Origin of the sequence: Williamsia sp. D3, assembly GCF_000506245.1 — a bacterium.
In the GTDB taxonomy this organism is placed as follows: Bacteria; Actinomycetota; Actinomycetes; order Mycobacteriales; family Mycobacteriaceae; genus Williamsia; species Williamsia muralis.
In genome coordinates, this window is the sequence record NZ_AYTE01000032.1 from 115,343 (window position 1) to 171,317 (window position 55,975).

Annotated in this window: 51 protein-coding genes and 3 pseudogenes; 36 read left to right on the forward strand and 18 right to left on the reverse strand. The window is 65.9% G+C overall.

Annotation, left to right across the window (positions count from 1 at the left end; translation table 11 throughout):
• Positions 1-22: 22 nt before the first annotated feature.
• Complete coding sequence (locus tag W823_RS50815) at positions 23-577, forward strand: hypothetical protein (protein ID WP_023961337.1); 555 nt, start codon at positions 23-25, stop codon at positions 575-577.
• Positions 578-666: 89 nt separating this feature from the next.
• Here W823_RS50815 and W823_RS50820 read toward each other — a convergent pair whose 3' ends face one another.
• Positions 667-1,866, reverse strand: coding sequence for an HAD family phosphatase (locus W823_RS50820; RefSeq protein ID WP_023961339.1), 1,200 nt, complete (start codon positions 1,864-1,866; stop codon positions 667-669).
• A gap of 60 nt (positions 1,867-1,926) precedes the next feature.
• Between W823_RS50820 and W823_RS57475 the strand changes: the two genes are divergently transcribed.
• The 9 genes from W823_RS57475 (at position 1,927) to W823_RS50865 (ending at position 10,074) form a co-directional block, all read left to right on the forward strand.
• Positions 1,927-2,184, forward strand: a complete 258-nt coding sequence (locus W823_RS57475) for a glutaredoxin family protein (protein ID WP_081729881.1) — start codon at positions 1,927-1,929, stop codon at positions 2,182-2,184.
• Positions 2,185-2,282: 98 nt separating this feature from the next.
• Complete coding sequence (locus W823_RS50830; protein ID WP_023961344.1) at positions 2,283-3,113, forward strand: redox-sensing transcriptional repressor Rex; 831 nt, start codon at positions 2,283-2,285, stop codon at positions 3,111-3,113.
• On the forward strand, positions 3,110-4,468 hold the full coding sequence (locus W823_RS50835) for a glutamyl-tRNA reductase (RefSeq protein ID WP_023961346.1): 1,359 nt from the start codon (positions 3,110-3,112) through the stop codon (positions 4,466-4,468). Before W823_RS50830 ends, W823_RS50835 begins: the two co-directional genes overlap by 4 nt.
• A gap of 3 nt (positions 4,469-4,471) precedes the next feature.
• A complete protein-coding gene (gene hemC, locus W823_RS50840) occupies positions 4,472-5,407 on the forward strand; it encodes a hydroxymethylbilane synthase (RefSeq protein WP_023961348.1) in 936 nt (311 codons plus the stop codon).
• A gap of 45 nt (positions 5,408-5,452) precedes the next feature.
• A complete protein-coding gene (locus W823_RS50845) occupies positions 5,453-7,156 on the forward strand; it encodes a bifunctional uroporphyrinogen-III C-methyltransferase/uroporphyrinogen-III synthase (RefSeq protein WP_023961350.1) in 1,704 nt (567 codons plus the stop codon).
• Positions 7,157-7,166: 10 nt separating this feature from the next.
• Positions 7,167-8,147 (forward strand): porphobilinogen synthase, encoded by a 981-nt coding sequence (gene hemB / locus W823_RS50850; RefSeq protein WP_023961352.1) that lies wholly within the window; start codon positions 7,167-7,169, stop codon positions 8,145-8,147.
• Positions 8,148-8,322: 175 nt separating this feature from the next.
• Positions 8,323-9,288 carry a hypothetical protein gene (locus W823_RS59040; RefSeq protein ID WP_235189634.1) on the forward strand — a complete coding sequence of 322 codons (966 nt, stop codon included), beginning with the start codon at positions 8,323-8,325 and terminating at the stop codon, positions 9,286-9,288.
• Positions 9,289-9,307: 19 nt separating this feature from the next.
• Positions 9,308-9,481 (forward strand): hypothetical protein, encoded by a 174-nt coding sequence (locus W823_RS59045; RefSeq protein ID WP_235189635.1) that lies wholly within the window; start codon positions 9,308-9,310, stop codon positions 9,479-9,481.
• The gene (locus W823_RS50865; RefSeq protein ID WP_023961358.1) at positions 9,478-10,074 is read left to right on the forward strand and encodes a hypothetical protein; all 597 of its coding nucleotides are present in this window, start codon (positions 9,478-9,480) and stop codon (positions 10,072-10,074) included. Before W823_RS59045 ends, W823_RS50865 begins: the two co-directional genes overlap by 4 nt.
• Before the next feature lie 8 nt (positions 10,075-10,082).
• Here W823_RS50865 and W823_RS50870 read toward each other — a convergent pair whose 3' ends face one another.
• The 3 genes from W823_RS50870 to W823_RS50880 all read right to left on the reverse strand — a co-directional run bounded on the left by W823_RS50870 (position 10,083) and on the right by W823_RS50880 (position 13,631).
• Entirely contained in the window at positions 10,083-12,107 is a 2,025-nt protein-coding gene (locus W823_RS50870) for an acyl-CoA dehydrogenase (RefSeq protein ID WP_023961360.1), read from the reverse strand.
• A gap of 79 nt (positions 12,108-12,186) precedes the next feature.
• Positions 12,187-13,158 (reverse strand): isopenicillin N synthase family oxygenase, encoded by a 972-nt coding sequence (locus W823_RS50875; protein WP_023961362.1) that lies wholly within the window; start codon positions 13,156-13,158, stop codon positions 12,187-12,189.
• Positions 13,155-13,631, reverse strand: a complete 477-nt coding sequence (locus W823_RS50880; protein WP_023961364.1) for a nucleoside deaminase — start codon at positions 13,629-13,631, stop codon at positions 13,155-13,157. The genes W823_RS50875 and W823_RS50880 overlap by 4 nt, the downstream gene beginning before the upstream one ends.
• 104 nt (positions 13,632-13,735) lie before the next feature.
• On the opposite strand from W823_RS50880, the gene W823_RS50885 reads away from it, so the two are divergent.
• Positions 13,736-15,271, forward strand: a complete 1,536-nt coding sequence (locus W823_RS50885) for a PucR family transcriptional regulator (RefSeq protein ID WP_023961366.1) — start codon at positions 13,736-13,738, stop codon at positions 15,269-15,271.
• Here the strand turns inward: W823_RS50885 and W823_RS50890 are convergent.
• From W823_RS50890 to W823_RS50920, 7 genes and pseudogenes are all read right to left on the reverse strand, one after another.
• Positions 15,259-16,668, reverse strand: coding sequence for a cytosine permease (locus W823_RS50890; protein WP_023961368.1), 1,410 nt, complete (start codon positions 16,666-16,668; stop codon positions 15,259-15,261). The genes W823_RS50885 and W823_RS50890 overlap by 13 nt on opposite strands.
• A 114-nt stretch (positions 16,669-16,782) precedes the next feature.
• Complete coding sequence (locus tag W823_RS50895) at positions 16,783-17,802, reverse strand: agmatine/peptidylarginine deiminase (RefSeq protein ID WP_023961370.1); 1,020 nt, start codon at positions 17,800-17,802, stop codon at positions 16,783-16,785.
• Positions 17,802-18,788 carry a nitrilase-related carbon-nitrogen hydrolase gene (locus W823_RS50900; RefSeq protein WP_023961372.1) on the reverse strand — a complete coding sequence of 329 codons (987 nt, stop codon included), beginning with the start codon at positions 18,786-18,788 and terminating at the stop codon, positions 17,802-17,804. The genes W823_RS50895 and W823_RS50900 overlap by 1 nt, the downstream gene beginning before the upstream one ends.
• Positions 18,789-18,846: 58 nt before the next feature.
• Positions 18,847-20,364, reverse strand: a complete 1,518-nt coding sequence (locus W823_RS50905; RefSeq protein WP_023961374.1) for an NAD-dependent succinate-semialdehyde dehydrogenase — start codon at positions 20,362-20,364, stop codon at positions 18,847-18,849.
• Positions 20,357-22,351, reverse strand: a complete 1,995-nt coding sequence (locus W823_RS50910) for a primary-amine oxidase (protein ID WP_023961376.1) — start codon at positions 22,349-22,351, stop codon at positions 20,357-20,359. Before W823_RS50910 ends, W823_RS50905 begins: the two co-directional genes overlap by 8 nt.
• Positions 22,341-23,712: pseudogene (gabT, locus tag W823_RS50915) on the reverse strand (4-aminobutyrate--2-oxoglutarate transaminase). Before gabT ends, W823_RS50910 begins: the two are co-directional and overlap by 11 nt.
• Positions 23,713-23,714: 2 nt before the next feature.
• Complete coding sequence (locus W823_RS50920; protein WP_023961377.1) at positions 23,715-25,112, reverse strand: aminobutyraldehyde dehydrogenase; 1,398 nt, start codon at positions 25,110-25,112, stop codon at positions 23,715-23,717.
• Positions 25,113-25,349: 237 nt separating this feature from the next.
• Between W823_RS50920 and W823_RS59050 the strand changes: the two are divergent.
• Positions 25,350-25,673 (forward strand): annotated as a pseudogene (locus tag W823_RS59050) (PucR family transcriptional regulator ligand-binding domain-containing protein); the annotation flags it as partial.
• A 581-nt stretch (positions 25,674-26,254) separates the two neighbouring features.
• Complete coding sequence (locus tag W823_RS59055; RefSeq protein ID WP_235189636.1) at positions 26,255-26,857, forward strand: CdaR family transcriptional regulator; 603 nt, start codon at positions 26,255-26,257, stop codon at positions 26,855-26,857.
• A gap of 58 nt (positions 26,858-26,915) precedes the next feature.
• Here the strand turns inward: W823_RS59055 and W823_RS50930 are convergent, their stop codons facing one another.
• Positions 26,916-27,854, reverse strand: a complete 939-nt coding sequence (locus W823_RS50930) for an SDR family oxidoreductase (protein ID WP_023961378.1) — start codon at positions 27,852-27,854, stop codon at positions 26,916-26,918.
• Between the two features lie 142 nt (positions 27,855-27,996).
• Here W823_RS50930 and W823_RS50935 point away from each other — a divergent pair, with 142 nt between their 5' ends.
• Positions 27,997-28,830 (forward strand): helix-turn-helix transcriptional regulator, encoded by an 834-nt coding sequence (locus W823_RS50935; RefSeq protein WP_023961379.1) that lies wholly within the window; start codon positions 27,997-27,999, stop codon positions 28,828-28,830.
• Positions 28,831-28,910: 80 nt separating this feature from the next.
• Positions 28,911-30,395: an FGGY-family carbohydrate kinase gene (locus W823_RS50940; RefSeq protein WP_023961380.1), complete on the forward strand. Its 1,485-nt coding sequence runs from the start codon at positions 28,911-28,913 to the stop codon at positions 30,393-30,395.
• 53 nt (positions 30,396-30,448) lie between these two features.
• Here W823_RS50940 and W823_RS50945 read toward each other — a convergent pair whose 3' ends face one another.
• The 3 genes from W823_RS50945 to W823_RS50950 are packed head-to-tail and all read right to left on the reverse strand — an operon-like array spanning position 30,449 to position 32,243.
• On the reverse strand, positions 30,449-31,027 hold the full coding sequence (locus W823_RS50945) for an SDR family oxidoreductase (RefSeq protein ID WP_235189637.1): 579 nt from the start codon (positions 31,025-31,027) through the stop codon (positions 30,449-30,451).
• A complete protein-coding gene (locus W823_RS59060; protein ID WP_235189638.1) occupies positions 30,943-31,233 on the reverse strand; it encodes an SDR family NAD(P)-dependent oxidoreductase in 291 nt (96 codons plus the stop codon). Before W823_RS59060 ends, W823_RS50945 begins: the two co-directional genes overlap by 85 nt.
• A complete protein-coding gene (locus W823_RS50950; protein ID WP_031333076.1) occupies positions 31,230-32,243 on the reverse strand; it encodes a sugar-binding transcriptional regulator in 1,014 nt (337 codons plus the stop codon). Before W823_RS50950 ends, W823_RS59060 begins: the two co-directional genes overlap by 4 nt.
• 170 nt (positions 32,244-32,413) lie before the next feature.
• Here W823_RS50950 and eltD point away from each other — a divergent pair, with 170 nt between their 5' ends.
• The 14 genes and pseudogenes from eltD to ccsB all read left to right on the forward strand — a co-directional run bounded on the left by eltD (position 32,414) and on the right by ccsB (position 47,713).
• A complete protein-coding gene (eltD, locus tag W823_RS50955; RefSeq protein ID WP_023961382.1) occupies positions 32,414-33,502 on the forward strand; it encodes an erythritol/L-threitol dehyrogenase in 1,089 nt (362 codons plus the stop codon).
• A 15-nt stretch (positions 33,503-33,517) separates the two neighbouring features.
• Positions 33,518-34,939 carry an ABC transporter substrate-binding protein gene (locus W823_RS50960; protein ID WP_031333077.1) on the forward strand — a complete coding sequence of 474 codons (1,422 nt, stop codon included), beginning with the start codon at positions 33,518-33,520 and terminating at the stop codon, positions 34,937-34,939.
• 17 nt (positions 34,940-34,956) lie between these two features.
• Positions 34,957-35,913 (forward strand): carbohydrate ABC transporter permease, encoded by a 957-nt coding sequence (locus W823_RS50965; RefSeq protein ID WP_023961384.1) that lies wholly within the window; start codon positions 34,957-34,959, stop codon positions 35,911-35,913.
• Between the two features lies 1 nt (position 35,914).
• Positions 35,915-36,778, forward strand: a complete 864-nt coding sequence (locus W823_RS50970; RefSeq protein ID WP_023961385.1) for a carbohydrate ABC transporter permease — start codon at positions 35,915-35,917, stop codon at positions 36,776-36,778.
• Positions 36,775-37,914, forward strand: a complete 1,140-nt coding sequence (locus tag W823_RS50975; protein WP_023961386.1) for an ABC transporter ATP-binding protein — start codon at positions 36,775-36,777, stop codon at positions 37,912-37,914. The genes W823_RS50970 and W823_RS50975 overlap by 4 nt, the downstream gene beginning before the upstream one ends.
• The gene (locus W823_RS50980; protein WP_023961387.1) at positions 37,911-39,056 is read left to right on the forward strand and encodes an ABC transporter ATP-binding protein; all 1,146 of its coding nucleotides are present in this window, start codon (positions 37,911-37,913) and stop codon (positions 39,054-39,056) included. Before W823_RS50975 ends, W823_RS50980 begins: the two co-directional genes overlap by 4 nt.
• A 38-nt stretch (positions 39,057-39,094) precedes the next feature.
• Positions 39,095-40,710: pseudogene (locus W823_RS50985) on the forward strand (dihydroxyacetone kinase family protein); the annotation flags it as partial.
• Between the two features lie 119 nt (positions 40,711-40,829).
• The gene (locus tag W823_RS50990) at positions 40,830-41,315 is read left to right on the forward strand and encodes a ribose-5-phosphate isomerase (protein ID WP_023961388.1); all 486 of its coding nucleotides are present in this window, start codon (positions 40,830-40,832) and stop codon (positions 41,313-41,315) included.
• 153 nt (positions 41,316-41,468) lie between these two features.
• Complete coding sequence (hemL, locus tag W823_RS50995) at positions 41,469-42,788, forward strand: glutamate-1-semialdehyde 2,1-aminomutase (RefSeq protein WP_031333079.1); 1,320 nt, start codon at positions 41,469-41,471, stop codon at positions 42,786-42,788.
• Positions 42,788-43,420, forward strand: coding sequence for a histidine phosphatase family protein (locus W823_RS51000; RefSeq protein WP_023961390.1), 633 nt, complete (start codon positions 42,788-42,790; stop codon positions 43,418-43,420). Before hemL ends, W823_RS51000 begins: the two co-directional genes overlap by 1 nt.
• Before the next feature lie 136 nt (positions 43,421-43,556).
• Complete coding sequence (locus W823_RS51005) at positions 43,557-44,102, forward strand: TlpA disulfide reductase family protein (RefSeq protein ID WP_051406663.1); 546 nt, start codon at positions 43,557-43,559, stop codon at positions 44,100-44,102.
• 5 nt (positions 44,103-44,107) lie between these two features.
• On the forward strand, positions 44,108-44,929 hold the full coding sequence (locus W823_RS51010; RefSeq protein ID WP_030165512.1) for a cytochrome c biogenesis CcdA family protein: 822 nt from the start codon (positions 44,108-44,110) through the stop codon (positions 44,927-44,929).
• Positions 44,926-46,872, forward strand: a complete 1,947-nt coding sequence (locus W823_RS51015; RefSeq protein WP_023961393.1) for a cytochrome c biogenesis protein ResB — start codon at positions 44,926-44,928, stop codon at positions 46,870-46,872. The genes W823_RS51010 and W823_RS51015 overlap by 4 nt, the downstream gene beginning before the upstream one ends.
• Positions 46,793-47,713 (forward strand): c-type cytochrome biogenesis protein CcsB, encoded by a 921-nt coding sequence (ccsB, locus tag W823_RS51020; RefSeq protein ID WP_235189640.1) that lies wholly within the window; start codon positions 46,793-46,795, stop codon positions 47,711-47,713. Before W823_RS51015 ends, ccsB begins: the two co-directional genes overlap by 80 nt.
• Positions 47,714-47,760: 47 nt before the next feature.
• Here ccsB and W823_RS51025 read toward each other — a convergent pair whose 3' ends face one another.
• From W823_RS51025 to W823_RS59355, 3 genes are all read right to left on the reverse strand, one after another.
• A complete protein-coding gene (locus W823_RS51025) occupies positions 47,761-48,183 on the reverse strand; it encodes a helix-turn-helix domain-containing protein (protein ID WP_023961395.1) in 423 nt (140 codons plus the stop codon).
• 238 nt (positions 48,184-48,421) lie between these two features.
• Positions 48,422-48,670, reverse strand: a complete 249-nt coding sequence (locus W823_RS51030; RefSeq protein ID WP_023961396.1) for a hypothetical protein — start codon at positions 48,668-48,670, stop codon at positions 48,422-48,424.
• A 125-nt stretch (positions 48,671-48,795) separates the two neighbouring features.
• Entirely contained in the window at positions 48,796-49,047 is a 252-nt protein-coding gene (locus W823_RS59355; RefSeq protein WP_051406664.1) for a BldC family transcriptional regulator, read from the reverse strand.
• A 258-nt stretch (positions 49,048-49,305) separates the two neighbouring features.
• On the opposite strand from W823_RS59355, the gene W823_RS51035 reads away from it, so the two are divergent.
• The 7 genes from W823_RS51035 to W823_RS51060 all read left to right on the forward strand — a co-directional run.
• A complete protein-coding gene (locus W823_RS51035; RefSeq protein WP_023961400.1) occupies positions 49,306-49,752 on the forward strand; it encodes a DUF4229 domain-containing protein in 447 nt (148 codons plus the stop codon).
• Between the two features lie 15 nt (positions 49,753-49,767).
• Positions 49,768-50,910, forward strand: coding sequence for a PLP-dependent cysteine synthase family protein (locus tag W823_RS51040; RefSeq protein WP_023961402.1), 1,143 nt, complete (start codon positions 49,768-49,770; stop codon positions 50,908-50,910).
• Positions 50,911-50,971: 61 nt separating this feature from the next.
• A complete protein-coding gene (locus W823_RS51045; protein ID WP_023961404.1) occupies positions 50,972-51,640 on the forward strand; it encodes an ABC transporter ATP-binding protein in 669 nt (222 codons plus the stop codon).
• Positions 51,637-54,177 carry an FtsX-like permease family protein gene (locus W823_RS51050; RefSeq protein WP_023961406.1) on the forward strand — a complete coding sequence of 847 codons (2,541 nt, stop codon included), beginning with the start codon at positions 51,637-51,639 and terminating at the stop codon, positions 54,175-54,177. Before W823_RS51045 ends, W823_RS51050 begins: the two co-directional genes overlap by 4 nt.
• A 140-nt stretch (positions 54,178-54,317) precedes the next feature.
• Positions 54,318-55,124, forward strand: coding sequence for an endonuclease domain-containing protein (locus W823_RS56815; protein ID WP_023961408.1), 807 nt, complete (start codon positions 54,318-54,320; stop codon positions 55,122-55,124).
• 172 nt (positions 55,125-55,296) lie between these two features.
• Positions 55,297-55,512: a hypothetical protein gene (locus W823_RS51055; RefSeq protein ID WP_023961410.1), complete on the forward strand. Its 216-nt coding sequence runs from the start codon at positions 55,297-55,299 to the stop codon at positions 55,510-55,512.
• Between the two features lie 32 nt (positions 55,513-55,544).
• Positions 55,545-55,975: Clp protease N-terminal domain-containing protein (locus W823_RS51060; RefSeq protein WP_023961412.1), on the forward strand; the 431-nt coding region annotated here is incomplete at its 3' end.

Genomic DNA, 55,975 nt, shown 5'->3' on the forward strand with positions numbered 1-55,975 from the left:
CATCATCGCCGAGGAGTTGGGTATGACGACTGTGATCGACGGACTGGACCGGCGACTGGAGCCGTGGCGCAACCACCTCGGCCCAGATTGGGCTGCTTACCGGGGTCACGCCGCACGGGTGCTGGCGTTATGCGACGAGTTACACGCCATCTCGCCGCGCGCGTCGTCATCGCCCGTGCCAAGCACCAGCGAAGAGTTCCTCACGGCCGCCGCGTTCCACGACCTCGGGATCTGGACGGCCGGCACATTCGACTATCTGCCACCATCGGCCGATCTGGCCGTCTCGTGGTTGCATGACCACGGCCGCGACGACCTCAGGACGATCGTGACGGAAATGGTCTATCACCATCACAAGGTCCGGCGTGCCGCGCCGCCGGCATCACCGGTGGAGATGTTCCGGCGCGCTGACGCGATCGACGTCAGCCTCGGTGTGGTCCGGTTCGGGGTTCCCAGACGGCGGTACCGCCAGATTTCAGAGCGGCTGCCCGACAACGGGTTTCACCGCCGCCTCATCGCACTCACGGTAGATCGCGTCAAGACCCATCCGACCTCGCCGCTGCCCATGTTCAGTTGGTGACCCGCCTGAACCCCATGATGTGCTGTTGTGGCGAACAAAACCCCAGGTGAGCTCCGCCACAAGGGCACATCATCGGGGGGCGGGCGCAGTCAGCGGCGTAGGTGGCGGACTGCGGCAGCAGCGCCACCACCGGCCGCGCCGAGCAGCACGGCTGTCGGCACGCCGATCTTCGCGGCTTTCCGGGCCGTGCGGTAGTCGCGGATCTCCCAGCCACGCACCCGGGCGACCTCACGCAGGTCGGCGTCGGGATTGATGGCCACGGCGGTGCCGACCAGCGACAGCATCGGGACGTCGTTGTGCGAGTCGGAGTACGCCGTGCAGCGCTTGAGGTTCAGACCCTCGCGGATCGCGAGGGTGCGGACGGCATGCGCCTTGCCTAGCCCGTGCAGGATGTCGCCCACCAGCCGTCCGGTGAACACCCCGTCGACGCTCTCGGCGACCGTGCCCAATGCCCCGGTCAGTCCGAGCCGGTCTGCGATGGTCTGGGCCAGCTCCACCGGTGTCGCGGTGACCAGCCACACCTGCTGTCCGGCGTCGAGGTGCATCTGCGCAAGGGTGCGGGTGCCGGGCCAGATCTTGTCGGCGATGAACTCGTCGAAGATCTCCTCGCCGAGCCGCACGAGTTCGTCGGTCTCGCGCCCGGCGATGAAGGACAGCGCCTTCTCCCGCCCCTGCGCGACGTCCTCGGAGTTCTCCCGGCCGGTCATCCGGAATTTCGCCTGCGCCCAGACGAATTCCATCACGTCGCGGTAGCTGAAGTAGTCGCGTGCGGCGAGGCCGCGGGCGAAATGCACGATCGACGCGCCTTGAACAAGTGTGTTGTCGACGTCGAAGAACGCCGCAGCTGTGAGGTCCGGCGGGACGTCGGTCGGCGTTCCGGGCTCGTCGGATTCCAGGAATGTCGAAGGCTCGCTCTCGTCGAGGCCGCGTTCCCGCAGCTTCGACGACGCGGCCCGAGCACTGGCCTCGCCGGCGAGCGACTGGCGCAATTCGGCTGCCGACTGACGGAAACGCCCGACCCGGCTCGTCAACGGGGAGAGCGGGCCGGCCGTGGAGGTGGGTCGCAGTCGCTGCCCGTGGTCGCCGGCGGGCCGGTCGTCGAGGTCGTCGTCCCCCGAATCGTCATCGAGGTCGTCATCCCTGAAATCGTCTTCGGGGGAGTCGTCGTCCGGACCGTCCCCGGGCAGCTCACGCCGTTGGTCATCAGGCCCGTGGTCGTCGCCGTGCTCGGTGCGGGAACCGGCATCGTCCTCGCCGTCGGCGTCCCCACTGCCCGGAGTTGTGCTCACTCCATCGCCTCCTGTCGGTCGGTGCCAAGCCTAGTCGCCGATGCCTGCAACACTGGCAGGGTGAGGATCACGTTGCTGTCCCGGGCGGGTTGTGCCGCCTGTGCCCGTGCCAGGGCCGATCTGCGGCCGGTTGTCGACGAGTTCGAGGTGGAGTTCGACGAGGTCGACGTCGATGCCGTCGCGGCCACCGATCCATCCCTGCGCGCCGAGTTCGGAGACCGGTTGCCGGTGATCTTGCTCGACGATCGTGAGCATAGCTACTGGGATGCCGATATTCCCAGGTTGAGGGCCGATTTGCGGGGCGCCGCCGGACACTAGTCCAGACGCATGGCCAGAAGAACCGCAGCCGAGTTTGTGAATCGATTCACAAGCGGTACCGTAATGCCTCGAGTTGGTGTTGAACCTGCCATGAGCAGGTGAAGCGCACCGGAGTCCGCAAAGCCGCGGACGATGCAGCCCAGAAGAAAGACGGACGCATGGCCAAGAGTTCGGCGGGGTTCAACGCCCAGTCCGAGATCCCCAGCGCCTCGGTCGCCCGATTGGCCACCTACCTCCACGTTCTGCGTTCGCTGAGCGAGAGCGGCGCGATGGTGGTGTCGTCCGGTCAGCTGGCCACCGCAGCGGGGGTCAACCCGGCGATCCTGCGCAAAGACCTCTCCCACGTCGGGTCGGGCGGAGTCCGCGGCGTCGGCTACGACGTCGGCCGGCTGATCGCCCGGATCGCCTTGGCCCTCGGAGTCGAGCACAACCACAACGTGGTTTTGGCCGGCGCCGGCCACCTCGGCAAGGCACTGCTGGGCCGGGTGGGATTCGAGCGACGCGGGATCAAGATCGTTGCCATGTTCGACGCCGATCCCGAGCTGGTCGGGACGACGATCACCGCGGCCGAGGGTGAGTTGGCCGTGCGGGCGCTCGACGAGATCGGCGACATCTGCCAGGAGCACGGGGTGGAGATCGCGGTCCTTGCGACCCCCGACGCCGACGCCCAGGCCACCTGCGACGCATTCGTCGAGGCCGGGGTGCACCAGATCCTGAACTTCACCGCGCTCTCGCCGCACGTCCCCGAGCACGTGTACGTGCGGCCGGTGGACTTCGCGCTCGAGCTACAGGTGATGGCCTTCAACGCGGCCCGACGGCACAATGCGGACTCCGCGGTGGTGCCACGCGAGCAGCGCAGTAGTGGACGTGCCCCGAGGAGTGGGGCGAAGACGAGAGCACGATCAGATCAGAGATCGGTGGGCGTGTGAGTATTTTCCTGTTCGGCGTTTCGCATCGCAGCGCGCCGGTACCGATCCTCGAGCGACTCGCCGTCACCGACGACGACCGTCCGAAGATCATCGACGATCTGCTGGCCAGTCCGCAGATCAGTGAGGCGATGATCGTCTCGACGTGCAACCGCGTCGAGGTGTACGCCGTGGTCGACGCCTTCCACCCGGCCCTCGAGGCCGTGGGTGAGGTCATGGGCAAACACTCGGGCATGACGGTCAACGAGATGACCAAGTACGCCTACGTGCGGTACTCCGAAGCCGTTGTCGAGCACCTGTTCTCGGTCGCCGCGGGCCTGGACTCGATGGTGGTGGGCGAGCAGCAGATTCTCGGCCAGATCCGGTCGTCCTACGCCAGCGCCGACGCGAACCGCTCGGCCGGGCGAGTGCTGCACGAGCTGGCGCAGCAGGCGTTGCGAGTGGGCAAACGCGTCCACAGTGAGACCGGGCTCGACCGCGCCGGTGCATCGGTTGTGTCGGTGTCGCTCGAACGCGCGCGGAGCATTCTCGACGGCGACATCACCTCTGCCGTTGTCCTCGGAGCCGGCGCGATGGGTGGCCTGGCCGCCGCCCACCTGGCCCGATCAGGGGTGTCGGAGCTGGTGGTCGTCAACCGCACATTCGAGAAGGCACAGCATCTGGCGGCCAACGTCACCAAGAACCACGGCATCCCGGCGCGGGCGGTGCGTTTCGACGACATGACTGACGCGCTGATCGGCGCCGACGTGCTGGTGACCTGTACCGGCACCATCGGTGCGGTTGTCGGTGTCGGTGAGGTGCATTCGGCGCTCGCCCGTCGCGAGAACAGCAAACCACTGGTGATCTGTGACCTGGGATTGCCTCGTAACGTCGATCCTGCGGCCGGTCGGCTACCAGGTGTACACATCATCGATATCGAGGGTCTGCGTGGCGATGAGGCCACCAAGGCCGCCGATGCCGACGAGTTCGCCGCCCGCGAGATCGTCCTGGGTGAGCTGGCTGACTACCTGATGCATCAGCGTCAGGCCGAGGTCACCCCCACGGTCACCGCGCTGCGACAGCGCGCCGCCGAGGTGGTCCAGGCGGAGATCCTCCGGCTCGAGAGCCGGTTGCCGGGTCTGGACGACCCGCAGCGCGACGAGGTCGCCAAGACCGTCCGGCGAGTGGTCGACAAGTTGCTGCACGCGCCCACGGTGCGGGTCAAACAACTCGCGAGCACGCCGCAGGGCGACACCTACGCCGAAGCGCTTCGCGAACTCTTCGAACTCAAGCCCGGTGCGGCCGAATCGGTGTCGGCACCGGAGGTCGGGCTCGGGGACACAGCCGGACTCGGCGACACAGACGGAAAGGCCCGGTAGGACTTGAGCACCGACGAGACGAGTCCGATCCGTATCGGCACCCGTGGTTCGCTGCTGGCCACCACTCAGGCCGGCGACATCCGCGACGCACTGATCAAGGCCGGCCACCCTGCCGAACTGGTGATCATCAAGACCGCGGGAGACCTGTCGGCCGCACCGGTCCAGCAGATCGGCGTCGGGGTGTTCACCACGGCGATCCGGCTGGCGTTGACCGCGGGCGAAGTGGACGTCGCCGTGCACTCCTACAAGGACCTCCCGACGGCCCCTGAACCCGGGCTGCACATCGCCGCCACCCCGCCCCGCGAAGATCCACGAGATGCGCTGGTCGCAGCGGGTGGCAAGGTGCTCGGCGAGCTCCTGCCGGGAGCCACTGTCGGAACCTCCGCGCCGCGCCGGGCGGCGCAGCTTAGAGCATTGGGTCTCGGTTTGGAAATCCGCCCCCTACGAGGCAACCTTGATTCTCGGTTGGGCAAAGTCGCGAGCGGCGAACTCGACGCGGTGGTAGTGGCTCGAGCAGGACTGGTACGCATCGGACGGGCCGACGAGGTCACCGAAGCGCTGGATCCGGTTCAGATGCTGCCGGCGCCCGCACAGGGCGCCTTGGCCGTGGAGTGCCGCGCAGACGATGCCCGACTGGTGAGCATTCTCGCCGAGTTGGACGATCCGTCCACCCGTGCGGCGATTGACGCCGAACGTGCAGTGCTGGGGGCCCTCGAGGCCGGATGCACCGCACCGGTCGGTGCGATGGCCGAGGTGGTCGAGTCGATTGACGAGGACGGACGCATTTTCACCGAACTGTCGCTGAGGGCGACGGTCGTGGCCGAAGACGGATCGGACGCGGTCAAGGCCTCGGTGGTGGGCCCGGTCGAACGAGCGGCCGAACTGGGCCGAGAACTCGCCGCAGAACTGCTGGATCAGGGAGCAAGACAGCTTCTCTAGAAACAGTGGGCCGAGCTACAGCCCCACGGGGCAGGAGTGCTGAGCATGAGCCGTAACAAAAAGGCCACCACCCCCGGTCGCATTCTCTTTGTCGGGGCAGGCCCGGGCGATCCCGGACTGCTGACCGTCCGCGCCCGGACCGCGATCGAGAACGCCGTGACGGTGTTCATCGATCCCGACGTACCGTCCGCGGTCGTCGAACAGATCGGTGTCGGCTGGGGTGAGCAGGCCTCATCGAAGAGTTCGTCGACCGGTGTGACCCGCTCGGGCAAACAAGACATTAGCGGCGGCGAGCAACGCGATTCGCAGGGGGGTGATCCCCAGGACGCCGACGGCACTGCCGCATCCGGGTCCGGTGCCGATTCGGCAGACGACTCGATGGGCAATGTGCGTCCCGCGCTGGGTGATCCCGCCGAGGTCGCCAAGACTCTCGTCGCCACCGCCAAGGACGGCCACGACGTCGTCCGGCTGGTGGCAGGCGACCCTCTGACCACCGATGCGGTGCTGGCCGAGGTGAATGCCGTCGCCCGTACCCAGGTGCAGTTCGAGGTCATCCCGGGACTGCCTGCGACGGCCGCTGTGCCGAGCTACGCGGGTATGCCGCTGGGTTCGGGACACACCGAGGCCGATGTCCGCGGAGAGGTCGATTGGGCGGCACTCGCCGCCGCTCCCGGACCTCTTGTGCTCCACGCCACCTCGGGTCATCTCGCCGAGACCGCCAGTGCACTCACCGAGCACGGCCTGGCCGCGCAGACGCCCGCCGCCATCACCGTCAACGGCACCACCTGCCAGCAGCGCACCATCGAGGCGGCGCTGGCCACGCTCAACGAGAGCGGAAGCGCCCTCACCGGACCGCTGATCGTCACCATCGGCAAGGTGGTCACCCAGCGCGGCAAGTTGAGCTGGTGGGAATCGCGCGCGCTGTACGGCTGGACCGTTCTGGTGCCGCGTACCAAGGATCAGGCGGGCGACATGTCCGATCGGCTGGTCACGCACGGGGCCATCCCGATGGAGGTCCCGACGATCGCGGTGGAACCGCCGCGTAGTCCCGCCCAGATGGAACGTGCCGTCAAGGGTCTGGTCGACGGCCGTTACCAGTGGGTGGTGTTCACCTCCACGAACGCTGTCCGCGCAGTGTGGGACAAGTTCGCCGAATTCGGTTTGGACGCACGAGCTTTCAGTGGCGTGAAGATCGCCTGTGTGGGCGAGGCGACAGCGGAGAAGGTGCGCGGCTTCGGCATCAACCCCGAGCTGCTGCCCTCCGGCGAGCAGTCCTCGCTGGGACTGCTCGAGGACTTCCCGCCGTACGACGACGTCTTCGATCCGGTGAACCGGATCCTGCTGCCCCGTGCCGACATCGCCACCGAGACGCTTTCGGAGGGGCTGCGTGGCCGTGGCTGGGAGATCGACGACGTCACCGCGTACCGCACGGTCCGCGCCGCGCCGCCGCCCGCCGAGACCCGCGAGATGATCAAGACCGGTGGGTTCGACGCGGTCTGCTTCACCTCGAGCTCCACGGTGCGCAACCTGGTGGGTATCGCGGGTAAACCGCACGCCCGCACCATTGTTGCGTGCATCGGCCCGAAGACGGCCGAGACCGCCACCGAGTTCGGCCTGCGGGTCGACGTGCGGCCGGAGAACGCATCGGTGCACGAGTTGGTGGACGCGCTCGCCGAGCACGCCGCTCGCCTGCGTGCCGAGGGTGCGCTGCCTCCGCCGCGCAAGAAGGCCCGCCGCTCACGCTCGTAGGCTGGAGGACATGACCTCACCGATCGATCGTCCCAGGCGTCTTCGTACCACTCCGGCCATGCGTCGGATGGTCGCCGAAACCTCCTTGGAGCCAAGGCATCTGGTGTTGCCGATGTTCGTGGCCGCGGGGATCGACGAGCCGCGGCCCATCAGCAGCATGCCCGGGGTCGTCCAGCACACACCGGATTCACTCCGCAAGGCCGCGGTCACGGCAGTGGGATCAGGTGTGGGTGGTCTGATGCTTTTCGGTGTTCCTGCCGAGGGCGACAAGGATGCCGTCGGGAGCGTCGGGACCGATCCGGATGGTGTGCTCAATTCGGCTCTGCGACTCCTGAAGTCCGAGCTCGGCGACTCGACTGTCCTGATGGCCGACACCTGCCTCGACGAGTTCACCGACCACGGGCACTGCGGTGTGCTCGCCGATGACGGCACCGTCGACAACGACGCCACCTTGCTGCGCTACGCCGAGATGGCTGTGGTGCAGGCGCAGTCGGGCGCGCACCTGGTGGGGCCGAGCGGGATGATGGATGGTCAGGTGGCCGTGATCCGTTCGGCACTCGACGATGCGGGATACACCGACACCGGGATCCTCGCCTACACCGCCAAGTACTCGTCGGCCTTCTATGGCCCGTTCCGGGAGGCCGTCGGCTCGTCGCTGCGTGGCGACCGCAAGTCCTACCAGCAAGATCCCGCCAACCTGCGCGAGGCGATGCGCGAACTCGAACTCGACCTGTCCGAGGGCGCCGACATCGTGATGGTGAAACCGGCCATGTCGTACCTGGATGTGTTGCGACGGGTGGCCGACGTGGCCGATGTCCCGGTCGCGGCCTACCAGATCTCGGGGGAGTACGCAATGATCACCGCGGCGGCCGAACGCGGCTGGATCGACCGCGATGCCGCCATCCTCGAGTCACTCACCTCCATCCGGCGCGCCGGTGCCGACATCGTGCTGACGTACTGGGCGCACGAGGTCGCCGACAAACTCCGTTGACCGTGCCGATAACCCCGCCGACCGTGCCCACAACCCCGCTCACCGTGCCGATAACCCCGCTCACCGTGCCGATAACCGCGTCGACCGGGCCGTCAGCGTCCATTCACGGCGCATGGCCGGGCGAGCGTTGTGACGCCCGCGCGCAGCCGCTCGCCCGACCTCTAGGCTGGTGCCCATGTCCGTGACTCCACCGTCCTACAGCCAGGGCCCGTACGGCGGCTCCTCGCCCGAGTCACCGAACAAGCCGGCTCTGGCCAGCCCGATGGCCATCGCCACCGAACTGTGGGCGCTGATCATCTTGGCGCAGTGCGTGGTTTTCGGTGGTCAGTACCAAGTGGCCTTCGATGCCGCCGACGAGGTGTCCCGGGACATGCCTGAGGGTGAGCTCCCCGATGGCGCCATCTGGGTGGTGTACGTCGTCGTGGGGCTGACCCTTGCCGCGGCGTTCGGGGTGCTCGCGTGGCTCGCCCGGTCCGGGCGGAATTGGGCCCGCCTGGTGCTCGGTTTCGTCAGTTTCTATCTCGTTGTGCAGACCGTGTCGGCGTTCTTCATCGAAGAGGCCGATCATTGGACGATGATCCCGACCGTCATCGGCGGAGTCGCGGCACTCGGCGCGGGTGTCCTGCTGATGCATCGGGACTCGGACAAGTACTGCAAAGACATGGCGGCGTGGCGAAAGGGTCAGTCGCACAAGGGCGGGCAGGCGCCGTGGCCGCAGGGCCCGCAGAGTGGCTATCCGCCCAACCCCGGTTACCCGAACCCCTACCAGCAGTACCCGCAGCAGCCTATCAGCAGCAGTACTACGGGGCGCCGGGGTACCAGCAGGGTGGATACCAGCACCCCGCGGGTCCGGACAACAGTCCGCCTGTGGAGCCCGGCAACACCGATCCGAGACGTTCTGACGACGCCGGATCAGATACAGGAGAACGCAAGTGAGCACCGAGTCCGTGAACCCGGGCGTGCCCCCGAACACCGTTGTGTGGGCGTATCGGTTGTGGCTTGCGTCCGGCGTCCTGCTCGCGCTGTGGGGTCTGTTCCAGATCGCCCTGGTGCGAACCGGGACCAGCGTGGTCTTCGGGGTGTTCTTCATCCTTGTCGGGGCTGCCCTGGTGTGGGCCGGCCGGCAGGCGTACGCCGGTGACCCGCGCTGGCGGTCGGCGGTGTCGGTCCTGACGCTGATGCTCGTCGCCATCGGGATCTTCGCCTCGATGCTCTACTCGCTGCCGATGGTCCCCGCACTCCTCTTCGCGTTGATCGGACTGTCCGGTTCGCTGACCGCCAACCGCCCCACGTCCGAGCCCTGGTTCGCTCGCCGGTGTGGGACTGCCCCATGAGTGACGAGACACCCGACCACGAGGCCGAGACGCCGGAGGCCGAAGGCGAGGTCTTGTTCTACGAACCCGGCGGCAGCTGGTGGGTGGTCTCCATCGGCCCGCTCCTGTGTCTTGCCCTGCTCATCGTCGAGATCTTCGGTGAAGGCAAGGTGCACTGGCTCGCGCTCCTGATCTTCGCCGCCGTGATCGGCGGGTTCTCGCTCATCCAGGTGTACGCGGCTCGGTCACACGTCACGGTCCGGCTGACCGAGACCACCCTGCGTCAGGGCGCTCAGACCATCGCGCTCGACGAGATCGACGAGATCTTTCCGCAGAACAACAGCCCCGAACATCAGAAGTGGGAGAGCGCTCCTGCCCTCGGTGAACTTACTGCCGTGCCGCGGCGACGCAAGGGTGTGGGCATCCAGTTGCGCAGCGGCAGACTGGCGCAGGCGTGGGCCCGTGACGTCGACCATTTCCGGTCGGAACTGACCCAGGCTCACCAGGCTATCGCCCTGGGGCTCGGTCCGAAGAAGTCCACTTCACTCCAGAAACCCAAGCCGAAACCGAAGAAGTCCCCGCCACCGGTACATGGTGACGAGGACTCTTCGTAGGTACAGCTCTAGCTGAGCTGGTCTTCGACCATCGCTGTCTTGAGCAGTTCTTCTGGCACCGCGAACCCGTCGACGAGCGTGCGGGCATGCGGACGCAGTGCCGCACACAGGTCGTTGACGCCGCGGCGGATTGCCTTGGCGCGTTCCACCGAGATGTGCCGGTGCATCAGGAACCATTCGAGGTCTGCCTCGAGAGCCGAGTAGACGTAAAGGTCGCAGACCTTGCCGAGGAGTTCGGTTCCGGCCTTGCTGTCGCACTTGTCGATGGCCTCGATGAACGACTCGAGCACCACCCGTTCGATGTGCGCCGTACCGACTTTCAGCAGATGGTCCTGAGCCCCGTTGAACACCTCGAACGGGTCGGCGTCGTCGTCGGTCGCCCGACGCAAACGGTTGGCGCAGGTCCGCAGGAGATGGTCTTCGCGGTTGCGGAACAGCCGGATCTGGGTGCCGCGGTTGGTCAGCTCGGACTCTTCGGGATCTTCGCCAGAGGTGTCCATCAGGGTCTGGACCACCTGGCGCGCAGCGGACTTCTCCAGGAACACGTCGCGGGCCATCCCCGCGATGAACCGTGCCCAGCCCACGGTGTTGAGCCCGCGGACGTCTTGGGCGTACGCCGACAGCAGCTCTTTGGCGACGAGCTGCGTGAGGACCGTGTTGTCGCCTTCGAAGGTGGTGAACACGTCGATGTCGCCGCGCATGATCGACAACTGGTTCTCGTCGAGATAACCGGCGCCACCGGTGGCTTCGCGGCAGACGTTGATGGTGTGTGAGGCGTGCCAGGTGGTCATCGCCTTCAGGCCGGCGGCAGCACCTTCGAGTTGACGCTGACGATCCTCGTCGAGATCTTCGGCGGACTGCAATTCGTGCAGTTCCTCGATGATCTCGTTCTGTGCGAACGCCAGCGCGTACGACTTCGCGATGAGGGGCAACAGCTTTCGCTGATGTGCCAGATAGTCCATGATGACGATCTCGTCGTCGGAGTCCGGCTGCTCGAACTGCCTACGCACCAATCCGTATCGGGTCGCGATGGTCAGCGCTTTGCGGCCCGCGGCACCGGCCGTGGCCGCGACGCTGACCCGGCCCCGGATGAGGGTGCCGAGCATCGTGAAGAACCGGCGGTTCTCGTTCTCGATGGGCGAACTGTAGGTGCCGTCCTCGGCGACGTCGGCGTAGCGGTTGAGCAGGTTCTCGCGGGGGATGCGCACGCGGTCGAAGACGATGCGGCCGTTGTCGACTCCCGCCAGGCCGCCCTTGTATCCACAGTCGCTGGTGGTGATCCCGGGGAGATCGTTGCCGTCGTCGTCACGGAGCGGGACCACAAAACAGTGCACGCCCCGGCCGGTCGGCTCCTCGTCGGGACCACCGGTCACCAGCTGGGCGAACACCGCCGCGACCTTGGCATGCTCTGCCGCGCCGCCGATGTAGTCCTTACGTGCCAGCTTGGTGTCGGAGTTGACGACGAACTCGCCGGTGGCGGTGTCGTAGGTGGCTGTGGTCTGGATTGCCTGCACATTGGAGCCGTGTCCGGTCTCGGTCATGGCGAAGCAGCCGAGCACATCGAGATTGATCAGGCCGGGTACGTACTTCTGGTGATGGACATCGGTGCCGAGGTTCTCCACCGCGCCGCCGAACAGGCCCCACTGGACTCCCGCTTTCACCATTAGCGACAGATCGGCGTAGCCGAGCAGTTCGATCGCGCTGATCGAAGCACCGATGTCGCCGGTGCCTCCGTGCTTCTCCAGGAATCCGGCGCGGGGGAACCCGTGGCCGGCCAGTTCACGCATGATCTCGAGGATGCGAGCGCGGGCCTGGTCCAACGGGAGCGACGGGTCGGGTAGCAACTCGGAACGGTTCAGCTGCTCTCGCACCGCTTCACGGGTGGACCGCCAGCGTCCGTCGAGTGCGATGCGCAGGTTGTCGACCAGCAGCTCGGTGTCTTCCTCGGGGGTCTTCTTCTCGGGTAGATCTGCGGTTCGGACCTCGGGATCGATGTCCGTCGCCGTGAAGGTGTCCGCTTCGTTCGCCGTCATGGATCCGAGGTTACCCACGAGTAAGGACTTTGAACCGGCAGTTCCGCAAACCCCCGGGGGGCACCCGTTGGGCCGGGCCTCAGGACGCTGTGACGGTGATCGCTTCGAGCCGCTCCATGATGAACTCACCTGCGACAACCGGGGGTTGGCCGTTTGCCGCACCGACGGGTGGGCCCAGTGGGGTCACCACCGCATCGTGATCGAGTTCATAAAAGAAGATGAGCGACATCAGGTCTTCGTCGGGTGCGTCGGCCTGCGGAGGCAACACGCGGTGGCGGCCTGCCGGCCATCGTCCGCCCGTCCAGTATTCGAGGAGGTCTCCGATGTTGATGGTCAGGGCCTCGGGGTCGTAGGGGGCGTCCGCCCAGCCGCCTTCCTCGGTATAGACCTGGAGACCGCCGGACCCCGGTTCGCGGTCGAGAACGGTGACGGTGCCGAAGTCGGTGTGCGCCCCGATCCGGAACTGTCCCTCCTCGGGACGACCCACCTCGGTCAGCGCGGGGTAGTGGTTGATGTTGGACGTCCACGTGGCTCGTTCGGCGCGGCCGAGGAAGTCATGTCCGGCATCGAGCCCGAGCGACGCACTCATCAGCGCGAGCAGGTCGTCGGACAGCAGCTTCATCTGACGGCAGTACTCGGTGAACAACTTGTCGAGCTCGGGCACCTCCGCCGGCCAGACGTTCGGCGGGAACCATGCTGCGTCCACCACCGGGTCACCGGTCGGGGTCTGCGCGCCGCAGTTGTAGGTCTCCTTGAGATCGGGTGGCGTCTCGCTCCCGTCGGCAGAACCGTTGGCCTCCATGCCCGGCCCGATCCATCCGCGACCACCGACGGCCACCGCGTACCGGCTCTTGACGTCGGCCGGAAGGGCGAAGAACCGGCGCGCGGCCGCTCGGAGCTCGGCGGGAAGTGCCGGATCGATGCCGTGGCCGGTGACCAGCAGGAAACCTGCTGTCTGCAGGCTCTCGTCGACCGCCCGGCACAGTGCCTCGGCTGCGTCGCCGCCCCGGCGCCACTGGGAGATGTCGACGGTGAGAATGGGGCTGCTCATCGGCCGGTCTCCTCGGCGACGCCGATGTCTTCGTTCCACAGCCCGGGGTTGCCGGCGATGAAGTCGGCCATCATGGCCACGCACCGTGGGTCGTCGACCACGGTGACCGACACACCCAGGTCGGCAAGCCAGTCCTCGCCGCCCTGGAAGTTCCGGGTCTCGCCGATGACCACCGAGCCGATGTCGAACTGACGGATGAGGCCGCTGCAGTACCAGCACGGCGCCAGCGTGGTCACCATGATGGTCGATCGGTAGTCGCGTTGCCGCCCGGCGTTGCGGAAGGCGGCGGTCTCACCGTGTACCGATGGGTCATCGTTCTGCACGCGCATGTTGTGACCACGTCCGAGCAGTGTTCCGTCGGCGGCGAACAGTGCGGCCCCGATGGGGATCCCGCCCTCGATCAGACTCTGCTGGGCTTCGGCATATGCGGTCTCGAGCAGCGTTGCGGGCGAGACGTCGATGGAGGTGCTCATGGGGACCAACGCTGCCCGTCGTGCGCAGTTGGGGCAACTGACATAGTGTCGCGGCACCGGGGGCTACGGACGTGCAATTCGTCGGTGACGAGAGGCAAGCGACAATGGTTCTGGCGTTACATGAGGTCCTCGACCGACACCTGGCGGCAACCGATCCGCAGGTGCTCAGTGGTCACGGACGGCTCGGCAACGAGGTCCGCTGGGTGCATTCCAGTGAGATCTTCGAGATCGGTCCGCTGCTGTCAGGTGGTGAACTCCTGCTCACCACGGGACTCGGACTGGCGGGTACCGACGCCGGTACGCGTCGCCACTACATCCGCGAGCTGGCCACTCGCGACGTCGCCGGTGTGGCAGTGGAATTGGGCAGGACCTTCGACGAGGTTCCCGACGAGATGATCCGCGAGGCCTCGTCGGTGCAACTCCCGCTGATCGCGCTGCACACCGTGGTCCCGTTCATCGACCTGTGCCGCGCTGCCAACACCGACATCGTCTCGCGCGAAGTCGGGGTGCTCCGCCGACGAGGTGAACTCGACGCGGCACTGCACGCGCTGATGGCGGCCGGCGCCGGTGCCCCGGCCATCGTGAAGGCCATCGCGGCTGCCATCGGTTGCCCACTGGTGGTGTTGGGCAAGAACAATGCGCTGATGGCCGCCGAGGGTGTAGACGACGACCACTCGGCGTGGCAGGTGGTGGACGCGCAGTCCGCGTCGGTACCGGTGCAGTCGCGCGGCCAGGTCATCGCGACCTTGGTCGCCGGTCCGTCGTCGCTCGATGCGGACACCATGATGTCACTGCTCGACCTCGGTGCCGGACCGCTGGGTGTGGCGCTGTTGATGTCGCGCGAGCTCGGGGGGCTGCGCCATCGGGCCGCGGCCACTCTGATGTCCGATCTGCTCGATCGGCGGGTCGATCGCCGTCCTGATCTGATGATGCGTTCTCGGGCAGCAGGTTTCGACCCGGCGGGCGCTGTCTGCATCGTTCCGGTGGCGATCTCTGCCCCGGCGCCCCGGATGGCCGCGCAGCTGACGGCGACCGTGACCAAGAAGCTGGCCGTGCAGTCACTGCACGCCGACGTACATGCGACCTCCTACGCGCTGTTCGCCATGACCGATCAGGTTCGCGACCAGATCACCCAGGTCTGTGCAGCGTTCGCCGGAATCGTCGGTGAGGCAACGGTTGTGGTTGGAAATGCTGCGCGTGTTGATGCCCGTGACCTGTCCGACGCCTTGCTGACCGCACGGCGAGCACTCGCAATTGCCTCTGGGTCCCGGCGTGCGATGGCCCGTCACACCGATGCGGTCTCCTCGGTTCGCGCGCTCGCGGCGGAACTCGCGGTGGAGACTCTCGACGCCGCGGTCCGCGACGACCTGGTGACCTCTGTCGGGCCGCTGGTCGAATGGGATCGGACCCACGGGTCAGAGCTCACCCACACCCTCGAGGTGCATCTTCGGCATGGTTGCAGCGCAACACGATCCGCGGTTGCCCTGCACCTGGGCAGACAGAGTCTGTATCAACGCCTCGAACGGATCCGGGAGCTGTTGGGATTCGATTTCGCTGCGCCCGAGACGTACCCGTCTGTGTTGCTGGCCCTTTGCGCGCACCGCAGTACGGTGCGATCGGCCTCCGGTCAGGCGGACTGATAGTCGCGACGGATCTTGCTGCGCGACAGCAGGAAGTATCCGGCGAACGCGATGACAAATCCGGCGAAGAACGTGATGTCTCCCAATTCGGGGACGGCCTCGGCGACAAAACCGACGTATCGTTCCTGGTTGCTGAAGAGCAACACCGAGGCGACGAGGGCGATCAGGAACGCCGACAGGCCGCCCCAGTTCGTGTACTTCGGGTCGTACAGCATCGCGGCCACCGGACGGTTGCGGCGAAGGATCTGGTCGGCGAACACGATGCCGAGCCACGGGCCGATCCAGTAGGCGACGATCAGCAGGAAGGTCTCGTAGGACTCGGCCGCGTCGGCCAGTGCCCACCAGGCAACCAGGAATCCCACGACTCCGAACACCACGGTGACGAGCGCCCGCTGGATACCGAGCGACATCTTGAATCCCATGGTGACAAAGGCCATTCCGCCGGAATAGAGGTTGATCGCGTTGGCCGCGACCGCCCCGACCGCGATGGCCAGCAACGTCAGATCCGCCACGACCGACGGCAGATGCCCGGTGAACGCGTCGGTGGGGCTCTCCGCATCCGAGCCGATCGTCACCGACGCGGCGCCGACTGCCATCAGTGCCGTGGTGGATACGAACAGCCCTGACGATGCGAAGAATCCGGTCTTGAACCGGGACACGGTCGCGGGAAGGTAGCGGGTGAAGTCGGCCGCGTAGGGGGTCCAGCCGGCGGTGTAACCGAACGCTGTACCCACAGTCAGGAGGAATCCGCCGAGTCCCGCGCCGCCGTCGGTGGCGGGTGCGCCGAGATCGGCCTTGCTGAAGATGATGACGCCGGCGATCACGAACACGATGGCGAGAAGAGGCGCGGCAATGCGCTCGAACCCTTGGACGAGGTTGTGTCCGAAGAACGCAAAAGCTGTCTGCGCCAGTACGACGATCAGGAGCGCCAACACCGACGGGAGACCGAACAGCGTGTTGAGGGCCAGCGCGCCGCTGACACTGTTGGTCGCGAACCAGCCGATGCCGCACATGACGGTCATGAACGCGGCGGGCACGATGTTGCCGCGGTAGCCGAAGCCCAGGCGGCCCAGAACCATCTGCGGCACTCCGTGCAGCGGGCCGCGAGCGGAGAGCGCGTAGTGCGCGAGGGCGCCGAGGAGGTTGCCCAACGCCACCGCGGCGAGGGCCTGCCAGAAGCTGAGACCGAAGTACAGCACCGACAGGACCCCGACGAAGATCGTCGCGAACTCGAGGTTGGGCGCGGTCCACGTCCAGAACATGCTGCGCGGTTTGCCGTGCCGGGCCTCGAGCGGGATGAACTCGTTGCCGCCTGGTTCGACCGCAAGCACCTTGCTGCCATACGAGCTGGGCGCCGCGTCGGCAACGGGCTCTGTTTGGGGAGTGGTCGATGTCATTGCGTCACCGTCCCCTACCCGCGGGTGCCGCGGCAACCTACAGAACGTCCGCTGGCGTGGTGCCGCGGGCGGGCGAACTGTCGGCCCGTTGGGCGGGGCTCATCGACCGGTGGTTCATACCCGACGACCGGCCGGCTGATGCTGCGTGATGCAGTGGATGCCCCCGCCCCGCTCGAACAACGGTCGCGCGTCGACCGTGCGGATCTCACGCCCCGGGTACACCTCGGACAGGATTGCCGCAGCCCGGGCGTCATTCGGATCGTCGAAGCTGCAGGCGATCACGGCATCGTTGATGACGAGGTGGTTGATGTAGCTGTAGTCCACCGGTCCCTCGTCGTCGGTCAGGACCGTGGGGGCCGGGACGTCGATGATCTGCCACCCGGGTTCCGCCGCGGCGATCACCTCTCTGATCCGAGCGCTCACCGCGTGATCGGGGTGGTTGGGGTCTTGCTGGTCGTGCACCAGCACCACACCCGGCGACGGGATGGCCGCGACGATGTCGACGTGTCCACGGGTGCCGAACTTCTGGTTGTCGCGAGTGAGGCCGTACGGCAACCAGATCGCCCTCTCGGCGCCGATCGTTCGCCGCAGCTCGTCCTCGACCTCCTCACGAGACCAGGTGGCATTGCGGCCCTCGCCCAACTGCACCGATTCGGTCAGCAGCACCGTGCCGTCGCCGTCGACCGCGATGCCACCGCCCTCGTTGACCATCGGCGAGTCGATGCGTTGGGCCCCCGACAGCTCGGCGATCAGCGCGCCGATGTGCTGGTCTTTGTCCCATCGCGCCCACGAGGCGGCCCCCCATCCGTTGAACACCCAGTCGACGGCTCCGAGGGTGCCGTCCTCGTCGATCACGAATGTGGGCCCGATGTCGCGCGCCCAGGCGTCGTTGAGCGGAGCCGCGACGATCTCGACGTCGCGGGAGAGGTACTTCCGGGCCGCGGGCAGTTCATCCGGGTCGACGAGCATCGTGACCGGCTCGAACTCACAGATGCTGTGTGCCACCGCCGCCCATGTTCGGCGGGCTTCGTCGCGCGCGGCGTCGGTGTCGCCGAGTGAATAGCCGGGTGCCGGGTAAGCCAACCACACCTTTTCCTGCGGGGCTGTTTCGGCGGGCATCCGCCACTGCGACATCAGATTTCTCCGGCGCCGTAGTGCCCGTGCGTCGCAACTGGATCGACAAGACGACCATAGGTGTCAGGCCGTCGGGTCTTCAGGAACGGGAACAATGTGAGCCAGTCACGACGCTGGGCGAGGTCGAGTTCGGCGACCAGCACGGCAGGTTCGTCGCGCGGCGCCTGCACAAGGATGCGGCCGTACGGGTCGGAGATGAAAGACGAACCGTAGAAGGTGATCTCGCCTTCGTTCCCGGTGCGGTTGGGTACCACCATGAAGGTGCCGTTGGCGATCCCGTTTCCGACGATCACCTGCTGCCACAGCGGCTGGGTGTCGAAGTCGGGGAAGTCGGGCTCGGATCCGATGGCGGTGGGGTAGACGATGATCTCGGCCCCGGCCAGCGAATACGCGCGTGCGGCTTCGGGGAACCATTCGTCCCAGCAGGTCGGCATCCCCAGGGTGGCGTCGAGTCCGGCCGGCGAGTGCACGGGATACGGGTCGGGTTCGGCGGGCCCTGCCCGGAAGTACGTGTCCTCGTAATAGCCGGCCGTGATGGGGATGTGGATCTTGCGTGTCTTGGCCACCAGCTCGCCGTTCGGTGAGACCAGGATGGCGGTGTTGAACCCGAGGCCGTCGTCGTAGGTGGTGCCGTTCTCCGCCGAGTTCCTCTCGTACAGCGACGCGTGCAGGAAGATGTTGTGCTGCTTCGCCATTGCCGAGGCGAAGGCGAATGTGGGCCCGGTGTCGAGGTCCTCGGCGGAGTCGCCCGGGTTCGCGCCACCTCGGACGAACGCCGGATACCGCAGGAGGGTGATCTCGGGCAAGCACACCAGGCCCGCCCCGGCCCCGGAGGCCATCTCGACGCCCTCGGCGAGATCGGCCAGCAGGGCATCGGTGTCGGGCTGCCAGCGATGCTGCACGAGACCCACCCGTAACGGTGCGCGCCCTGAGTCGGTGTCCCGACACAGTGACGGCGGCGCCGTCAGGGCAGTGATGAGCTGCATGATGTCCTTTCCCGGACGGCGTCGCCGATCCGGTGTGTGTCCCTGCGTGTCTGCCGGACTACGTCAGTGCGATGTACTTCGTGGTCAGGTATTCGTAGATGCCCTCCGATCCACCTTCGCGCCCGATCCCGGATTGCTTCACACCGCCGAACGGCGCCGCGACATCGGAGATCACGCCTCGGTTGATCCCGACCATCCCCGACTCGATCTTGTCGGCCACCCTCAGCGCCCGGTCGAGGTCCTGGGTGTAAAGGTAAGCGGCCAAACCGTATTCGGTGGAGTTCGCGGCCTCGATGGCCTCGTCCTCGGTGGTGAAAGTACTGATGACGGCAACGGGGCCGAAGATCTCGTTTCGGACGATGTCCGCGTCTGCCGGCACCTGGTCGAGAACCGTCGAAGGGTAGTAGCACCCCGCGTCATCGGTCGACGGATCCGGCGTGACGGAGCTCGGCAGATTCGCCGGATCGGCACCCAGCCGTACCCGGGCCCCATCGGCGACCGCCGCGGCGACAGCCTTTGCGATGGACGTCTGCTGCTTGGTGTTGACCATCGGGCCCAGTGTGGTTTTCGGGTCGTAGCCGGGCCCCAGGACCATGGCCTCCATCTTCGCCGTCAGCGCCGCGGTGAACTGTTCGGCGATACCTTCCTGGACGAGAAAGCGATTGGCTGCCGTGCATGCTTCGCCGCCGTTTCGGGTCTTCGCTGCGAACGCACCTTCCACCGCCTTGTCCAGATCGGCGTCGTCGAACACGAGGAAGGGTGCGTTGCCACCGAGTTCCATGGACGTCCGCTGAACGTTCTCGGCTGCCTGTCCGAGCAGGCTCCGGCCGACCGGGGTCGACCCGGTGAAGCTGATCTTGCGTACGCGGGGATCGGCGATCAGCGGCTCGGTGACGTCGGCTGCCTTGCTGGTCGGGAGAATCGAGAGCACGCCGCCGGGCAGTCCCGCCTCGCCGAGCAGCTTGGCGAGGTACAGCATGGTCAGCGGGGTCTCTTGGGCGGGCTTGACGATCATCGTGCAGCCCGCGGCCAGCGCCGGACCGATCTTCCTGGTGCCCATGGCGAGTGGGAAGTTCCACGGCGTGATCGCCAGTGCCACCCCGACGGGGGCGTGGGTCACCATGATCCGTCCGGTGCCCCCTGGCGACGGGGTGAACCGGCCCGAAACACGAACGGCCTCTTCGGCGAACCACCGCAGGAACTCACCGCCGTAAGTGATCTCGGACTTCGAATCGGGCAGTGCCTTGCCCATCTCGAGAGTCATGATCGTCGCCATGTCGTCGGCGTGGTCCTGGACCAGATCGTAGGTGGCGCGCAGGATCTCCGATCGCTTGCGCGGCGCAGTGGCAGCCCACTCGTCCGCCACTGCGAGCGCGCTCTCGAGTGCGGTGTTCGCGTCGTCGGGCGTGGCATCGGCCACGTGAACCAGGGACGTGCCGGTGGCCGGGTCGTCCACCGAGAACGTGGAACCGTCGGATGCGTCCACCGAGGCCCCGCCGATCCACAGACCCGTGGGGACCTGGTCGAGCAGCTCGCGGAAGGCGGCGATTGGATCGGTGGCCGGGGAATCAGTCATGACAGTGTCCTCCAGATGATTCGGGCGATGTGGATGATGTGGGGTGACAATGCGCGCTCGGGCTCGGTGCGACATCGAGGGATGGGTTTCGGTCGAAGAAGCCGAATGGCTTGAGCCAGAACGAGACCGTGTCGGCGGGCATGATCGGCCAGTCCTCGGGCCGGGTGATGTGGTGGATGCCGAAGGTGTACCAGAGCACCACGTCGGTGTTGTCGATGCTGCGGTTGGCTTTCGTCCATTCGCCCAGCCCCTTGTCGGTGGCCGACTGGTTCACGAATTCACCTGCGGGCCAACGTTCGTCGGGACTGTTCGGGGTGACCCACACGGTGTGGCCGATGACCTCGGCGCGCGCGAACACCGGTGAGGCCGGGTCGAACATGGCAGGGATGGCGTCGCCGGGGACCAGTTTGTAGGCAGGATGGGTGCCCAGTCCGTTGGTGGTGTTGGTGTTCACCACCTTCCACGCTCGCTGGGTGGACCAGTTCATGTCCTGCTTGCCCTCTTCTTCGGTTCGTAGAGGGGTGTTGCGCTGCACCAGGGACAGGCCGTACGGATTGGCCGGACCCATCGGCTCGATCTCGGTTTCGCTGGCGTAGACGGTGTTCTGGGTCCCGTCCACGTCGAGGTCGAGGCGGGCGACCAGGAAATGCTGATGGAACGGTGCGTAGGTGCGTTCGTCCACCAGGGTGCCGTGCGGGTGGGTGGCGCCGGGTGCGATCGGCGTGGTCACCATGATGCCGGTGGCGCGCACCTCGCACTCGATGTTGCCGTCCTGGTAGAAGCGCCAGTAGACGAGGTACTCGTAGTTGGCCACGGTGACATGGAATGACACCGTGAGCCGGCGCATCCGGCGAACCTCGGCGCCCGCATCGTGGTCGACATGCTTCCAGAGAACCGCGTTGTCCTCTTCGTGGATGCAGATCGCATTGGTGATCGTGTACGGCTCGCCCTTGCTGTTGTGCAGCACGGCATCGAGGTAACGGATCTCGCCGAGGCAGTCGCAGCCGAGTTCCAGCGAGGTCGTCATGAAACCGAGGCCCCACTCGCCGATGTCGAATGCTGTTCGGCGGTAATGGTCTTCGCAGTGATCTCGGTACGGCACCATCATCTCGGCAAACGACAGCCGGTGGGCCACCGAGCGCTCGCGACCACCGTCGTTGTAGGTGACGGCGTGCAGGGTCATGCCCTCGCGGTGGTTGAATCCGACGCGCAACGACCAGTTCTGCCAGGTCAGCTTGTTGCCCTCGAGGGCGAACGAGGGGCCGTCCGGCTGGGTGATCTCCAGGGGCTTGAGTGGTTGGCGGCGCGATTCGGCGCGGATCCGCTCGGGGATTCGACCGGGCACGTACTCGCCCATGACATCCGGCGGTTCCACGCCGCCGTTGTCCTCGATCTCGAGCAGTTCCATCGTGTTGAGGTCGATGACGCAGTGCAGTCCGCTGACCGGGTGGGCGTAGGGGTTGGCCCCCGGTTCGGACCTGAGCCAGGTGTCCGACCATCCGAGCCGTCTGTCCCGGTACTTGTCCGGGGCGACGGCGTCTCCGTAGGTCCAGGTGTCCATGAACACCAGGTCGAGGTCGGTGATCCCGCGCTTCTTCAGGGCAGCGATCACATCTGGGTGGCCCCGCAGCACCTGGTCACATTCTTCGAACTCATCGACGGTGAAGTTCGCCTGTACACCGGGGATGTGGGTGAAGGATTCGACAGCATCCTCGGTCAGTGAGACAACCGCCTTGTAGGTGGCGTTGCGCGTCGTGTCCGAGCAGGTGACGATTCCCTTGCGAGGAGGCCGTGGGCCTCCCGTCGCGTGGTCCGCCAGAGCTTGTTTGCTGGGCTCGAGCAACTCGATCGAATGGAACCGCCAGCCCTCGGCGACGCCCTGGTCTCGTGCGAGTAGTGCTGCCGTCGAACGGAATTCGTCGGCGCTGAAAGGGTCGAGGGGATGGCTGGTGGCCTCGGGCCGGCCGGCTGCCGGATCAGTGGGCACGCACTGCTCCTGTGGACCCGGTCAGTTCGCGCAGGCAGTTCTCGAGTACGTCGAGCCCGTCGCCGAGCAGTTCGTCACCGATGACCAGTGGGGGCAGGAGCCGGATGACGTTGCCGTACGTACCGCAGGACAGCAACACCACACCTTGTGCGAGACAGGCCGCCACCAGGGCCTTGGTCAGCTCCGGATTGGGCTTGTTCGTACCCGGTTGCACGAGTTCGATGGCCAGCATCGCTCCTCGTCCCCGGACGTCGCCGATCTCATCGGTGACCGAGGCCATCGCCCGCAGCCGTCCGACGGCGATCTCCTCGATCTCCCTTGCCCGCCTGGGTAGATCGAGTTCGGCCATCACGTCGAGGGTGGCAAGTGCAGCTGCGCAGGCTACCGGGTTGCCGCCGTACGTTCCTCCGAGACCACCGGCGTGCACTGCGTCGAGCAGATCGGCGCGCCCGGTGACAGCGGACAGCGGCATACCGCCGGCGATGCCCTTGGCCATCGTCACCAGATCGGGCACCACGTTCTCGTGTTCGCTTGCGAACCATGCACCGGTGCGGGCGAATCCGCTCTGAACCTCATCGGCGATGAACACGATGCCGTTCGAGGCGGCCCAGTCGGCCAGTGCGGGAAGGAATCCGGGGGCGGGCACGATGAAGCCGCCTTCGCCCATCACGGGTTCGATGATGATCGCGGCCAGCTGATCTGCCCCGATCTGCTTGTCCATCATCGAGATCGCGCGGGCCGCCGCTTCCGGACCGTCGAGTCCGTCATGGAAGGGGTAGGACCCGGGTACTCGGTAGACCTCCGGCGCGAAGGGTCCGAAACCATACTTGTAGGGCATGGTCTTGGCCGTCAGCGCCATCGTCAGGTTGGTACGGCCGTGGTAGGCGTGGTCGAACGCCACGACCGCGTCGCGTCCGGTGGCCAGCCGAGCCACCTTGATCGCGTTCTCCACAGCCTCGGCGCCGGAGTTGAACAGCACGGTGCGCTTCTGATGGTCACCTGGTGTCAGGTGATTGAGCCGTTCGGCCACCGCGACGTATCCCTCGTAGGGCGTCACCATGAAGCACGTGTGGGTGAAATGCCGTGCCTGCTCGGCAACCGCTTCGGCGACCGCCGCGTTGCTGGCGCCGACGCTCGTCACGGCGATCCCCGACCCGAAGTCGATGAACGAGTTGCCGTCGATGTCGACGATCACACCACCGTCGGCGTCGGCGGCGTACACCGGCACGGTCGAGCCCACGCCGCCGGCGACGGCCATCGCGCGGCGACCCTGCAGTTCATGGGATTTCGGGCCGGGGGATGGGCGTGACGAGTTTGCGTTGCTGGGGGAGGCGGTAGGAGACCGCAGCTGTTGTCGTCATGGTCATTCCACCGAACTCATCACGTGCTTGATGCGGGTGTAGTCCTCGACCCCGTAGGACGACAGGTCCTTGCCGTAGCCGGAGTTCTTGAACCCGCCGTGTGGCATCTCGGCAACCAGCGGGATGTGGCAGTTGACCCACACACAGCCGAAGTCCATACCTGCGGTCATCCGGTTGGCGGTGCCGTGGTCGGTGGTCCACACGCTCGAGGCCAGGCCGTAGCTCACGTCGTTGGCCAGCGCGATGGCCTCGGCTTCGTCCTCGAAGGTCTGCACGGTCACCACGGGGCCGAACGTCTCTTCCTGCACCAGCGCGTCGGTCTGGCGGACCCCGGTGATCACCGTGGGCTCGATGAAGAATCCCTTGTCACCGCGGCGCTTTCCGCCGGTGACCACGGTGGCGTGCGAGGGGATCGAGTCCAGTATCGACGTCACCTTGCTGAAGTGGTTGATGTTGTTCAGCGGAGGAACCGTTGTCGCGTCGGCCTTTTCACTGAGCGCGGCAACGAACTTGTCGTGGATGGAGGAGTGTACGAGGATCCGGGTCACCGCCGTGCAGTCCTGGCCGGCATTGAAGAACGACGCCTCGCCGATGCCGTCGACGGCCTTGTCGAGGTCAGCGTCGGCGAACACCACGGCAGGGGCCTTTCCGCCCAGTTCGAGGTGCGCGCGCTTGAGTTGCTGTGCGGCGGATACCGCCACGGCGATGCCGGCACGGACCGACCCGGTGATCGACACCATGCCCGGGGTCTTGTGCCCGACGATGGACGCACCTGTATTACCGTCGCCGAGCACCACGTTGAGGACTCCGTCGGGCAGGATGCCCTTGGACAGCGAGGCCAGTACAAGCGTCGATTCGGGAGTGGTGTCAGAAGGCTTGAGTACCACCGTGTTCCCGGCGGCGATCGCAGGTCCGATCTTCCACAACGCCATCATCAGGGGGTAGTTCCAGGGGGTCACCTGACCGATGACGCCGATGGGTTCACGCCGCACGTACGAGGTGAACCCCTCCATGTACTCACCGGCCGATTTCCCCTCGAGGAGGCGGGCCGCACCGGCGAAGAACCGGATCTGGTCGGCGCCGACGGTCACCTCTTCGTCGGCGATCTGATCGGCCGGCTGCCCGGTGTTCCGTGCCTGGGCGGCCACGAGCGCATCGGAGTTCGCCTCGATGGCATCCGCCAACTTCAGCAATGCGGTCTGCCTGGTCTTCGGGGTGGTCTTACCCCAGGTCTCGAAGGCGGTGGCCGCAGCGGCCATGGCCGCGTCGATGTCGGCGGTGGTCGAGACCGGCGACGTACCGACGACCGATTCGTCGGTTGGGTTGATCAGGTCGATCGTCTCGGTGGACGACGACGCGACGAACTCGCCGTTGATGTAGTTCTTCAGGATCTCGGGCATGACACGCGGTCACTCTCTGTCGGATTGGACTCGGGTCGTATGTCTCGGGGGTCGAGGTGGCTCGGGAATCGATGGGGGACAGGTGATGGTTGTCAGTGTTCGCCGCATCGATATGGTTGCGGACCTGACAAAATGTCCATTGCCCCCTCCTGATCGGTACACTTTGTCCAGCAGTCGGCTTGTTTGTGCTGCTCTGCGGCCCGGGGCTTGGCCTGGCATCAAGGCCCGAGAAGGAAGGTGGAGCCGTTGACCACCACTGTCCGCTGGCTGCTTGGTCAACGTGACCTCGATCTGCGGCTGATCGGGGGAGCTGCTGGTCAGGACCGCGACATCGACTGCGCACTGAGTTCGGAACTGCCTGCCCCGCACGAGTGGCTCGCCGGCGGGGAGCTGCTTCTCACCACCGGTCTGCGTCTGCCTCCCACGGCGGCCGGGCGCCTCGAGTACGTCCGGCTGCTGGACCGGGTGGGAGTCGCGGGTGTCGGATTCGGTGTCGGCCTCGGCTTCGACGACGTGCCGGCCGATCTGGTGGAGGCCGCCGATCAGGTGGGCCTGCCGCTCCTCGAGGTCCCCTTGCCCGTGCCGTTCTCTGCCATCGCGCGCACGGTGCTCGACCACATCGCCGCAGAGCGCTTCGACCAATTCGTCCGCGCGTCGCACACGCAGCCGCGCATCACCCGCGCGATCATTGCCGGCGGCATGCCGGCGGTGGTGCGCGAACTCGCGGACGCCATCGAGCAGACGGTGGTGCTGCTCGACCGTGATCAGCAGCTGGTGAGCGCACGGCCACAACCGGTGTCCGCCGACGATCTGGAGTCGGTGCGGTCGCAGGTGGGGCGTGACCCCGCGGCGGCCAGCGGCGTCACCTTGACCGGCGACCGGGTGATCACCGTGCAACGGATCAGCGTGGCAGGCAACGTCTTCGGGCACCTTGCCGTCATCGGCCGAACCCCGCTCGGTGATCTCGAGCGGGTACTGGTGGGTCACGCGACATCGCTGCTCAGTCTCGAACACGCCAAACCCGGTCAGGTGATGCGCGACCAGCAGGCGCTGAACTCCGACGCGTTGACACTGGCCATGTCGGGCCCGCCGCCCGCGGCAGCGCGCAACATCGTGTTGCGCGCAGCGACCGGGACGGGCGTGTGCGGATCGCCGTCGCGCAGTATTCGGGGGTGGGAGGTGCACAGCAGGCCGCCGCGGCGGTGGCGGTGGAATTGCAGAACCATTGGCGACCGGTGTTCGTCGACCAGAGCGGTCCGGAGGTGGTGGTACTCCTTCGCGGGGAGGACCAGCGCTCGTTCGCCGAATCGGTGCTCGCGATGGTGGGCAGGCAAGGGGCCCGTGCCGGATTGGGCACGGTGGTCTCGGTCGACGACATCAGCGACTCGGTCCGTCAGGCTCGGCTCGGATGTGCGGTGGCCGGTGAAGGCGAGGTGGTCGACCTGGCCACACAGGGGTCGGTGCTGGCGCTCGAGCCGGTACGCAAGGCGTTCAGCGGGGCACACGAATCGGTCCTGGGCCCGTTGCTCGATCACGATCGACGCACCGACAGCGCCCTGGTGGAGACGCTGCGCGGATACCTGCTGGCGAATGGTCAGTGGGAAGCCGCCGCCACCTCGGTGGGTGTGCACCGGCACACCCTTCGCCACCGGGTGGACCGCATCGAGCAACTTCTGCGCGTCGACCTCACCGACGCACGAACCCGCGCCGAACTGCTGCTGATCCTCTTGTCGGACCCACGCTGACCCGGTCGTTTCAGTAAAGCCCCTGTACGAGTCCCGCGCTCTGCATAGCCCATCGTCGCTACTGGGCGAACGGCTTGGTGAGCTGTTCGGAGACCTGCCAAATTCGATTGGCCGCCTGGGGATCACGCAGTCGTGAGAAGAGTTTCTGTCGTCCGGGGCCGCCGCTGGTGTGCGCTAGCCCGTTCGGACTGTAGAGGCCGCCCGGTTCGGCGTCGGCAGAGGTCGCAGCGTACAGCGCTGGTAGCCGGGCTGTGTCGACCGTCCCGGCCAAGATGCCTCGTTTGGAGAGTGCCTGGATGACCCTTCGGCCCACCGTTTGCTTATCGCGGCCGAGTTCGGGGTGCGCGGCGAGCAGGTTCGTCGGAGCGATACCTGGGTGGGACAGGTTGCTGGTGATGTTCCACCCGCCGGCTTGGCTACGCCGGTCGAGTTCGAGGCCGAACAGTCCGAGCGCGATCTTCGACTGGCTGTAGGCCTTCATGCCGTCATAGGAACGTTCCCACTGCAAATCGTCCCAGTTGATAAAGCCGCTGTTGGCCGCGACACTGATTTGCGACGTCACGCGGGCGTGGCCCGCGCTCAGTAGCGATAACAGCTCAGCGACGAGTCGGAAGTGACCGAGATGGTTGGTGCCGAACTGGATCTCGAATCCGTCGACGGTGCTCTGCCGGTCGGGCGGGGTCATGATGCCGGCGTTGTTGATGAGGATATTGATCGGCCGGCCCTCCTCGCGGAGGGATTGGCCCAGAGCCTCGACGGAAGCAAGCGAAGACAGGTCGAGCTGCCGTAGCGACACGTTTGCGGCGGGCGCCTTCTCGAGGATTGAGGCGATCGCGGCCTCGCCTTTGCCTCGATTTCGTACGGGCAGCAACACTTCGGCGCCGGCACCTGCGAGTTTGGTGGCGATGTCGAGCCCGATGCCGTCGCTTGCTCCGGTGACGACAGCGCGGGTGCCAGACAGGTCGGGGATGGTGATGTCGATAGTTGCGCGTGGCATGTGTTGTTCTCCTGGGCTCTGGTGGTTCCTTCACAGTCGCGCGCCCCGGCCGCCTTGGGCAGGGCCCGTCTATCCACTGACCGCGAAGCCGTGGATAGACCGTGCCGCGCGCGGTAGGAAGAAGGCGAACCTTGGAGGCGATGTGGTCATCGATCGGATTGGACTGGCGGACTTCTTGCGTCGCCGACGGGAGGCGCTACAGCCCGAGGATGTGGGACTGCCGCGTGGTCCGCGCCGGCGGACCAGCGGATTGCGGCGAGAGGAAGTGGCGGCGCTGTGCCACATGTCGACTGACTACTACGCGCGTATCGAACGCCAGAGCGGACCGCAGCCGTCCGAGCAGATGATCGCAGCCATCGCGCAGGGCCTGCATCTCTCGATTGAAGAGCGTGACCATCTGTTCCGGCTTGCCGGACATCAACCGCCCACGCGCGGCCCGGGAAGCGAGCACATCAGCCCTGGTCTGCAGCGCATCTTTGACCGCCTGCACGACACTCCTGCCGAGATAGTCACCGAACTCGGCGAGACGTTGCGGCAGACCGCGCTCGGCGAGGCACTCACCGGTGACCTCACCGCCTACAGCGGCCCAGCCCGCAGCATTGGATATCGCTGGTTCACCGATCCCGACAGCCGCGGGCTCTACGCTCCCAAGGAGCATCCATTTCTCAGCCGTCTGTGGGTGTCGGGCCTGCGCGGGGTGGTCACCCTCAGAGGCCCCGATTCCTATGCGGCGCACTTATCCAATCTGCTGCTCGAGCAAAGCGACGAGTTCCGGCAGGTATGGAATAGGCATGAGGTCGGTCTACGCCCCCCTGGCGTGAAGAAGTTCATACATCCCGAGCTCGGCGAGTTGGAGTTGACCTGTCAGACCCTGCTCGATCCAACCCAGTCGCATGTGCTCTTGGTCTATACGGCTGTCCCCGGCACACAGAGTTACGAGAAGTTGAAGTTGCTGTCAGTCTTGGGGACTCGGTGATCCGGCCGGTCGGGGTGAAACTCTGTCGGCAAGCGCCAACCCGGTGACGACGATGATGTCCGGCCGATAGGCTGACTCGGGTGGAACTCGTCATCGGAATCGACATGGGCACCGGAAGCAGTAAGGGGGTTCTCGCCGATGCCGGGGGAACGGTGCTCGCCACCGAGACGGTTCCCCACGAGACGTCGATGCCGCGGCCGGGATGGGTGGAGGTCGACCCGGAACGGGTGTGGTGGCAGGAGATCTGCACGATCAGCTCCGCGCTGATGGCCGCCAAACCCGCGGACGGTGATGTGGTCGCCATCTGTGTCAGCGGGGTCGGTCCGTGCCTGGTTCTCTGCGACGCCGATCTCCGGCCCACCCGCCCGGCCATCCTGTACGGCGTGGACACCCGGGCCAGCGCGGAGATCGCCGAGTTGACCGAACAGCTGGGCGCCGAGCAGATCCTCGCCGATGCCGGGACGTTGCTGTCCAGTCAGGCGGTCGGGCCCAAGATGCTGTGGGTGCGCAATCGCGAACCTGAGGTGTGGGCGCGCTCGGCGCGCTGGTACGGGTCAAACTCGTACATCGCCGCCAAACTCACCGGTGAGTACGTGATGGATCACCACACGGCCAGCCAGTGCGACCCGCTCTATGCGATAAAGGATTTCGAGTGGCACCGCCGGTGGGCGGAGCAGATCTGCGCCGACATTCCGATGCCACGCTTGTGCTGGCCGGGCGAGGTGGTGGGCACTGTTCACCGTCGCGGCGCGGAGGAAACCGGACTGCCCGAGGGGATCCCGGTGGTCGCGGGGACGGTCGATGCTTTCGCCGAAGCATTCTCGGTGGGTGTGCGTCAGCCGGGTGACCAGATGTTGATGTACGGCTCGACGATGTTCCTGATCCAGATCATCGACGAGTTCCACAGCGACCCAGCGCTGTGGACCACTGCCGGCGTCCAGGAGCGCACCCTCGCACTCGCTGCCGGGACGTCTACCGCCGGTCGGCTGATCTCGTGGCTTCAATCGGTCACCGGCAACGCCTCATTCGACGAATTGACGTCCGAGGCGATGGCGGTGCCGCCGGGTAGCGAGGGACTGCTCTTGCTGCCGTATCTCGCGGGAGAACGCACTCCGGTGTTCGATCCCGATGCGCGCGGCGTGTTCGCCGGGCTCACGTTGCGGCACAGCCGCGGACATCTGTTCCGGTCGGCGTACGAGGGGATCTCCTTCGGTATCCGGCAGATCCTCGAGATGTTCGATGACGCGCACACCGCCAAACGCACCGTCGCGGTGGGTGGCGGGCTGCGCAGCCCGGTATGGGCTCAAGCACTCAGCGATATCACCGGCCGCACCCAGTTGGTCCCGGAACAGACGATCGGCGCGAGTTACGGCGACGCTCTCCTCGCCGCGACCGCGGTTGATCTCGTTGCGCCGGAGACAGATTGGACCAAGCTCGCTCGGGAGATCACCCCCGACCCGAAGGTCGCGTCACTCTATGACGACCTCTATCAGACGTGGCGCGAACTGTATCCGGCAACGGCAGATCAGGTACATCATCTGGCGCGGATGACCGACGACCGCTGAGAGCTGGTGGTCGGGTGCACCGCGGCTGAGTCGGTCGCGCCCGCTTGTAGCGCTCAGCCCATCGTGTAGCCGCCGTCGACGGGGAGGTCCACGCCGGAGATCATCGATGCCGCGTCCGAGGCCAGCCACAGCACGGTGTTCGACACTTCCTGCGGAATCGCGAAGCGGCCCAGCGGGATCCGCGCCAGCATCGGCGCGGCTTTGGTCTCCTCACCCCACACGCGTTGACCCATCTCGGTGAGCACGACGGTGGGGCACACCGAATTGGCGCGGATCCCGTACTGGCCCAGTTCGAGCGCCAGCACCTTGGTGGCCATCACCAATCCGGCCTTGGAGGCGCAGTACGAGTAGTGCTCACGCAGTGGTGCCAGGGCGGCAGCCGAGGCGACCGTGACGATAGAACCTCCGGTGCCCTGCTCGACCATGATCGAGCCCACCCGCGCGGCCAGAAGGGCGGGAGCTCGGAGGTTGACGTTCAGTACGGCGTCGTACTGCTCGGTGTCGAGGTCGAGAACTGAATGGGGATAGGAGATTCCGGCGTTGTTGATCAGGATGTCCAGGCCGTCGAACGCACCTGCGGCGGCACGCGCGAGTGCTTCGGGACCATCGGTGTCGGCCAGGTCGGCGACCACTGTGGCAACGCGCGTGCGTGTTCACGGCTCAGGGTGGCAGCGGCCTCGTCCAGCTCGACCTTGTTGCGTCCGCTCAGGATGAGGTCGGCCCCCGCGCGTGCGAGCGTGACCGCGATATCGGCGCCGATTCCTTTGGTGGCGCCGGTGATCAGCGCGCGTTTGCCGTCGAGGCGCAGAGTGGTCGGATCGACAGTCGGGGTGGTCATAAGCTCTCCATGATTGCTGTGGCGGTTGCGGGATCGGTGACGAGTTGGTTGAAGAAGCCCGCGGCTGCCCCGGCGACGATCGGGTCGACCTTGTCTTTGCCGACCGCCACACCGATGCCGATCGGCACCTGCTTGAGCAGGTCCAGTTCGATGGCGATGAGCCGCTCACGTCCAGGGAAATCGACGGCCCGGCCGTCGCGGTCGTAGAAGCGCGAGCACACGTCCCCCACGGCCGAGCGCAGCGACGCCGAGCCGGTCGGGACGAATTGCGGTATGTCAGAACGTAACAGAGGCGGTGCGCCGATGCCCATCAGCGCGCAGCGGGCCTGCGACCACAATCGCAGGACCGGCTGGATGCTGGGGTCGGCCGTGAGCGAGGCGTGCAGGTCCGGCCCGGGCAGGGCGGGTGCGAAGAGGTAGTTCGGTCGGCCGCCGATCCTTCCTGCGACGAGTCGGGTGATCTCGTTGGTCTGGTACCACGGCTCGGGTTGGTCGTTGCCGCCGACGGTCGGTACCACCAGTACGCCAGGCAGTTCGGCCATCTCGTACTGGGCCACTTCGTAGACGGTGCGGCCCGACGACACCAGGAGTACGTCGCCCGGCAGCAGATTCGCGTCACGGAGGCTGCGTGCCACCGCGGGGGCGAGAACCGATCCCATGACCTCCACGGTCGGGCGCGCTGGGGTCGGCGGGGGCAGCGGGCTGCTGAGATACACCCTGTCGAGGTGCAGTGCCGCCGCCAGGCTGGTCTCCAGGTCGGCGTCGAAGAAGTCTTGTGGCGCAATCACTTCGATGCGGACGATGCCCCGGCGACGGGCTTCGGCGAGCAGCCGGCTGACGGTTGCGCGGCTGACGCCGAGCTGTGATGCGACATCGAGTTGGGTGGCTTCTTCGGTGTAGTACAGGCGGGCAGCGGCATAGACCAGCGAGGCGGAGAAGTGGCCGGAATCCGACCCGTTCGCCGCATCGGCCGACGGGGAGGCCGCCGACCTGCGTGTCTGGTTGGCCATGAGGCACACCCCTCCGTCGGTGACTGCGATCCCGCCGATTATGGCACTGCACATTTGTTCATGCGGTGAAAACTCGTGAACATCTGTTCTGTACATATGTATCAGGAAGCGCTAACGTGACCCGGAACACAGCAAAATGAACGCGGCCTCGGCCGGTGAGGAGTTGGCTAATGGGTGAGCAACTACCCGAGAAGATGCAGGCAGTTGTCTGTCATGGACCCGAGGACTACCGCTTGGAGCAGGTCGCGGTACCGGTCGCCGGCCCCGGTGAGGCGTTGATCAAGGTCGAAGCAGTCGGTATCTGCGCGAGTGATCTCAAGTGCTACCACGGTGCGGCGAAGTTCTGGGGCGACGAGAATCGTCCCGCGTGGGCCGAGACGGAGGTCATCCCAGGCCACGAGTTCGTCGGCACGGTGGTCGCACTCGACGACGCAGCCGCCGAGCGGTGGGGGATCGCGGTGGGCGACCGGGTGGTGTCCGAGCAGATCGTTCCCTGCTGGGAGTGCATGTACTGCAAGCGCGGCTGGTACCACATGTGCGCGCCGCACGACCTCTACGGATTCAAACGCCGCACACCCGGGGCGATGGCCGAGTACATGGTCTATCCCGGAGAGGCGCTGGTGCACAAGGTCTCCAAGGACATCCCTGCGCACCACGCTGCATTCGCCGAGCCTCTGTCGTGCTCACTTCACGCCGTCGAGCGCGCACAGATCACCTTCGAGGACACCGTCGTCGTCGCCGGCTGCGGACCGATCGGCCTGGGCATGATCGCAGGTGCAAAGTCGAAGAACCCCGCTCGCGTGATCGCCCTCGACATGGCCGAGGAGAAGCTCGAACTCGCGAAGCGGTGCGGTGCCGACCTCACCATCAACATCGCGACCGAGGATGCGGTGGCGATGATCAAGGATCTGACGGACGGCTACGGTGCCGATGTGTACCTGGAAGCCACAGGGCACCCCTCGGCGGTCCCGCAGGGACTGAATCTGCTGCGCAAACTCGGCCGGTACGTGGAGTACGGCGTCTTCGGGAGCGACGTGTCCGTCGACTGGAGCATCATCAGCGACGACAAAGAGCTCGACGTCCTCGGTGCGCACCTCGGTCCGTACTGCTGGCCCGCAGCCATCCGCATGATCGAGTCGGGGGTTCTCCCGATGGACGAGATCTGCACCCACCAGTTGCCGCTGAGCGAGTTCCAGCGCGGATTGGACCTGGTGGCCAGCGGTAAAGAGTCGGTCAAGGTGTCCTTGATCCCGGCCTGAGCGAAAGACGTATCCATGAATGAGAACTTTTCGGTCAACACTCCGATGTCCCGTCGAAACCTGCTGCGGGCGTTCGGCGTGGTGGGTGTTGCCGCTGCCGCAGCACCGATCCTGGGCGCCTGTGGCGTGGGTGGCCGAGTCGACGCGGAGAACGGTGCCGCTGCGGTCTCGGGCTCGTTCGACTGGCGTAAAGCCGAAGGCACCACGCTCAACATCCTGCAGACACCGCACCCCTACCAGCAGTCATTCCAGCCGCTGTTGTCCGAGTTCAGCGCTCTCACCGGCATCAAGGTGAATGTCGATCTCGTGCCCGAGGCCGACTACTTCACCAAGTTGAACACCGAACTCGCCGGCGGCACGGGCAAGCACGACGTCTTCATGCTGGGTGCCTACTTCATCTGGCAATACGGCCCGCCCGGATGGATCGAGGACCTGGGCCCGTGGTTGGGCAACAGCGCGGCCACCAGCCAGGAGTACGACTTCGACGACATCTTCGAAGGCCTGCGCACCTCGACCCGCTGGAACTTCGAGCTGGGCAGCCCGCTCGGCACCGGCGGTCAGTGGGCCATCCCCTGGGGATTCGAGAACAATGTGGTGGCCTACAACAAGGCCTACTTCGACAGCCGGAAGATCGCGCTGCCGGACAACTTCGACGACTTCATCCAGCTCGCAATCGATCTCACCGATCGCTCGGAGAACCGCTACGGCATCGCGACCCGCGGCTCGAAGTCGTGGGCGACCATCCATCCCGGCTTCATGAGTCAGTACGCCCGTGAAGGCGCCGTCGACTACACGCTCGACGGAGACGAACTGGTGGCCCGGATGAACTCCGCGAAAGCGGTCGACTTCACACGCAAGTGGATCGAGATGCAGCACAAGGCCGGACCCACGTCGTGGACCACGTACGACTACCCCAACGCCACCGGTGACCTCGGTGACGGCAAGGCGATGATGGTGTACGACGCCGACAGCGCCACGTACCCCAAGAACAAACCCGGCGCCAGCGCGCAGGCAGGCAACCTCGGGTGGTACCCCGGACCCGCGGGACCGGACGGCAACTACAACACCAACCTCTGGACCTGGACGTGGGCGATGAACTCGCTGTCCAAGAACAAGCTCGCCGCCTGGCTGTTCATGCAGTGGGCCACCGGCAAAGAGGCGATGAACAAGGCCGTCGAAGGCGGCATCTATGCGGACCCGGTCCGTAAGTCGGTGTTCGACAGCACGTTCAAGCGGATCGCGGCCGACCAGCCGGGCTACCTCGAGACCTTCGAGGCGGTCATCGGGTCCTCGAAGATCCAGTTCACCCCGCAGAAGAAGTTCTTCGACACCACCAAGGACTGGGCGGTGGCGTTGCAGGACATCTACGGCGGCGACGACGCCCAGTCCCGGCTGGACAGTCTGGCCAAGACCAACACCTCCAAAGTGAATCTCTAACGGAGAGAGAAGAACCAATGACCACTCAAGCGTCAAAGGCGACGACGGATGGTGTTTCGGACCAGCCGCCTGTCCGAGCGGACAAACCGGTCGAGGTGCCGTCCTGGCGCCGACGGCTGCGCCCCTACCTGCTCTCGCTTCCCGCACTCATCATCGTCATCGGCATCCTGTACCCGTTCTTCGTCGGTGCCTACTACTCGGTGCTCAACTACGCGGCCGTCAACCCCGATCCCGTGTTCGTCGGTTTCCGTAACTTCGCCTCCGTGCTCGGCGACCAGATCTTCTGGCAGAGCGTGCAGGTCACCGGAGTGTTCGCGGTGGTCGCAACGGCGGTCGAGACCGTCCTCGGCGTGGGCCTCGCGCTGTTGCTCAACCGCTCCAGCATCATCGGCAAGATCTTCGAGAAGGTCCTGATCCTGCCACTGATGATCGCACCCGTCATCGCGGGCGTGATCTGGAAGCTGATGTTCAACCCGCAGTTCGGAATCCTCAATCACGTTCTGGGACTGGGGAACACCTTCGACTGGCTGTCCAGCACCAATGCGCTCTGGTCGGTGATCCTGGTCGACGTCTGGATCTTCACCCCGTTTGTCGCCATCCTCGTGCTCGCGGGCATCCGCTCGCTGCCGAAGGAGCCGTTCGAGGCCTCCGAGGTCGACGGTGCCAACTGGTTCTTCATGTTCCGCAAACTGATGCTGCCGATGCTGTGGCCATACATCCTGGTGGCCGTCATCTTCCGGTTCATGGACAACCTCAAGGTGTTCGACGCGATCTACGTGCTCACCGCGGGCGGCCCCGGCGTCTCGACCCGCACCCTGCAGATCGGCGCGTTCGAGGACGCGATCATCAACCTCGACTACTCCCGTGGAGCGACCTACATGTTGCTGCTCTGGATCATCGTGTTCATCACCGCACGCGTTCTCGTCAGCGTGCTCGGAAAGGCGCAGCGACGAGCTGCGGGAGCGGAGTCCTGACATGGCGCGTGAACTCTTGCCCGGTCAAAAACGATTCACCGTCGGGTCGATTGCGGCCGACCTCACCCTGATCGCGTGGTTCATCTTCTCGCTGTTCCCGATCATCTGGATGGTGATCCTCTCGCTGAAGAACACCGAGCAGCAGACCAGCACCTACTTCTCCTTCAGCCCCACCCTGGAGAACTTCTCGACGGTGTTGTCCAACAAAGGAACCGAGCTGACCAGCGTCGACTTCAAGGCGTCGCTGCTGACCAGCCTGATCAACTGTGGTGGTGCGGTCATCGTGTCGCTGGTCATCGGAATCCCGGCGGCTTACGCGGCCGGCCGGTGGAAGTACCGCGGCAGTGAGGATCTGATGTTCCAGATGCTCTCGTTCCGGTTCGCGCCCGAGCTCATGGTGATCGTCCCGCTGTTCGTGATCTACAACCAGATCGGACTCTTCGACACCCACGTCGGAATGATCTGGGTGCTGCAGTTGGTCACCATGCCGCTGGTGGTGTGGATCCTGCGTTCCTACTTCCAGGATCTGCCCGAAGACCTCGAGCAGGCGGCCCTGCTGGACGGCTACACCCGGTCCAGGGCGTTTGTGATGGTGGCGCTGCCGCTGGTCCGTCCGGGCATCGCGGCCGCCGGACTGCTGGCGTTCATCTTCGCGTGGAACAACTACGTGTTCCCGTTGATCCTCGCCGACAGCAATGCCGGTGTGACGGTGGCGATCACCAAGTTCCTCGGCGGTGGCGGTCAGGCCTACTACAACCTCACCGCGGCAGCTGCGGTCATCGCGGCGCTGCCCCCGCTGATCCTCGCGTTGACCATTCAGCGCTACCTCGTCCGCGGTCTCTCGTTTGGAGCGGTGAAAGCATGAGCACTCTCAGGCTCGACAACCTCAGCAAGAACTACGGCAAGACGGTCGGCATCAAGGACCTGTCCCTCGACATCGCGGACGGCGAGTTCTTCGTCATCCTCGGACCCAGTGGTGCGGGAAAGACCACCACCCTCAAGTCGATTGCCGGTCTGGTCGACGTCGATGCCGGTTCGGTGCACATCGGCGGCGTCGACATGACACTGGTGGAGCCCTACCGCCGGAACGTGGCGATGGCGTTCGAGAGCTACGCGCTGTATCCGCAGAAGACGGTGTCGCAGAACCTCGAATCGCCGCTGAAGTCGGGACGGACGGGCAAGTACACCGACGCCGAACGCAAGCAGCGCATCGATCAGGTCACCACCACACTGGGCATCAACCATCTGCTCGAGCGCTTCCCCCGTGAGCTGTCCAACGGACAGCGGCAGCGTGTTGCGCTCGGCCGGGTGCTGGTGCGGCCGGCGGATGTCTACCTGCTCGACGAACCGCTCAGTCACCTCGATGCCAAGCTCCGTGCGGCGATGCGTGCCGAGCTGAAGCAACTCGGCCAGATGTCGAGTACCACCACCATTTACGTCACGCACGACTACCAGGAGGCGCTCGCGCTCGGTGATCGCATCGGGGTGCTGCGCGACGGAGAACTGGTCCAAGTCGGCACGCCCGAGCAGATCTGGCGCAGCCCGGCCGACACCTTCGTGGCGAAGTCGTTGGGGCAGCCCGAGATCAACGTCGTCGACGCTGTGATCGATGGCTCGACCGCTCGGCTGGGCGACGGATCGGGAAGGGTGCGGGTGCCGGACGGCGTGATGGCGTCGTCGGGCGACCGTGTGCGGGTCGGACTGCGGCCCTGTGATCTGAAGGTGCTGGGTCGCGGCGAGCGGATCCCCGACGATGCGATGCAGTTGCACGGTCGGGTGATGCTGGCCGAGCGACTCGGCAGGAACGTGGAGCTCACCATCGACTCGTGTGGACGGCAGATCATCGCATTGTCAAGCGGGCGCGAACATTTCGCGGAAGGCGCCGAGGTGAGCCTCACCGTCGCCACCCGCGATGTCCACGTGTTCGACGACGAGCGGGCCGGCACGGACAGTGTGCGGCTGATATCGAACGTGCAATCGGAAATGGAGGCAACCCGGTGAGCTCGACGACCATCCCCGCCCCGAGTCAGGTGTCGTCTGACGTCGCCAAGAGCCTGACCCTCGACAAGCTGGTGAAGACGTACTCGGCCCGCGGCCGCGAGAGTTTCCAGGCGGTCAAGGGCATCGATCTGACCATCGCCCCAGGGGAACTCGTCGCATTGCTCGGTCCTTCGGGCTGTGGCAAGACGACAACCCTGCGCATGATCGCCGGTCTGGAAACCGTCACCTCCGGTTCGATCAAGGTGGGAGACAAAGAGATCTCGCAGCTGCCCGCAGCCAAGCGAGGCATCGGTGTGGGCTTCGAGAGCTACGCCCTGTATCCGCCCATGTCGATCCGCGACAATCTCGCGTACGGCCTCAAGGCTCGCAAGGTTTCCGGTGCCGACCAGCTGGTGGAGACCATCGCCAGTCGCCTGGAGATGGAAGACCTTCTGCCGCTTCGGCCGGCGAGCCTGTCGAGTGGTCAGAAGCAGCGGGTGGCGCTGGCGCGAGCGCTCGTCCGCAACCCACCGGTACTGCTGCTGGACGAGCCGCTGAGCCACCTCGACGCATCGGCCCGGCAACGGGTGCGCCGCGAACTCAAGGTGCTGCAGCGCGAATTCGGATACACCACCATCGTGGTCACACACGACCAGGTCGAGGCACTCTCGCTCGCCGACCGTCTCGCCGTGATGAACCACGGCGTGATCCAGCAGTTCGGCACGCCGGACGAGGTCTTCGACGACCCGGCCAATCTCTTTGTCGCCGAGTTCGTGGGCGAACCGCAGATCAACGTGCTGCGCGGTGTCACCCGCACCATCGACCAGACGGTTTTCGTCGAGATCGGGCGTGGTGCAGGACGATTGGCGACCACCGTGCGTGGCCCGATCGCCGATGGCACCCGGGTGTCGGTGGGGTTGCGACCGCAGGATTGCTCGGTTGTCCGGGCCGCCGGTGATCCGACCGTGTCGGCGTCGGTGGCGTACTTCGAGCATCTCCTGGAGTTCGGGCTGGCCACGTGCACGGTCAGTGGCATCGAGGAAGGGATCGTTGTACAGACGCCCGCCGAGGACCACTTCACCACCGACCAGAAGATCGAGATCGGCGCCCCACCCGAGCGCGTGTACCTCTTCGACGCCGATGGCGGGGAGCGGTTGCGATGACCCGGTTGTTCAACGACCCGTCGCGGTTTTCCGAGGACATGCTCGCGGGCTTCTGCGATGCCAATTCCCGGTACGTCGCGGCCGTGCCTGGGGGAGTGGTGCGTGCGCACCGGACGCCACCGGGCAAGGTCGCGGTGGTGGTCGGCGGCGGCTCCGGTCACTACCCCGCGTTCTGCGGCGTCGTGGGCCCGGGGTTCGCCGACGGGGCCGTGGTGGGCAACATCTTCACCTCGCCGTCCACCGACGAGGCCACCTCGGTGGCCCGCGCTGCCGACGGCGGTGCCGGCGTGTTGCTGACCACCGGGAACTACGCGGGCGACGTGATGAACTTCGGGCTCGCCGTGCAACAGCTGCGGGCCGAGGGAATCGACGCGCACTACCTTGCGGTCACCGACGACGTCGCCAGTGCACCGGCCGGCGAAGAGTCCCGACGGCGAGGCATCGCAGGCGATTTCACGGTGTTCCGGTGTGCCGGTGCCGCGGCCGATGCCGGGCGGGACATGGCGGGCGTCCTCGACATCGCCCGACGGGCCAACGACGCGACGCGCACACTTGGTGTCGCTTTCGACGGATGCACGATGCCCGGGGCAGATGCCCCACTGTTCACCGTCCCGGCCGGGAAGATGGGTGTGGGCCTTGGCATCCATGGTGAACCGGGTATCGCCGACGAGCCGATGCCGACAGCCGAGGAACTGGCCCGCACACTGGTCGACGGCGTGCTGGCAGCAGCTCCCACCACCGACTCGAAGCGGATGGCCGTGATCCTCAACGGGCTCGGCCGCACCAAATACGAGGAACTGTTCGTGGTGTGGTCCACGGCGTCGGCGCTGCTTCGCGAGGCGGGGTACACCCTGATCGATCCCGAGGTGGGGGAGCTGGTGACCAGCCTCGACATGGCCGGTTGTTCGCTCACCGTGATGTGGCTCGACGACGACCTCGAGCGTTTCTGGACGGCCCCCGCCGACACCCCTGCCTACCGGAAGATGACCGGCGACCACGTCGGCCCAGCGATGGGTGACACGCAATTACGTTCGGGGACAGACGAAGTCGAGGTCGCCGCGGCCCCCGCGTTGGCATCTCTCTCGGACGAGGCGGGCCGCCGCACCGGACAGGTGGTCGGAGAGGCATTGCACGCCCTTGCCGATGCGGTGGCCGGCGCCGAGACGGAACTCGGCCGCATCGATGCCGTGGCAGGCGACGGTGACCACGGCCGCGGAATGGTCAAGGGCAGTTCGGCCGCTGTCGCCGCGGCCGATGAGGCCATAGCCGCTCAGGCCGGGGCCGGATCGGTACTCGCCGCTGCCGGAAAAGCCTGGGCCGCAAAGGCAGGCGGCACCTCGGGTGTGTTGTGGGGTGCGCTGCTCGGTGCACTTGCGCCCGGCTCGGCGACACCGGTTCACCAGATACCGCACTGCTCGGTGCCGGTCTGCGCGACGGGTATCAGGCACTTGTCGATCTCGGCGGTGCTGCGCCCGGCGACAAGACGATGCTCGACGCGCTCGGGCCCTTTGTCGAAGAGATCGAACGACAGGCCGCCGAGGGCGTCGGCTGGCACGACGCCTGGTCGGCCGCCGCAGTGGTGGCCGACGAGTCCGCACAGGCCACAGCTCGACTACGACCGAAGGTCGGCCGTGCCCGGCCCCTCGCCGAACGCAGCGTCGGGACACCCGATGCCGGCGCGATCTCACTGGCGCTGTCGGTGCAGGCGATCGCCGACCGAACCAGCGCCCTCGTGGGCGCAGGGCACTCAAGCGATGAGAGGACATCTCACTCATGACCGATTCACAGAACTCCGGCGCACTACGCATCGTCATCGGGTCCGACGACGCGGGCTATGAGTACAAGGAGACCCTGAAGGCTGACCTGCAGTCCGACGGAAGGGTCGACAGCGTCGTCGACGTCGGTGTCGGTGCCGACGACCAGACCGCGTACCCGCACGTCGCGGTGACAGCCGCGCGAATGGTGGCCGAGGGCAAGGCCGACCGCGCGCTGCTGGTGTGCGGCACCGGGCTCGGTGTGGCCATCAGTGCCAACAAGGTGCCGGGTGTGCGGGCGGTGACCGCGCACGACAGCTTCTCCGTCGAGCGGTCGGTGCTCAGCAACAACGCCCAGGTGCTGTGTTTCGGACAGCGGGTGGTCGGGCTCGAATTGGCCCGTCGGCTGGCCCGTGAGTGGCTCGATTACACCTTCGACCCCGAAAGTGCCTCGGCCGGAAAGGTCGCCGCCATCGACGACTACGAGCACAAGACCGCCGGCTGAGGCAGAACTTGGTGGGTCCGGGTAGAACGTTTCTCCCCGGTCGCGTTCCCCGGGCCCACCATTCCCACCGCAGAAAACGAAGGTTCTACCGAAGATTCGAAGGCCTGGACCATCCATGGCCGGGGTCACATCAGGACATTTGCCACACTGGAGATCGTGCCGCACACCACCGACCGTTCCGCCCAGCTGTTCGAGCGCGCGTCGCGCTCCATACCCGGCGGGGTCAACTCGCCGGTTCGTGCCTTCAACTCGGTTGGGGGTACACCCCGATTCATCTCTAGTGCCTACGGGTACCGGCTGAACGATGCCGACGGCAACAGCTACGTCGACCTCGTCTCCAGCTGGGGGCCGATGATCCTCGGTCACGCCCATCCGGCCGTCGTCGAGGCGGTGCAGACAGCCGCGACCACGGGCTTGTCGTTCGGTGCACCCACCGAGGCCGAGATCGATCTGGCCGAGGAGATCATCGCGCGGGTCGACCCGGTGCAGCAGGTCCGGCTGGTGAACTCGGGCACCGAGGCCACCATGTCGGCGGTCCGGCTGGCCCGCGGGTTCACCGGTCGCAGCAAGATCATCAAGTTCTCCGGCTGCTACCACGGTCACGTCGACGCGCTGCTGGCCGACGCGGGTTCGGGCGTCGCGACCCTCGGGCTGCCGACGTCGCCCGGTGTCACCGGTGCGCAGGCGCAGGACACCATCGTGCTCCCGTACAACGACCTCACCGCGGTCCGCGAGACCTTTGCCGCGTACCCCGGTCAGATCGCCGCCATCATCACCGAGGCGGCGGCAGGCAACATGGGGGCGGTGGCCCCGGTGGACGGCTTCAACCAGGGCCTCAAAGACATCACGTCTGCAGATGGCGCCCTGTTGATCATCGACGAGGTGATGACGGGGTTCCGCGTCAGCAAAGCCGGCTGGTTCGGCCTCGAGGGTGTCGCAGGTGACCTCTACACCTTCGGAAAGGTGATGAGCGGCGGCCTGCCTGCCGCTGCCTTCGGTGGCCGCGCCGACATCATGGCCTACCTCGCGCCGGCCGGCCCGGTCTACCAGGCCGGCACCCTGTCCGGTAACCCCGTCGCGGTGGCGGCCGGTCTCGCCACCCTGCGCCACGCCGACGACTCCGTGTACGCGGCACTCGACGCCAATTCCAAACAGCTCGGTTCCCTGATCGGCGAGGCGCTCACCGCGGAGGGAGTCGGCCACCGCGTCCAGTTCGCAGGCAACCTGGTCAGTGTCTTCTTCACCACGCGACCCGATGCTGCGATCAACGACTACGCGGCCGTAAAGAACACCGAGACCTGGCGTTTTGCGCCGTTCTTCCACGCGTTGCTCGACGCCGGGGTATACCCGCCGCCCAGTGCGTTCGAAGCCTGGTTTGTATCCGCGGCGCTGGACGGGGATGCTTTCGGTGTCATTGCCGACGCACTACCGGCAGCCGCGGCCGCGGCTGCACGTGCTCGGAAGGAGAACTGATGCAGCAGCGCACCATCGTGCACATGATGCGGCACGGCGAGGTACACAACCCGGACGGCATTCTTTACGGACGCCTGTCGGGCTTCCATCTCTCCGAGCTGGGCGCGTCCCAGGCGCAAAAGGTCGCCGACTCCCTGGCCGACCACGACATCACCCATGTGTTCGCGTCGCCGCTGCAGCGTGCGCAGGAGACGGCCACTCCCATCGCCGCCTCGCACGGCCTGGAGATCATCACCGACGAGGGTTTGATCGAAGCCGAGAACACCTTCGAGGGCCTGCGCGTCTCGGCGGGCGATGGAGCTCTGCGTCGCCCGCGGCACTGGCCCAAACTGCGCGACCCGTTCACCCCCAGCTGGGGCGAGCCCTACATCCAGCTCGCGCACCGCATGCTCGCCGTCGCCAACAAGGCGCGCGAGGAAGCTCGTGGCCATGAGGCCGTGTGCGTCAGCCATCAGCTGCCCGTCTACACGCTGCGCCGTTTCCTCGAGGGCCAGCGTCTCTGGCACGACCCGCGTAAGCGGCAGTGCTCGCTGGCCTCGCTGACCAGCCTTTTGTACGACGGCGATGCACTCGTCGACATCGTGTACTCCGAGCCGGCCGGATCATCTGATCCGCTCGCCACAGGAGCTTGAGGGAAAACGGAACATATTGACGGCGAACGACAATGGGGGTCGACTCGGCCGCGGGCGCAGTGTCGCGCACGTATTGGCCCCGTTGGGATGGCGACTGGGTCTACTGGCCGTCCTCGGCCTGGTGACCCTGCTCGTGATGACGGCGTGCAGCACCGGCGATGACGCGGTCGCCCAGGGCGACACGTTCGAGTTCGTCTCGCCCGGCGGCAAGACGGTCATCTTCTACGATCCTCCCGCCGACCGCGGCAAGGTGGCCGCCATCTCCGGCGAGGACCTGCTCGACGACACCAAGACCATCAACCTGTCAGACTTCGCGGGCCAGGTCGTGGTGATCAACGTGTGGGGTTCGTGGTGTGGGCCGTGCCGCGGCGAGGCCGCGGCCTTGGAGCAGGTGTACGAAGCCACCAAGGCCCAGGGCGTGAGTTTTCTCGGTATCGACCTGCGCGACGAGAAGAGCACGGCACGTGACTTCGTGAAGGACCGCGGCGTCACCTACCCGTCGATCTTCGACTTCCCGGGCCGCACATTGGCCAAGCTCACCACCCCCACATCTGTGGTTCCGACCACCCTCGTCCTCGACCGCGACCACCGCGCGGCCGCCGTCTTCCTCAAGGCGATCACCGCCGAAGAGTTGCAGCCCGTCGTCGAGCGGGTCGCCGCCGAGAGTGCGCCGCAGCAATGACGGTGATGCTGAGCGCCGGAGCCCAGAGCACGGCAACGCTCGCCGGTGTGGGGGACAGCTTCTCCAACACCGTCTCGACGGGCCCACTGTTGCTGGCCCTCGGCGCGTGTGTGCTGGCCGGTCTGGTCTCCTTCGCCTCGCCGTGCGTGGTGCCACTGGTGCCCGGCTACCTCTCCTACCTTGCCGGTCTCGTCGGAGCCGAGGCGCCGGCGATGTCGCCCAAGGAGTCGAGAAAGGCTGGGCGACTTCGGGTCACCGGTGCTGCGCTGCTGTTTGTCCTCGGCTTCACGGTGGTGTTTGTCCTCGCCACCGCATCGGTGTTCGGGATCACGAGCACGTTCATCGTCAATCGTGAACTGCTGCAACGCATCGGCGGCGTGGTCACCATCATCATGGGGCTGGTTTTCATCGGGCTGATCCCGATGTTGCAGCGCGACGCGAGGTTTCATCCGCGACTGGTGTCCAATCTCGTCGGCGCACCCTTGCTCGGCGCAGTGTTTGCACTCGGCTGGACACCGTGCCTCGGTCCCACCCTTGCTGCTGTCATCACCACCGCGAGCGGCACCGAGGGTGCGACGGCTGCGCGTGGGGTCACCCTGATCGTCTTCTACTGCCTCGGCCTGGGGTTGCCGTTCGTCCTGCTGGCCTTCGGCTCGGCATGGGCGCTGCGTGCGGTGGGCTGGATGCGCCGTCACGCCCGGGCCATCCAGATCTTCGGAGGTGTACTACTGGTTGTCGTGGGCGTGGCACTGGTGACCGGACTGTGGGATCAGTTCATCGTCTGGGTCCGCGACATGTTCGTCACCGACACGGTGCTGCCGATATGACCGCCACCGCGACCAGGGCGCCGCAGCCGGGCAAGGTGCCGCCGCCCAGCCCGATCAAGCGCTACCTCCTGTGGCCCGCGCGTAATCTCTGGCGCTCGCTGACGTCCATGCGCACCGCGCTGGCCCTGTTGTTCCTCCTCGCCTTGGCCGCGGTACCCGGCGCGCTGCTGCCACAACGCGACCTCAACGAGCAGAAGACCACGCAGTACATCGCCGACCACGGCTTCTTCGGTGAGCTGTTCGACAAACTGCAGATGTACGACGTCTTCGGCAGTGTCTGGTTCACCGCGATCTACGCGCTGCTGTTCATCTCCCTGGTCGGGTGCCTCACCCCGCGCATGGTGGAGCACGCCAAGTCGCTCCGGGCGCGTCCGGTGGCCGCCCCGCGCAACCTCGGACGGTTACCGCGGCACGAGAGCCACGAGGTGGACGGCAGCCCCGAGGGCATCGCGGAGCGGATCAACAACGGACTCCGCGGATGGCGTAAGACCACCCGGACCACGCAGCGCACCGAAGCCGACGGCTCGGTGGTCACCGTCACCGAGATCTCCGCGGAAAAGGGTTACCTGCGCGAGTTCGGAAACCTGGTCTTCCACTTCGCTCTCCTGGCGCTGCTCGTCTCGATCGCGGCAGGCAAGTTGTACGGCTACGAGGGCACCCGCATCCTGGTGGCCAACGGCGACGAGGGCCTGTGCAACACCTCCACGGCGGTCTACGACTCGTTCCGCGCCGGCAACCTGGTCGACGGCACCAACCTCAACGAGTTCTGCATGCAGGTCGACTCGTTCGAGGCCAAGTTCCTGCCCACCGGCCAGCCCGAGGACTACAGCTCGAAGGTGCGGTACCAGGTCGGCGACGACATTGACGGCGACATCTGGAAAGACGCAGAGGTCAAGGTCAACCACCCGCTGCGGATCGCAGGCGACCGGATCTACCTGCTGGGCAACGGCTTCGCCCCCACCTTCACCGTCACTTTCCCGAACGGCGAGACCCGTTCGCAGACCGTCCCGTTCCAGCCCAACGAGCTGCAGACGATGATGTCGAGCGGTGCGGCCCGGTTCGACACCCCCGCCGGGCTGTACCCGAACGAGGACGAGCGGCGCAAGAACCAAATCGCGATCGAGGGGCTGTTCGCGCCGACGGCCGTGTTCCACGGCGGCCTGATGACGTCGTCGTTCCCGCTGCCGGAGAACCCAGCGGTCGCCGTCGACATCTACCAGGGAGATACCGGCCTCGACACCGGTCGCGCACAGAATGTGTTCAGTCTCGACGTCAACATGATCAATCAGGGCCGGCTGCTCAAGAAGGACCGCGTCAACCTCCAGCAGGGAGAGAAGGCGACGCTCGAGGACGGCACCACCGTTTCCTTCGACGGCTATCAACGCTGGGTGTCGATGCAGGTGTCCCACGACCCTGCCCAGAACTGGGTCCTCGGTTCGTCGATCGCGATGCTGGCCGGACTGCTGGTCTCGCTGTTGATCAAGCGCCGCCGTGTCTGGGCCCGGATCACACCACTGACCGCAGGTACGAGCCTTGACGATGCCCGTGCGCGGGCGCCCGCAGACGCCGCAGATCAGGCTGGCGATTCCGCCCACGGACCGGATTCTCAGAATCGGCCCGAGACCTCTACTCTGGGTGTGCGACGCTGTGTAGTAGAGATGGCCGGACTGGCCCGGACCGACCAGGCCGGATGGGGAGAAGGCTTCCCCGACATGGTCGCCGACCTGCTGGGGATCACCCCGCCGCGTCCGGCAACCAAGCCACACAGGGCAACAAGCGTAAGTAGCGATCGGCTGCGGAAGGTGAGCGATGGACGTCAACGAGACGCTGTCCCGATATTCGGATCTGTGCTTCGGGACCGCGCTGACGGTCTACGTACTGGCGATGGTCATGTTCCTGGCCGCGCTGGCCAGCAAGCGACAGGTCGTCGAGAAGTCGGCTGAACTCGTCGCAGCAGGCGCCGGCCGCACCGTGGTGCCCGCGTCGGATGTCCGTACCCCGGGCAAGCTCGAGACGGCGGCCAAGGCACCGCTCGGTGATCGGCTGGCCAAGATGGCGTTCGGCGTGGTGTTGCTCGCGACCGCGCTGCAGATCGGGTCGATCGTCCTTCGTGGTTTCGCGACCGGTCGCGCTCCGTGGGGCAACATGTACGAGTTCGTCTCGATCTCGTGTGCGGCGGGCATGGTCGCCGCCCTGTTCGTGCTCCGTAAACGCGAATACCGGCCGTTGCTCGGGTTCGTCCTGTTGCCCGTGGTGATCCTGCTGTTCATCGCAGGCACCTACCTGTACACGAACGCCGCCCCGGTGGTGCCCGCCCTCAAGTCCTACTGGCTTGCCATCCATGTCTCGATCGTCGCGACGGGTTCAGGGGTGTTCCTGGTATCCGGTGTCGCGAGCATCCTGTACCTGCTGAAGCTCAAATACCCAAACCCGAGCGACCGGTTCTGGGGACGCATCCTGCAACGCGTGCCACCCGCGCAGACCCTGGATCGACTGGCCTACAAGACCGTGGTCTTCGCCTTCCCCCTCTTCGGGCTCGGCGTGATCTGCGGAGCCATCTGGGCCGAAGCGGCGTGGGGCCGGTTCTGGGGCTGGGATCCCAAGGAGACGGTGTCGTTCATCGCCTGGGTGATCTATGCGGCCTACCTACACGCCCGGGCAACCGCGGGCTGGCGCAACACCGCCGCCGCGTGGATCAACATCGCCGGCTTCGTGGCGATGTTGTTCAACCTCTTCATCATCAATCTGGTTGTGTCCGGCCTACATTCGTACGCCGGACTCTGACCTGACCCGAGGTGGACCGCCGGACCCGAGGGTCCGCCGGACCATTCTCACTCGTCGCGGTCGGCCTGCTGCTTCTTGACGACCTTGAGTAGCTCGATGACCACGTCGAGGGTGTCGGTGGAGATGGCCTCTTGGCGGAACGCGGCCAGGTGCGCGCCGGTCTCGGCGGCCATCTGGACGTACTCACGCTGCTGCTCTACCCGCTTGAGGTCTTCGTCGGGATCGGTCAGGAAATAAGTGACGCTGATCTCAAATGCTCGCGAGATCGCTTCGACGGTGCGGAACGACGGGGTTTTGGCCTTGCCCGTACGAAGCTGCGAGATGTACGCATCGCTGAGCGTGTATCCCAGCTGGTTCGCCTTCAGCGCGATCTTCTTGCCGGTGTAAGGAATACCGTTTTCGTCGCGCACCGTGCTGAACAGCTCATTCAGGTGCTCGGCAAAGCTCTTTCCATCTTGTACAGCTGCCACTTCTCAATCTCCCAGACCTCTAATTTGACCCCGGCGGTATTGCAGGATCGAACTAGACCGAGACTCTACCTTTAAAGTTCGCAAAATGGGTACCCAGAAAAGCACGCCGAACCAAGGGTTGACTTACTTAACTTTGTCCGCGCTTTCGCGCCCGAAACCGTCGGTGTTCGCAGAGAGAACCTGGACGTTGGTTCAACAAACTTTGGACAGTTGTGCAGGTCAGTAGCCCAACCGGAGTTTATTGATCTGTGGCGCTGGGTTTGTCGTCACCGTCGGCTTGGAATTTGGGATCTTTATTTCGGGCCTTGCGGTCGAGGTCGTTGAGGAACTCAGGATCATCGTCCGGACCGACCGGGCCGCGGCGAATTTGCCGACCCGGTGTGCGATCGCTCGAGTGCCCCGGCATCGCGGGCGCGTCCGGGCCGAACGCACGCCACGCCAGGTAAGTGAGTGCCAGCAAGCCGATGATGGCGAGTAGGTAGATCATGTCGGCACCTCCGAAATCAAAGCCGTGTCCTCCAGGCTACGGGAGGCGGGCTCGTGAGATGCCGGGCATTCAGGGCGATCCTGTGGTCTGGCGCGAGTTGCCCGGAGTTCGGCCTGAGTTGAATGTCAGCTGCCGGTGGCAGGGGTCCGGCGATTGAGCAGCGCGACCACGTCGGATTCCCGGAAACGGCGGTGCCCGCCCGGGGTGCGGATGGCCCCCAGGAGGCCTGAACTGGCCCAACGCGCCACAGTCTTCGGATTGACGTTGAACATCGCGGCAACCTGGCCGGGGGTGAGGGTGTGCTGGCTCGCTGCCTGCGGACTCAGCGCCGGCGGGGCGATACCTGCTGCAGATCCGTTGATACCCGAGTTCGGCATGTTTGCACCGTGGGGGCTTGCAAACGTCATTTGTGCTCCTATCGAGTCCGGCCTCACATCGGCCGCGCCGTGACTCCTGACGGAGGTCTCGGCGGGTCGCGAAGAATCCTGCGGGTGTCGGTGGCCGCGACGATCCGCGAGTCACCGCGACCTCATGGTTACACCCGAAACCCCAGGTATTCGAACGGTCAGCTGTTGGTAAAGGGATCGCAAAGGCGCCCGTTTTGGGTCGGTGCGGAGAGAAGTAAGGTCTAGTTCGTGAGCGAACAAGCAGCCGAAGGCGGAACCGGACCTGACGGCGCAGGCGGATCCAAGAGCGACAAGCCGGGCGGCCGGCGCGCGCCGTCGGCGAAGAAAACGGCTCCGGCCGTGGAACCGAGCCCGGGGGCCGGTCGCCGTCTCGCGTTCGATCTGCTTGCCTTCACCGTCGCGCGGATCGCCCTGGTGATTGCGTTGGCAGGCGGTATCTACCTTCTCGGCCGCGCGGTGGGTGTGGACGTCCCCATCCTGGTTGCGGCGTTCTTCGCGGTGATCATCGCGCTGCCCTTGGGAATGGTCCTGTTCCGCGGACTGCGTGACCGCGTCAATGTCGGCATCGCGACCGTGGATGCCGGCCGCAAGGCTCAGCGCGAGAACCTCAACGCCAGGCTGCGCGGCGAGGGACGCCCGGAGTCCGATGGCGGCACCGGTTCGTCGAGTGTGTGACGAGACGGGAATGACATGACCTCAGCCGATGGTGCAGCACGCACGCACGACATCGACCGCAGGTCCGACCGCGGATGGGTCGACAATGCCGTGCGGCTGATCGAGGCCGACGCCACCCGCAGCGCCGACACCCACCTGCTGCGGTTCCCGCTCCCCGCGTGGTCGCGGTGGGAAGACGGCGCGGGCACGGCAGGGATCTCGCTGTATCTGAAGGACGAGAGCACCCACATCACCGGCTCGCTCAAGCATCGCCTTGCACGTTCGCTCTTCCTGTACGCGCTGTGCAACGGCTGGATCACCGAGGGCACCACGGTGATCGAGGCGTCGTCCGGGTCCACCGCCGTGTCGGAGGCGTACTTCGCTCAGCTGATCGGGGTGCCGTTCATCGCGGTGATGCCCAAGACCACGTCGCCGGCCAAGATCGCGCTGATCGAACGCCAGGGCGGCCGTTGCCATTTCGTGGATCGGTCCGACGAGGTCTACTCCGAGGCGCAGCGACTGGCCGACGAGACGAACGGGCACTTCATCGACCAGTTCACGATGGCTGAACGGGCCACCGACTGGCGGGGGAACAACAACATCGCCGAGTCGATCTTCAGTCAGCTGTCGCAGGAAGAACATCCGATCCCGACCTGGGTGGTGGTCGGGGCGGGAACCGGCGGAACCTCCGCGACGATCGGACGGTTCATCCGCTATCGCAGGCACCGCACCTGGCTGTGTGTGGTGGACCCCGAGAACTCGGCCTTCTATCCGGCCTACCGAGATGGCGCGGAACCGCAGGCGGGTGGTGCACGGTCGTCGCGTATCGAAGGGATCGGCCGTCCACGGGTGGAACCGTCGTTCATCTCGCAGGTGATCGACCGCATGGTGTCGGTACCGGACGCGGGAAGTATCGCGGCCGCGCGCCGGGCCAGCGACGTGCTGGGATGGAGAGTCGGTGGTTCCACCGGCACCAACCTGTGGGGCGCGCTGCGACTGGTCGCCGAGATGCGGGCGAACAAGCAGGCGGGCAGCGTGGTGACGCTGTTGTGTGATGGCGGTGATCGGTACTCGGGGACCTACTACAACGACGAATGGCTCGCAGGTAACGGACTGGACCTGGGCCGGGCAGAGGGGATTTTGGATGAGTTCTTCGCCTCCGGACAGTGGAGTGAGTGAGCAGGGTCCACACCCCGAGCGAAGTGGGGGACACGGCGCGGTCGCCGAACCGCCGAGGCTGATGGTCGAGGCGACCGACCTGGTGCGCGAGTACCAGATGGGCGAGCAGAAGGTGCGCGCCCTCGACGGGCTGAACCTCACCCTCGAAGGCCGTCGCTTCGTTTCCATCGTCGGCCCCTCCGGTGCGGGCAAGAGCACATTGCTGCACGTCCTGGGGGCGCTGGACGTACCCGACTCAGGAAAGATCGTGGTGGACGGTCTTGATCTCGCGGCCCTGTCCGAGGTTGAGCAGTCGGAGTTCCGGCGGCATCGGGTCGGCTTCATCTTCCAGTTCTTCAACCTGATCCCCACCATGTCGGCGTGGGAGAACGTCGCGCTGCCAAGGCTTCTCGATGGGCGGTCGCTGCGATCGGCGAAGGCCGAATCGATCGCGCTGCTGGACCGGGTCGGTCTGGGCGACAGGGCCAAGCATCGTCCGTCTGAGCTGTCGGGCGGGCAGATGCAGCGCGTCGCCATCGCACGGTCGCTGATCATGAGCCCGCGCATCGTGCTGGCCGACGAACCGACCGGCAACCTCGACTCTCACACGGGCGAATCCATCCTCCAACTGCTGACCGAGGTGGCCCACGAAGGCGACGGGCGCCTGGTGGTGATGGTGACCCACGACAACAAGGCCGCGGCACACGCCGACCAGACGATCACGGTTCGCGACGGAAAGATCGAGGAGTGAGCCGTCTCCCGCTGGTGGGTTCGCTGCTCGCCGGGGCCACGCGTGTCCGGGTCGTCAATCTTCGTGAGCTGCTGGGGCACCGGCTGCGGGTGATCACCTCGCTGATGGTGATCGTCGTGGCCGCCACTCTGATGGTCGCGGTGCTCGGAACCTACGGTTCGTTGACCTCGTCGGTGCAGAAGCTCAGCGCCACCATCTCCGGTACCGCCGACCTCGAGGTCGCGGGCATCGTCGACTCCGGTGTCGACGACCAGCTGGCGGGGGAGATCCGCCGCGATGCCCCGGCGGCCAGAAGTGTTGTCCCACTGATCAACAGCTCGGTCTTCATCGACGGCAAGCGAACCACGGTGCTGGGCAGCGACAACAACATCACCGCGCTCAGCGGCGATCTGCGCGACGCCGTGCAGGGCGCCGCGACCAGCGAGGGCACCGATCTGACCACCTTGATGTCGGGTATCAGTGTCGGCACGGGCACCGGACTGCAGAAGGGTCAGGAGGTGACGATCAACGGGGTGGACACCACCGTCACCATGGTGATCGACGCGCCCGAGGCCCAGACCATCAACGGTGGACGTTTCGTCTTCGCGTATCTCGGCCTGGCACAACAGATCACCGACCACGAGGGGCGGGTGGACTCGATCCTCGTGACCAAGGAGCCGGGCGCCACGACGGACGAGCTACGTGATCAGCTCAAGGGAGTGGTCGACGGGCGCGCGGTGGTGGTCGATCCCGACTTCCGGGCAAAACAGGCCGAGACCGCAGCGTCGGTCACGCGCGATTCCACCCTGCTGGTCTCGCTGATCTCCTTGGTCATCGCCGGATTCCTGGTGTTCAACACGATGAACATGGCTGTGGCATCGCGTCGTTCGTCCATTGCGATGATCCGAGCGCTGGGCGGGAGGCGTGGACCACTTGTCGCCGACCTCATCGGAGAAGCCGCGCTGTTCGGGTTGGTCGGAGGCCTGATCGGTGTACCGATCGGGATCCTGGCGGGACGGTGGGCCATCGGCCAATTGCCCGACGTGCTGTCGTCGTACGGTGCGACCGTCGAGTTCTCGTTGCCCGGGTACGCGGCGCCCGCAGCTGTCGTGGCCTGTGTGCTCGCCTGTTGTGCGGCAAGTGTTCTGGCGGCGCGGTCGGTGTTCACGGTGTCGCCGATCGAAGCGATGTCGAGCAGCGTCGCGGCCGATCAGCAGTCGGGCCGCGGAATAGCCGCGAAGATCTGCGCGGTACTGGGAGTGGTGCTCATCGTCGCCGGCTGGCTGATGTCCGACGAGATCCAGGGCCGGGCGGTGGTGACCGCCGGGATCGTCTTCTGTGTCGGAATGCTGCTGGTCTGTTACGCACTCACGCCGCCGCTGGTGGCGGCGGTGACCTGGCTGGCCGGGCGGTTCGGCGGGCCGGGCAAGCTCAGTGCGGTCAACACCGAACGCGCGCCGCGTCGTGCGTGGGCGACGTTGATGACGGTTGCGGTGGCGATCACGGTGGGGCTGTGCACCTCTGGGGTGATGAACAACCTGGTGTCGTCGATCACCGGGTCGCTCAGCGGGCTCGCCGACCCGGACTTCTATGTGTCGTCGCAGGAGAAGTCGTCCATTCCCGACGGCCCGGTCATCGATCCTGCAGTGACCGAAGCGGTGGCTGCGGTGCCGGGCGTCGAGCGGGTGGTCCGCGGTCAGTGGGCCGCGGTCAATGTCGGTGAGTCACGAGTGTTGTTGCAGGGCTTGGAACCCGAGACGAGTGCACCATTCGTCCGCAAGGCTCGCCCGGAGGTCATCCAGGAGGTGCTGGCCGGACGTGGGATGGTCATGTCGCACACGTTGGCCCGGAACCTCGATGTCGACGCCGGGGACACGGTGGAGATCGCATCGCCGACGGGTTTCCACCAACTGCCGGTGCTGCAGCTCGTCGACTACGTCAGCATCAACTCCGGCACCGCGGCGATATCGTCGGACTTGTTGTCGCAGTGGTTCAATCGGCCCGGGGCGACGTTCTTGCAGGTCGATCTGGAGCCCGGGGCGGATCGAGAACAGATGCGTCCGCTGATCGAGGCGGCGGCCGACGGAGCCACGTCGATGCCGATGAACGTCTATACCGGCCAAGAAGGTCTCGACGCCACGAAGGCGTCGGTCGAACAGTCCGGAGCGTTCGCGATCGCGATCCAGTGGATCGTCGCGGTGGTCGCCGCGGTCGCGTTGCTGAACACCCTGCTGTTGTCGGTGATCGAGCGCAAACGTGAGCTCGGGGTGCTGCGCGCGATGGGTGCCTCACGGCGTTTCGTCCGCCGCATGGTGTTGGCCGAGGCGGCTGCGGTCGCGGCCGTGGGGTCGCTGCTGGGTGTGGTGATGGGCACCGCTCTGCACGTCGTGGGCAACAAGATCCTCACCGAGACCACCTCGGTCCAGGTGCAGTATTCGCCGCAGATCGTGATCGGCATCTACGTGGTGGTCGCGTTTGTGCTGTGTTTTGCCGGAGCCTTCTTCCCCGCCGCCCGCGCCGGCCGCATGAACATCAGCGAAGCCATCCTCACCGAGTAGCCCCTCCCCGATTTTGGTGGGTTCGGGTGAGCGTTTCCCCAGGTCAACCTCGCCCGTTCCCACCACTTTGGGGTGTCGGGGCTGTGGATAACCCTTGCTGACACGAGATTCTCGTGCGTCAGTCTGTGCAGACTTTCCGCATGGGGGAATTACCGACCGGACCGGCGCGCGTGACGGAGCTGCTGACCGTGATGTCACGGCATGAACTTCGCCTCGACTATCGCAGTGTCGCGCGGGGCGTGTGGCTCCGAAACGACCAGCCGTTGACGTTTCGAACGCACTCGATCGCGGCCGGCATGGTCCACGACGATGCCGTGTTGTGCGGTTGGTCAGCGGCCCACTTCTGGGGCAATCCCTTCCGCCCGGACTGCGCGCAGCCCGAGATCACGGCGCCGATCGAGGGCAACCGGCGCTATGACGGAATCTGTGTCCGGAGAGTGCAGATCGACCACGATGACGTCGTCGATATCGACGGCGTCCGACTCACCTCGCTTGCCCGAACAGGGATCGACCTGGGGCGATTCAATTCGCGGGAGGATGCCGTCTCGGCTCTCGATGGCATGGCTCGTCTGAGGCCGACAATGCTCGATGAAATAAGAGTCGAACTCAAGCGGTGGGAGAACCACTGGGGGATCGGCAAGGCCATCACCGCACTGCGACTTGTGAACTCCCTCGCAGAATCACCATGGGAGACCCGCCTGCGGTTGATCCTGTGTGACGAGTGTTTGGACGGGTTCGTCCTGCAGCATGAGGTGATGGGCGGCAGGTATCGCCTCGACATCGCCTGGCCGGGCCTCAAGGTCGCGGTCGAATACGACGGAGCTCATCACCGTGAGAGTGAACAGCACGCACGAGACCTGGAGCGATGGAACCGGCTACGGGCAGCGGGGTGGGTGGTCATCGCGGTCACAGCCCGCAACATCACGCCGGCCGCGATGAGTTCGTAATCCAGCTGCGGGCCGCACTCGCCGCCCGCGGCTGGTCGTAGCCGAAAGTGGTGAGAACTGGCGATGGCGACCTGGGCTTTCTCTCACCCAAACCCACCAAAACCGGGGGGCGGGGCGATTCGGGTGTCAATAAATGTTGACAACCCGCCTTTGTCAGGATAACTTGACAATCGTGCAGGAGAACCAAGACGACATCACCACAGCAGTTGCAGATCGCGATCCGGCCAAAGGGCTGGCGGCGGTGCGAGCGCTGCGCACGTTGGCGGACCGGCTCGAAGACGTCCAGGTTGCCAACGCCCGACAACAAGGGTGGAGCTGGCAAGCGATTGCCGACGTACTCCAGGTGAGCCGCCAGGCTGTACACCAAAAACACTTTCGCGGCGAGTAAGAGTCAGCCGCTGCATCAGAGAGCGAGACAACATGCTTCACCAATTCACACGTGACAACAGGACAACCCTGGCTTTTGCGTATCAGGAGGCCGCCGACCTCGGGCACACCACACTCGGCAACGACCACCTCATCCTCGGAATGCTCTGCAATGCAAGGCTTTCCGCTTTCGGCATCCTCGGTGAGCAGGGCTTGACCTTGCCACAGGCACGCGAGGTGGTCCGGGCCCATCATGAGGCCAATGCCGCCGATTCCGATCCCGACAAGGACCGGATCGACGAAGATCGCGACGCCCTTGCTGCCATCGGCATCGATCTCGACAGGGTTCGCGAAGCGGTCAAAGGCGCCTTCGGAGACGACATCACCGACAACTGGGGCAAACGCCGCGGCGGCCGGGGACGACCGGGTGGACCCGAACGTGCCGAGCGCTCAGAGCGCGGCCCGCACGGTCGTCGACACGGTGG

Excerpts from the sequence above, each read along its gene's own strand:
- W823_RS51045 (WP_023961404.1), top strand. The coding sequence starts at position 50,972 with ATGGTCGAGGCGACCGACCTGGTGCGCGAGTACCAGATGGGCGAGCAG.
- W823_RS50990 (WP_023961388.1), top strand. The coding sequence starts at position 40,830 with ATGACCGATTCACAGAACTCCGGCGCACTACGCATCGTCATCGGGTCC.
- W823_RS50905 (WP_023961374.1), bottom strand. The coding sequence starts at position 20,364 with ATGACTGATTCCCCGGCCACCGATCCAATCGCCGCCTTCCGCGAGCTG.
- W823_RS51005 (WP_051406663.1), top strand. The coding sequence starts at position 43,557 with ATGACGGCGTGCAGCACCGGCGATGACGCGGTCGCCCAGGGCGACACG.
- W823_RS51015 (WP_023961393.1), top strand. The coding sequence starts at position 44,926 with ATGACCGCCACCGCGACCAGGGCGCCGCAGCCGGGCAAGGTGCCGCCG.
- W823_RS51030 (WP_023961396.1), bottom strand. The coding sequence starts at position 48,670 with ATGATCTACCTACTCGCCATCATCGGCTTGCTGGCACTCACTTACCTG.
- W823_RS50865 (WP_023961358.1), top strand. The coding sequence starts at position 9,478 with ATGAGTGACGAGACACCCGACCACGAGGCCGAGACGCCGGAGGCCGAA.
- hemB (WP_023961352.1), top strand. The coding sequence starts at position 7,167 with ATGACCTCACCGATCGATCGTCCCAGGCGTCTTCGTACCACTCCGGCC.
- W823_RS51010 (WP_030165512.1), top strand. The coding sequence starts at position 44,108 with ATGCTGAGCGCCGGAGCCCAGAGCACGGCAACGCTCGCCGGTGTGGGG.
- W823_RS50960 (WP_031333077.1), top strand. The coding sequence starts at position 33,518 with ATGAATGAGAACTTTTCGGTCAACACTCCGATGTCCCGTCGAAACCTG.
- W823_RS50970 (WP_023961385.1), top strand. The coding sequence starts at position 35,915 with ATGGCGCGTGAACTCTTGCCCGGTCAAAAACGATTCACCGTCGGGTCG.
- W823_RS56815 (WP_023961408.1), top strand. The coding sequence starts at position 54,318 with ATGGGGGAATTACCGACCGGACCGGCGCGCGTGACGGAGCTGCTGACC.
- W823_RS50930 (WP_023961378.1), bottom strand. The coding sequence starts at position 27,854 with ATGCCACGCGCAACTATCGACATCACCATCCCCGACCTGTCTGGCACC.
- W823_RS50920 (WP_023961377.1), bottom strand. The coding sequence starts at position 25,112 with ATGCCCGAGATCCTGAAGAACTACATCAACGGCGAGTTCGTCGCGTCG.
- W823_RS50965 (WP_023961384.1), top strand. The coding sequence starts at position 34,957 with ATGACCACTCAAGCGTCAAAGGCGACGACGGATGGTGTTTCGGACCAG.
- W823_RS50950 (WP_031333076.1), bottom strand. The coding sequence starts at position 32,243 with ATGGCCAACCAGACACGCAGGTCGGCGGCCTCCCCGTCGGCCGATGCG.
- W823_RS50845 (WP_023961350.1), top strand. The coding sequence starts at position 5,453 with ATGAGCCGTAACAAAAAGGCCACCACCCCCGGTCGCATTCTCTTTGTC.
- W823_RS50895 (WP_023961370.1), bottom strand. The coding sequence starts at position 17,802 with ATGTCGCAGTGGCGGATGCCCGCCGAAACAGCCCCGCAGGAAAAGGTG.
- W823_RS50815 (WP_023961337.1), top strand. The coding sequence starts at position 23 with ATGACGACTGTGATCGACGGACTGGACCGGCGACTGGAGCCGTGGCGC.
- W823_RS50975 (WP_023961386.1), top strand. The coding sequence starts at position 36,775 with ATGAGCACTCTCAGGCTCGACAACCTCAGCAAGAACTACGGCAAGACG.
- W823_RS59040 (WP_235189634.1), top strand. The coding sequence starts at position 8,323 with ATGTCCGTGACTCCACCGTCCTACAGCCAGGGCCCGTACGGCGGCTCC.
- W823_RS59355 (WP_051406664.1), bottom strand. The coding sequence starts at position 49,047 with ATGCCGAACTCGGGTATCAACGGATCTGCAGCAGGTATCGCCCCGCCG.
- W823_RS51040 (WP_023961402.1), top strand. The coding sequence starts at position 49,768 with ATGACCTCAGCCGATGGTGCAGCACGCACGCACGACATCGACCGCAGG.
- W823_RS50885 (WP_023961366.1), top strand. The coding sequence starts at position 13,736 with ATGGTTCTGGCGTTACATGAGGTCCTCGACCGACACCTGGCGGCAACC.
- W823_RS50890 (WP_023961368.1), bottom strand. The coding sequence starts at position 16,668 with ATGACATCGACCACTCCCCAAACAGAGCCCGTTGCCGACGCGGCGCCC.
- W823_RS59060 (WP_235189638.1), bottom strand. The coding sequence starts at position 31,233 with ATGACCACCCCGACTGTCGATCCGACCACTCTGCGCCTCGACGGCAAA.
- W823_RS50900 (WP_023961372.1), bottom strand. The coding sequence starts at position 18,788 with ATGCAGCTCATCACTGCCCTGACGGCGCCGCCGTCACTGTGTCGGGAC.
- W823_RS51000 (WP_023961390.1), top strand. The coding sequence starts at position 42,788 with ATGCAGCAGCGCACCATCGTGCACATGATGCGGCACGGCGAGGTACAC.
- eltD (WP_023961382.1), top strand. The coding sequence starts at position 32,414 with ATGGGTGAGCAACTACCCGAGAAGATGCAGGCAGTTGTCTGTCATGGA.
- W823_RS50870 (WP_023961360.1), bottom strand. The coding sequence starts at position 12,107 with ATGACGGCGAACGAAGCGGACACCTTCACGGCGACGGACATCGATCCC.
- W823_RS50875 (WP_023961362.1), bottom strand. The coding sequence starts at position 13,158 with ATGAGCAGCCCCATTCTCACCGTCGACATCTCCCAGTGGCGCCGGGGC.
- W823_RS50880 (WP_023961364.1), bottom strand. The coding sequence starts at position 13,631 with ATGAGCACCTCCATCGACGTCTCGCCCGCAACGCTGCTCGAGACCGCA.